The organism is Spirosoma daeguense (assembly GCF_054776875.1).
This window is the reverse complement of the sequence record NZ_BAAHBF010000009.1, coordinates 288,358-346,028: the sequence shown is the minus strand read 5'-3', so window position 1 is coordinate 346,028 and position 57,671 is coordinate 288,358. Positions and strand designations below refer to the sequence as shown.

At 46.3% G+C, this 57,671-nt stretch carries 47 protein-coding genes (2 of these 47 only partly in view); 25 read left to right on the top strand and 22 right to left on the bottom strand.

Going from position 1 to position 57,671, the window contains the following annotated elements:
• The 3 genes from ACYVD4_RS27385 to ACYVD4_RS27375 all read left to right on the top strand — a co-directional run.
• Positions 1–931, top strand: the 3' portion of a protein-coding gene (locus ACYVD4_RS27385; protein WP_460951097.1) for a hypothetical protein. Its footprint begins 1,286 nt before the window's first position; the window shows 931 of its 2,217 coding nt (coding positions 1,287–2,217); its start codon lies beyond the left edge, outside the window; the stop codon is at positions 929–931.
• An 83-nt stretch (positions 932–1,014) separates the two neighbouring features.
• Positions 1,015–3,300 carry a hypothetical protein gene (locus tag ACYVD4_RS27380; protein WP_460951096.1) on the top strand — a complete coding sequence of 762 codons (2,286 nt, stop codon included), beginning with the start codon at positions 1,015–1,017 and terminating at the stop codon, positions 3,298–3,300.
• A 231-nt stretch (positions 3,301–3,531) separates the two neighbouring features.
• Positions 3,532–4,053: a YfiT family bacillithiol transferase gene (locus tag ACYVD4_RS27375; protein ID WP_460951095.1), complete on the top strand. Its 522-nt coding sequence runs from the start codon at positions 3,532–3,534 to the stop codon at positions 4,051–4,053.
• Positions 4,054–4,265: 212 nt separating this feature from the next.
• Here the strand turns inward: ACYVD4_RS27375 and ACYVD4_RS27370 are convergent, their stop codons facing one another.
• From ACYVD4_RS27370 to ACYVD4_RS27350, 5 genes are all read right to left on the bottom strand, one after another.
• Positions 4,266–5,708 carry a Gfo/Idh/MocA family protein gene (locus tag ACYVD4_RS27370; protein ID WP_460951093.1) on the bottom strand — a complete coding sequence of 481 codons (1,443 nt, stop codon included), beginning with the start codon at positions 5,706–5,708 and terminating at the stop codon, positions 4,266–4,268.
• Between the two features lie 55 nt (positions 5,709–5,763).
• Entirely contained in the window at positions 5,764–6,651 is an 888-nt protein-coding gene (locus tag ACYVD4_RS27365; protein ID WP_460951092.1) for a sugar phosphate isomerase/epimerase family protein, read from the bottom strand.
• An 84-nt stretch (positions 6,652–6,735) separates the two neighbouring features.
• On the bottom strand, positions 6,736–7,512 hold the full coding sequence (locus ACYVD4_RS27360) for an SDR family NAD(P)-dependent oxidoreductase (RefSeq protein ID WP_460951091.1): 777 nt from the start codon (positions 7,510–7,512) through the stop codon (positions 6,736–6,738).
• A 3-nt stretch (positions 7,513–7,515) separates the two neighbouring features.
• Complete coding sequence (locus ACYVD4_RS27355; RefSeq protein WP_460951090.1) at positions 7,516–8,541, bottom strand: zinc-binding dehydrogenase; 1,026 nt, start codon at positions 8,539–8,541, stop codon at positions 7,516–7,518.
• Positions 8,542–8,659: 118 nt separating this feature from the next.
• Positions 8,660–9,364, bottom strand: a complete 705-nt coding sequence (locus ACYVD4_RS27350) for an orotidine 5'-phosphate decarboxylase / HUMPS family protein (RefSeq protein ID WP_460951088.1) — start codon at positions 9,362–9,364, stop codon at positions 8,660–8,662.
• Between the two features lie 256 nt (positions 9,365–9,620).
• Here ACYVD4_RS27350 and ACYVD4_RS27345 point away from each other — a divergent pair, with 256 nt between their 5' ends.
• From ACYVD4_RS27345 to ACYVD4_RS27305, 9 genes are all read left to right on the top strand, one after another.
• Positions 9,621–10,445: an HpcH/HpaI aldolase family protein gene (locus tag ACYVD4_RS27345; protein WP_460951086.1), complete on the top strand. Its 825-nt coding sequence runs from the start codon at positions 9,621–9,623 to the stop codon at positions 10,443–10,445.
• Positions 10,446–10,448: 3 nt separating this feature from the next.
• Positions 10,449–12,557 (top strand): hypothetical protein, encoded by a 2,109-nt coding sequence (locus ACYVD4_RS27340; protein ID WP_460951085.1) that lies wholly within the window; start codon positions 10,449–10,451, stop codon positions 12,555–12,557.
• A 50-nt stretch (positions 12,558–12,607) separates the two neighbouring features.
• On the top strand, positions 12,608–13,420 hold the full coding sequence (locus ACYVD4_RS27335) for a glycerophosphodiester phosphodiesterase (RefSeq protein ID WP_460951083.1): 813 nt from the start codon (positions 12,608–12,610) through the stop codon (positions 13,418–13,420).
• A 15-nt stretch (positions 13,421–13,435) separates the two neighbouring features.
• Positions 13,436–14,812, top strand: a complete 1,377-nt coding sequence (locus tag ACYVD4_RS27330) for a purple acid phosphatase family protein (protein WP_460951082.1) — start codon at positions 13,436–13,438, stop codon at positions 14,810–14,812.
• A 96-nt stretch (positions 14,813–14,908) separates the two neighbouring features.
• Entirely contained in the window at positions 14,909–16,063 is a 1,155-nt protein-coding gene (locus tag ACYVD4_RS27325; RefSeq protein ID WP_460951080.1) for an acyltransferase family protein, read from the top strand.
• A gap of 147 nt (positions 16,064–16,210) precedes the next feature.
• The gene (locus ACYVD4_RS27320; RefSeq protein WP_460951079.1) at positions 16,211–16,540 is read left to right on the top strand and encodes a DMT family transporter; all 330 of its coding nucleotides are present in this window, start codon (positions 16,211–16,213) and stop codon (positions 16,538–16,540) included.
• Positions 16,541–16,632: 92 nt separating this feature from the next.
• The gene (locus tag ACYVD4_RS27315) at positions 16,633–17,193 is read left to right on the top strand and encodes a sugar O-acetyltransferase (RefSeq protein WP_460951077.1); all 561 of its coding nucleotides are present in this window, start codon (positions 16,633–16,635) and stop codon (positions 17,191–17,193) included.
• Positions 17,194–17,221: 28 nt separating this feature from the next.
• On the top strand, positions 17,222–18,175 hold the full coding sequence (locus ACYVD4_RS27310; RefSeq protein ID WP_460951076.1) for an ABC transporter ATP-binding protein: 954 nt from the start codon (positions 17,222–17,224) through the stop codon (positions 18,173–18,175).
• A gap of 15 nt (positions 18,176–18,190) precedes the next feature.
• Positions 18,191–19,765, top strand: a complete 1,575-nt coding sequence (locus ACYVD4_RS27305; protein ID WP_460951075.1) for an ABC transporter permease/substrate-binding protein — start codon at positions 18,191–18,193, stop codon at positions 19,763–19,765.
• Positions 19,766–19,785: 20 nt separating this feature from the next.
• Here ACYVD4_RS27305 and ACYVD4_RS27300 read toward each other — a convergent pair whose 3' ends face one another.
• The 3 genes from ACYVD4_RS27300 to ACYVD4_RS27290 form a co-directional block, all read right to left on the bottom strand.
• On the bottom strand, positions 19,786–20,244 hold the full coding sequence (locus ACYVD4_RS27300; RefSeq protein WP_460951073.1) for a hypothetical protein: 459 nt from the start codon (positions 20,242–20,244) through the stop codon (positions 19,786–19,788).
• A 66-nt stretch (positions 20,245–20,310) separates the two neighbouring features.
• Positions 20,311–21,516: a DUF1501 domain-containing protein gene (locus ACYVD4_RS27295; RefSeq protein WP_460951072.1), complete on the bottom strand. Its 1,206-nt coding sequence runs from the start codon at positions 21,514–21,516 to the stop codon at positions 20,311–20,313.
• A gap of 93 nt (positions 21,517–21,609) precedes the next feature.
• Positions 21,610–23,058 (bottom strand): DUF1800 domain-containing protein, encoded by a 1,449-nt coding sequence (locus ACYVD4_RS27290; protein ID WP_460951070.1) that lies wholly within the window; start codon positions 23,056–23,058, stop codon positions 21,610–21,612.
• A gap of 514 nt (positions 23,059–23,572) precedes the next feature.
• On the opposite strand from ACYVD4_RS27290, the gene ACYVD4_RS27285 reads away from it, so the two are divergent.
• Both ACYVD4_RS27285 and ACYVD4_RS27280 read left to right on the top strand, forming a co-directional pair.
• Positions 23,573–23,875 carry a DUF1330 domain-containing protein gene (locus ACYVD4_RS27285; protein ID WP_460951069.1) on the top strand — a complete coding sequence of 101 codons (303 nt, stop codon included), beginning with the start codon at positions 23,573–23,575 and terminating at the stop codon, positions 23,873–23,875.
• 14 nt (positions 23,876–23,889) lie between these two features.
• On the top strand, positions 23,890–24,777 hold the full coding sequence (locus ACYVD4_RS27280) for a dienelactone hydrolase family protein (RefSeq protein ID WP_460951067.1): 888 nt from the start codon (positions 23,890–23,892) through the stop codon (positions 24,775–24,777).
• A gap of 134 nt (positions 24,778–24,911) precedes the next feature.
• On the opposite strand, the gene ACYVD4_RS27275 is transcribed toward ACYVD4_RS27280, so the two are convergent.
• Complete coding sequence (locus tag ACYVD4_RS27275) at positions 24,912–25,271, bottom strand: hypothetical protein (protein WP_460951066.1); 360 nt, start codon at positions 25,269–25,271, stop codon at positions 24,912–24,914.
• 497 nt (positions 25,272–25,768) lie between these two features.
• Positions 25,769–26,317 carry a hypothetical protein gene (locus ACYVD4_RS27270; RefSeq protein WP_460951064.1) on the bottom strand — a complete coding sequence of 183 codons (549 nt, stop codon included), beginning with the start codon at positions 26,315–26,317 and terminating at the stop codon, positions 25,769–25,771.
• Between the two features lie 225 nt (positions 26,318–26,542).
• Between ACYVD4_RS27270 and ACYVD4_RS27265 the strand changes: the two genes are divergently transcribed.
• Together ACYVD4_RS27265 and ACYVD4_RS27260 are read left to right on the top strand one after the other, a co-directional pair.
• The gene (locus ACYVD4_RS27265) at positions 26,543–30,595 is read left to right on the top strand and encodes a S8 family serine peptidase (protein WP_460951062.1); all 4,053 of its coding nucleotides are present in this window, start codon (positions 26,543–26,545) and stop codon (positions 30,593–30,595) included.
• A gap of 55 nt (positions 30,596–30,650) precedes the next feature.
• Complete coding sequence (locus ACYVD4_RS27260) at positions 30,651–33,443, top strand: S8 family serine peptidase (RefSeq protein ID WP_460951060.1); 2,793 nt, start codon at positions 30,651–30,653, stop codon at positions 33,441–33,443.
• Positions 33,444–33,655: 212 nt separating this feature from the next.
• On the opposite strand, the gene ACYVD4_RS27255 is transcribed toward ACYVD4_RS27260, so the two are convergent.
• Both ACYVD4_RS27255 and ACYVD4_RS27250 read right to left on the bottom strand, forming a co-directional pair.
• Positions 33,656–35,260 (bottom strand): S8 family peptidase, encoded by a 1,605-nt coding sequence (locus tag ACYVD4_RS27255; protein WP_460951058.1) that lies wholly within the window; start codon positions 35,258–35,260, stop codon positions 33,656–33,658.
• Positions 35,261–35,348: 88 nt separating this feature from the next.
• The gene (locus ACYVD4_RS27250; protein ID WP_460951056.1) at positions 35,349–36,461 is read right to left on the bottom strand and encodes a DUF3500 domain-containing protein; all 1,113 of its coding nucleotides are present in this window, start codon (positions 36,459–36,461) and stop codon (positions 35,349–35,351) included.
• Between the two features lie 172 nt (positions 36,462–36,633).
• On the opposite strand from ACYVD4_RS27250, the gene ACYVD4_RS27245 reads away from it, so the two are divergent.
• A complete protein-coding gene (locus ACYVD4_RS27245; RefSeq protein WP_460951054.1) occupies positions 36,634–37,737 on the top strand; it encodes an LBF_2804 family protein in 1,104 nt (367 codons plus the stop codon).
• Between the two features lies 1 nt (position 37,738).
• Here ACYVD4_RS27245 and ACYVD4_RS27240 read toward each other — a convergent pair whose 3' ends face one another.
• The 4 genes from ACYVD4_RS27240 to mutY all read right to left on the bottom strand — a co-directional run bounded on the left by ACYVD4_RS27240 (position 37,739) and on the right by mutY (position 41,907).
• Positions 37,739–38,764 carry a phytanoyl-CoA dioxygenase family protein gene (locus tag ACYVD4_RS27240; RefSeq protein ID WP_460951053.1) on the bottom strand — a complete coding sequence of 342 codons (1,026 nt, stop codon included), beginning with the start codon at positions 38,762–38,764 and terminating at the stop codon, positions 37,739–37,741.
• Positions 38,765–38,856: 92 nt separating this feature from the next.
• The gene (gldE, locus tag ACYVD4_RS27235) at positions 38,857–40,194 is read right to left on the bottom strand and encodes a gliding motility-associated protein GldE (RefSeq protein ID WP_460951052.1); all 1,338 of its coding nucleotides are present in this window, start codon (positions 40,192–40,194) and stop codon (positions 38,857–38,859) included.
• A gap of 43 nt (positions 40,195–40,237) precedes the next feature.
• A complete protein-coding gene (locus tag ACYVD4_RS27230) occupies positions 40,238–40,744 on the bottom strand; it encodes a single-stranded DNA-binding protein (RefSeq protein WP_460951050.1) in 507 nt (168 codons plus the stop codon).
• A gap of 74 nt (positions 40,745–40,818) precedes the next feature.
• Positions 40,819–41,907, bottom strand: coding sequence for an A/G-specific adenine glycosylase (gene mutY / locus ACYVD4_RS27225; RefSeq protein WP_460951049.1), 1,089 nt, complete (start codon positions 41,905–41,907; stop codon positions 40,819–40,821).
• Between the two features lie 140 nt (positions 41,908–42,047).
• On the opposite strand from mutY, the gene ACYVD4_RS27220 reads away from it, so the two are divergent.
• The 3 genes from ACYVD4_RS27220 to ACYVD4_RS27210 all read left to right on the top strand — a co-directional run bounded on the left by ACYVD4_RS27220 (position 42,048) and on the right by ACYVD4_RS27210 (position 45,214).
• The gene (locus ACYVD4_RS27220) at positions 42,048–42,347 is read left to right on the top strand and encodes an HU family DNA-binding protein (protein WP_460951047.1); all 300 of its coding nucleotides are present in this window, start codon (positions 42,048–42,050) and stop codon (positions 42,345–42,347) included.
• A 49-nt stretch (positions 42,348–42,396) separates the two neighbouring features.
• Positions 42,397–43,257, top strand: coding sequence for a tetratricopeptide repeat protein (locus tag ACYVD4_RS27215; RefSeq protein ID WP_460951045.1), 861 nt, complete (start codon positions 42,397–42,399; stop codon positions 43,255–43,257).
• 394 nt (positions 43,258–43,651) lie between these two features.
• The gene (locus ACYVD4_RS27210) at positions 43,652–45,214 is read left to right on the top strand and encodes an Rne/Rng family ribonuclease (RefSeq protein WP_460951043.1); all 1,563 of its coding nucleotides are present in this window, start codon (positions 43,652–43,654) and stop codon (positions 45,212–45,214) included.
• Between the two features lie 96 nt (positions 45,215–45,310).
• On the opposite strand, the gene ACYVD4_RS27205 is transcribed toward ACYVD4_RS27210, so the two are convergent.
• Positions 45,311–46,426 (bottom strand): lysophospholipid acyltransferase family protein, encoded by a 1,116-nt coding sequence (locus ACYVD4_RS27205; RefSeq protein ID WP_460951042.1) that lies wholly within the window; start codon positions 46,424–46,426, stop codon positions 45,311–45,313.
• A gap of 413 nt (positions 46,427–46,839) precedes the next feature.
• Between ACYVD4_RS27205 and ACYVD4_RS27200 the strand changes: the two genes are divergently transcribed.
• Positions 46,840–47,823 (top strand): LytTR family DNA-binding domain-containing protein, encoded by a 984-nt coding sequence (locus ACYVD4_RS27200; RefSeq protein ID WP_460951040.1) that lies wholly within the window; start codon positions 46,840–46,842, stop codon positions 47,821–47,823.
• A 6-nt stretch (positions 47,824–47,829) separates the two neighbouring features.
• On the opposite strand, the gene ACYVD4_RS27195 is transcribed toward ACYVD4_RS27200, so the two are convergent.
• The gene (locus tag ACYVD4_RS27195) at positions 47,830–48,525 is read right to left on the bottom strand and encodes a response regulator (protein WP_460951039.1); all 696 of its coding nucleotides are present in this window, start codon (positions 48,523–48,525) and stop codon (positions 47,830–47,832) included.
• A 298-nt stretch (positions 48,526–48,823) separates the two neighbouring features.
• On the opposite strand from ACYVD4_RS27195, the gene ACYVD4_RS27190 reads away from it, so the two are divergent.
• Complete coding sequence (locus ACYVD4_RS27190; RefSeq protein WP_460951037.1) at positions 48,824–49,183, top strand: hypothetical protein; 360 nt, start codon at positions 48,824–48,826, stop codon at positions 49,181–49,183.
• Between the two features lie 82 nt (positions 49,184–49,265).
• On the opposite strand, the gene dnaG is transcribed toward ACYVD4_RS27190, so the two are convergent.
• Complete coding sequence (gene dnaG, locus ACYVD4_RS27185) at positions 49,266–51,332, bottom strand: DNA primase (protein WP_460951035.1); 2,067 nt, start codon at positions 51,330–51,332, stop codon at positions 49,266–49,268.
• A 251-nt stretch (positions 51,333–51,583) separates the two neighbouring features.
• On the opposite strand from dnaG, the gene ACYVD4_RS27180 reads away from it, so the two are divergent.
• Positions 51,584–52,924: a vanadium-dependent haloperoxidase gene (locus ACYVD4_RS27180; protein WP_460951153.1), complete on the top strand. Its 1,341-nt coding sequence runs from the start codon at positions 51,584–51,586 to the stop codon at positions 52,922–52,924.
• A 79-nt stretch (positions 52,925–53,003) separates the two neighbouring features.
• Here ACYVD4_RS27180 and ACYVD4_RS27175 read toward each other — a convergent pair whose 3' ends face one another.
• The 3 genes from ACYVD4_RS27175 to ACYVD4_RS27165 all read right to left on the bottom strand — a co-directional run bounded on the left by ACYVD4_RS27175 (position 53,004) and on the right by ACYVD4_RS27165 (position 56,191).
• Positions 53,004–54,896: an amidophosphoribosyltransferase gene (locus ACYVD4_RS27175; protein WP_460951034.1), complete on the bottom strand. Its 1,893-nt coding sequence runs from the start codon at positions 54,894–54,896 to the stop codon at positions 53,004–53,006.
• A 120-nt stretch (positions 54,897–55,016) separates the two neighbouring features.
• A complete protein-coding gene (locus tag ACYVD4_RS27170) occupies positions 55,017–55,637 on the bottom strand; it encodes a phosphatase PAP2 family protein (RefSeq protein WP_460951032.1) in 621 nt (206 codons plus the stop codon).
• Between the two features lie 77 nt (positions 55,638–55,714).
• Positions 55,715–56,191 carry a gliding motility lipoprotein GldH gene (locus ACYVD4_RS27165; RefSeq protein WP_460951031.1) on the bottom strand — a complete coding sequence of 159 codons (477 nt, stop codon included), beginning with the start codon at positions 56,189–56,191 and terminating at the stop codon, positions 55,715–55,717.
• Positions 56,192–56,299: 108 nt separating this feature from the next.
• Between ACYVD4_RS27165 and ACYVD4_RS27160 the strand changes: the two genes are divergently transcribed.
• Both ACYVD4_RS27160 and ACYVD4_RS27155 read left to right on the top strand, forming a co-directional pair.
• Entirely contained in the window at positions 56,300–56,662 is a 363-nt protein-coding gene (locus ACYVD4_RS27160; protein ID WP_460951030.1) for a BlaI/MecI/CopY family transcriptional regulator, read from the top strand.
• Between the two features lie 4 nt (positions 56,663–56,666).
• On the top strand, positions 56,667–57,671 hold the 5' portion of the coding sequence (locus ACYVD4_RS27155) for a M56 family metallopeptidase (protein ID WP_460951029.1). The gene runs 867 nt beyond the window's last position; 1,005 of the gene's 1,872 nt are visible here — the first part of the coding sequence; it begins with the start codon at positions 56,667–56,669; the stop codon falls past the right edge of the window.

Sequence of the window (57,671 nt, the reverse complement as noted above, 5' to 3'; positions counted from 1 at the left end):
GCAACACTCTCCCCAACCGAATTGGGACTGGAAATCGACCACGAGTAGCGATGAGGTGATCGGACACGTTTTTGCATTTGGGGCGATGGCTGAACTAGTTGATGATAAGAACCTGAAAAGCCGCGCCATTACGTTGATCGATACGTTGATGAGCCACATCATTAGCCACGATATGTACCTGATTGATTTCGATAGGAAGCCGACCATGTGGGGCAAGTGGAACCCTGAATATGTGAACGCCTTCCCGATCAATGTTGGCGACCGCAAGCTGAATTCGTCAAATATTACGGCGATGCTGCAAACGGCCTATCATTTCACGAAGAAGGAAAAATACAAGAAAAAGGCACTTGAGCTATTGCAAAAACACGGCTATTATGAGAATCTGATGCGGCCGATGAAAGTGATCGGTAAAGCGCCGGAAGATGCCGATGAACACAGCAAACACATGTCGGACGGTTGGAACCACTCCGATGATGAAATGTATTTTGTGGGTTACTGGGGCTTGTATCGCTACGCCTTGAACGATACGTTGAAAGCCAATTTCAAGAAAGCAATTATTGACCATTGGGAAGCCGAACGTCCTGAAAAAGATGGGGCCTGGAATATTTTCACAGCCTTAACCGGTACAAAAAACTTCGATTTGAACGAAGCTGTCTGGTATTTACAGGAGTATCCACTCGATATGATTGATTGGGAAATCAAGAACAGCCACCGCAAAGACATTGAATTATTGCCCGATAATTTCCGTAAACAGACGACTAAAGAAGTACTCCCACCGTCGGAGACGCCTATTCAACGCCATAATGGCAATACGTTTAATCTGGACCGCGCTCGTGGCAACGGTACGTCGGAACATAGTGCGGGCGATATCTGGCTACTACCCTATTGGATGGGTCGTTATCTGGGCGTAATCAGTGCACCGATGCGGTAATAAAGAGCGAAAGAGTGCAAGAGTGAATGAGTGATGTTGCAACTCTAAAAACTGTTGTAGTGACCAACACTTTCTGAACAATCATGCCCCTTCCTATCTTCCTAAAATTGGAAAAGCGTTTAGCTCTCTACTGTTCGCTCTTTCTCTCTCTCAACATCCATTGCGGCACTCTTTCGCTCTTTGCCTCTGCTCAATCTATTTACAAAGACGTTCCTTACCAACAGGATTATAGCGTCAAATATTACACGGCGGATAGTACGATTCCGTTAAAAGCAGTTTATACAGATCGGAACAACGTAACACAAATCCTTTCGTCAAAAGGCTTATTACGTCCATCAGGCGGCCAGTTTCAATATCCCGGTACGTTGACGGCTGATCGTTCCTACCGACCAATGACCGACCGAAAACTCGCGGGACTTGCGTTGGCAGATCAGCAGTTTGTGTATCTCGATGATAGCGCGATTCTGAGCAATGCGTGGGCCGGAAAATTGTTTATCCGTCATCAGATGCTGGGTGCCAGATTATTTTGTTCAAATTCTGCCGGGCCGGAACAGCCATCTACATTTCTGGTATCAGATGGGCAAAACATCCATTTGATGAAAGGGGCCAACGTAGCGTGGAAAGGTTCGCTGGATCAGGATTCGGTTATTGAGTTGCGGTATGAAGTAGCCAGAAATCGTTTTTGGGTATTGGGCAAACACACGCTGAGTTGGCTGGATGTAAAAGCAGGAACGCTACGTAGCGTATTTCAGCAACCCGGTTTGACCTGTTTTGCCATCGAAAAGAATAAAATTCACCTCGGCACGCATGATGGTTATCAGGTGCTGGATGCTACGTCCGGCAAACCGATTGGCGCAATTCAGCGAAAACTTCCCTGCACCGATATAACCGCGATTTCCTACGCACACGATAATCTGTGGTTTGGCTCAACGATGGGTGCTTTTATGCTACGTCCCGATGGGAAATTCAATTACTACTATGGCGAACGCTGGTTGCCCGGCAACGCCGTCATCGCCATTTCAGAAGGGCAAGGCAAAACAGTTGACGTATTGACGTACAAAGGGTTAGGCTCAATTCATTTCGAACCGATGACGCTGGAGCAGAAAGCACTTTTGTATGAGAAACAGGTTCGACAGCGGCACATTCGGTACGGTTTCAACTGCGACGTGACGGTTATTCAAAACGGCGATTTATCAACGGCGCAGATGGGTCAGCGTGATAGCGATAATCTCTGGACATCGATGTATCTGGTGAGCCAGTTGTTTCGCTACAAAGTTACGGGCAATAAAGAAGCACTGGCTAACTGTCTGGAGTCGTTTGACGCTATGGAACGCCTATTTACCATTACGAATATGAATGGTTTTTTCGCTCGCGGCTTTGAGCGACAGGGCTACCATAAATTTGAAGCCAAGGCCTGGGACGGCGGCCTCACCAATGGTTGGAATCATGCCAAAGACCCACAATGGGACTGGCGGGGAACAACGAGCAGTGATCAGACTGTTGGTCAGATGTTTTCACTTACACTGCTGGCCGAATTGATGGATGGCGACGTAAAAAAACGGGCTATTGAATTGATTGACAGCCTGATGACAAACATCATTCGAAACGACTGGTATTTGCTGGACGTAGACGGGAAACCCACGCTCTGGGGAAAATGGAATCCTGCTTACGTGAATGCATTCGATAAATCGGTTGGTGATCGGAAAATCAATTCGTCCAACATTATCGGGTTTCTACAAGCTGCCTATCACTTCACGGGTAAGCCGATTTACAAACAGAAAGCCTATGAATTGATGCAAAAGCACGGCTATCTCGAAAACCTGATGCGGCCCATGAGCGAAATCGGAAAAGCACCGAAAGATGCCAGCGATTGGGCCAAAATGTTGTCGGAAGGCTGGAATCATTCCGATGATGAAATGTACTTTCTGGCGTATTGGCCCTTATACCGTTATGCATTCACGCCAGAATTAAAAGCGAAATACCGGGAAGCCATTAAAGACCACTGGCAGGCCGAACGTCCTGAAAAAGACGGCCTCTGGAATCTCTGCTACGGTATGACAGGAGCTAAAACTTTCGACCTACCCGAAACGGTCTGGTATCTTCAGGAATTTCCGTTAGATATGATCGAGTGGCCAATCCTGAACAGTCATCGAAAAGATATTGAACTTATCCCCGAAAACTTTCGTGGACAAACTACCAAAGAAGTCCTACCGCCCGACGAACGTCCAGAACTGAAGCACAATCGCAACCTTTTCAAGCTGGACCGACCAACAAAAGTGGTGAGTGAATTAAGTGCGGGCGATTCGTTTCTGTTACCGTACTGGATGGGTCGGTATTTGGGTGTAATTACTGGCCCAGTTGCGAAGTGATTTTATCAAAAAATTGTCTCAGACAGCATCTTGCTGTCTCATATGCAATTAGCATCTAATGGTAAAAATATTAAGCCAATAGCTCAGACAGCAAGATGCTGTCTGAGACAACCTAAGCAATCAATATCTATAGCGATTACGATTTTACGGTAAAAAATATACCACTTCACTATTCTGTAGGTACAAGAAAGTTCTGAACTTGCAGCTATACCACCACAGATTGTATAGAACATGGAAGACCGTAAATACCCCATCGGGCCGTTTGTAGCGCAGGATACGTATTCGGCAGACGAACTGGCTCAGCTCATTACCATCATTGAAAACAGTCCCGCAACGTATCGACAGTTAGTTGAAAACCTGTCGGCGGACGATTTAGCTAAAACGTATCGGGAAGGGAGCTGGACCGTTCAGCAGCTCATTCACCACGTAGCGGATATTCAGATTCTGCACTTTATGCGCATGAAAAAAGCACTGACCGAGCCTGACTACGAAAACGTTACGTTGATAAACATGAACGGTTGGGCCGCTACGTCCGATTCAACGGAAGCACCCATCGGAGATTCATTAGTCATGCTTGAGGGAGCAACAAAACGCTACGTTTGGCTGGCTAATTCACTGAACGAATTGCAGTTAACGATTACGTATTACCATCCTGTTCGTGAGCGATCATATTCGCAGGCGCAGGCATTGGCAATGTCGGCCTGGCACGTGCAGCACCATCTGGCGCATATTAAATTGGCACTGGAAAGTTGATGGAAAATACTTTACCACCCCCAACCCCCTCCTAAAACAACAGGAGGGGGCTTTCTTAAAGACCACCGCTTATCGTTACGTCAAGTATCGAATCAAGGAAGAAGTAACCTTATATAGATTCTCCCCCTGTTTTTTGGGGGGGCGGGCCAGCGTTCTGGCTAGGGGTGGTCAACTGCTCCGATAATAAGCGTTGCGGAGAATAAACAACTTTTCTATAATGTCAGATTCCAGCCAGCGCGGTAGTCGCGTTTCACAAACTGATTGGCCAGGTCGTAGTTCGTGATTTTCATGTTTGGCGCGTCGTAATACAGCTTTTTTCGACCGTTGTATTTGTCGACGCTACGTTTAGCCGATGGATTGTCGCGGAGCATCCAGCTACGTAGCGCCAGATTGCCGATCAGAATACTTTCGGTAAAAGGAGCCGCATACTCGAATGGTGAGCTGGTTTCGCCTTTGCCATAGCCCGCAATGCAGGCATTTACCCACTGGAGATAATGGTTTTCGTCGGGCACGCGCGGTATGGTTTGGGCAACGTTCAGAGTGTCATTTGCTTTTAGGGGAAGCAGACGCGGATTTGCGCCGTAGCAGTCGGCCATAAGTTTCCCTTTCGAGCCAATAAACAACACGCCACCGTCGGAATTGCCGAAGCTTTCGCCGGGAAGCAGTTCTTCGGGAAGTTCGGGCAAAATACCGCCATCGTACCAGCTTACTTTTATATTGCCTTTGCCGTCTTTGCGCGGATAATTGAGGTGGATATTACTCGAAAAGGGCGTCCAGTCAGGATTGTCGTCTTGCGGACGTAGCGTAAAGGCCCAGGTTCCGGCCAGGCTACATTCTACCGAATTGGGGTAATCAATTGGCAAAATACGGAAAACAGGGTCCATAATGTGGCAAGCCATATCGCCTAGCGCACCCGTTCCGTAAGGCCACCAGCCGCGCCAGTTCCAGGGCAGATACGCTTCGTTATACGGCACTTTTTTGGCCGGGCCGAGCCATAAATCGAAATCAAGTTCTTTCGGAATGTCAAACGTTTTGTCGGTCGGAACGGCTTGTGGCCACACTGGGCGATTGGTCCAGGTAAGCACTTTATGCACTTCGCCAATAATGCCCGAATCGTAGATTTCCTTCATGCGCCGAACTCCGTTGCCGGAGCCGCCCTGATTGCCCATCTGCGTAATGACTTTGTATTTTTTTGCCGCCTGACCCAAAATTCGAGCTTCGTAAATGTCGTGCGTGAGGGGCTTTTGGGTGTATACGTGTTTGCCCAACTGCATGGCTGCCAACGTAGCAACGGCGTGCGTGTTGTCGGGCGTTGAGATCGAACAGGCGTCGATATTTTTGTTTTCCTTAGAAAGCATTTCCCGGAAATCCTTGTAATACGTTGCCTTCGGGAATCGGTTACGCGAATCAACAGCCTGCCGATCATCAACGTCGCACAGTGCCACAATATTGACGTTCGGACTGGCCGAAAACGACGCCAGATCGCTTTTACCTTTGCCGCCTGCGCCAATACCCGCAATATTGAGTTTATCGCTTGGTGGCACAAAACCTTTACCCAATACGTGTCGGGGAACGATAAAAAAGGACGTAGCGGCCAGTGATGAGGTTTTCAGAAAGTCGCGACGACTGTTTGCGTTTGCATTCGTTTCTTCCATAGTTTAGTTACGAAGTAAAGGGTTTGAGAAAGGTTTTAAAGCGATTTTTGCTACGTTACGACGGCCAGTATTCGGCCATTTTTTTGCGGAGAAATGCTACGCTACGTTCCAGTTGATCCATGCCATCGACGCCATCTTCAATGCTGATCCAACCATCGAAGCCAACCCGTTTGAGTTCGGTGAAAATAGCGTCGTAATCGTTAAGCCCTTTGCCGATTTCGCCGTGACTAAGCCGTTTCGCGTACCCAGCCGCTCCACCTTCTTCCCGGCGCAAATCTTCTATAGTGCCTTCGAGCAGATAGCGGTCGCTGGCGTGCATCGTGACTACCCGGTGCGATACACGATAAAGCAGATCAAGTGGATCTTCGCCCGCCAGATACGTATTGCTGGGGTCGTAGTTGACGCCAAAATTGGGATGGTCGATACGGTCGACTAACTGACAGAAAACGTCCATTTTCTGGGCAAATTCAGGATACGTCCAGAAGTCATCTTTGTAATGATTTTCGATAATGAGCGTAATGTTACGTTCCTGCGCATACGGCAAACAGGCTTCAATGCATTCGGCGGCCAACGCTACGCCCTCGTCAATCGAAAGTTCGGGCCGACGTTGCCCCGACAATACGCGACAATACGACCCGCCAAGCGTGTAAGTCATGTCGATCCAGCGTTTTTGTTTGGCAATTTCGTTTGCCCGAAAATCGGGGTCGGGATGCGTAAAATCAGGGGAGCAGCACATCATCGGAATCACCTTACCGCGCGCTTCGACTTCCTGCCGAAATAGCGGCCAGTTGGCTTCGTCGGCCATTTCCAGAAAACCCGCGTACCATTCTAGTCCATCGATATCGAGTTGGCTGGCGAGGTCTATCCATTCCGAAACGCGCATGGTTCCGTCTTTACATAACTGCTGCATAAATGCCTTCGGAAAGGCGGCTAGTTGGGGCATGTTTAAAGAGCGAAAGAGTGAATGAGTGAAAGAGCGAAACAAAACGAAAAGGCGAGAAACGCTCTTTCACTCATTCACTCTTTGTTAAAGTTTTGGTAAAAATCTTCCGATTACGGGAAATTGCTCTAAGTCAACTATTTGTCCGCTGATTGGGCCGCTTTCGTCGGCGAGCCAGTAAATGGCTGCGGCTGCAATTTCGTCGGGTAACAGCATCCGTCCGGCAGGCGATAGCGAAGGCGATAACGTAGCGTACCAATCGTCGGCAAAACCCTGCTCTCGTTTCCGTTCGAGTTCACGTTCGGTAAGCACCCAGCCGGGATTGATCTGATTCACACGGACGCCGATTTCCCGGTGCAACGTATCGCCCAGATTGCGGGTCATCGTCACCAAAGCGCCTTTCGATACGCTGTAGGCCATCAGGCCGTATTCGCCCGACCAGGCATTGACCGAACCAATATTGAGCGCGCAACCCCGTTGTTTTTGTAAATGTGGTAAAGCGGCTTTTAGTAACGCAAACGGTGCTAATGTATTCACATCCAGCACCTTTCGAAATAAAGCCAAATCAGTTGTCTGAATCGTTGATGAAGCCACCAATGCCGCGTTGTTGACAATGGCGTCCAGTTTGCCGAACGTAGCAATCGCCAGATCGACCAGATGCTGAGGAGCCTGTTCGTTGGTGATTTCTTCGATGTGCAACACCGCCCGGTCGGTACCTAAATCAGCAACGAGTGCTTCGCCCAGATCGCGCTCAAGTCCGTGAATCACTACGTTGGCTCCTTCGGCAACACATCGTTTGGCAATGGCTTTCCCGATACCCGTACAACTTCCGGTCACGATCACCACTTTATCCTGAAGGCGCATAATTTAAACAGGTTTGAGAACGCTTTTCACTACGTCGCCCCGGTGCATTTTTTCGAAAGCCTCGTGCCAGTCCGAAATCTCCCAAACTCCGCCGATGATGGGTTTTACATCAAGTTGTCCACTGACGAGCAACGAGATAACTCGCTCCCAGATAGGCCAGTTATGGCTGAAACTGCCCTGTAACGTAACGTTTTTCTGAACCAATGGATCGAGGGAGAAATTGAGCGGTTGAGGCCCCCAGCCCACTTTTGTAATATGGCCGTTGGGACGTACCAGTTGCATGGCAATTTTGAGCGTAGCACTAGTTCCTGCGGCATCAATCACACAATCGGCACCCAATCCGTCGACTTTTTTAGCCCATTCTGTAGCGTCGCCAACAATGGCCGTACAACCGTATTGCTCGGCAATGGACAACCGATGGCGGTCAGCTTCCAATCCAACAATCGCTACGTCGGCACCGCACAGTTTGGCTACTGCGGCACATAAAATGCCAATGGTTCCCGGCCCCAACACAATGACTCGGTCGCCCGGTTTCAGCCGCGAATTTTCAACAACCGCATTAAACGCTACGCAGCAGGGCTCGGTTAGGCAGGCTTGCTCAAACGCTAGTTGGTCGGGTACGTGGTGCAGACAGCGGGCCGGTACGCGGACGTAGCGGGTCATGGCTCCGTTGACGCCATAGCCAAAGCCTTTGCGGGTAGGGTCGAGGTTGTAAAGTCCCCGGCGCGTCATGGGGTTTTGCGGGTCGATAACGGCAGCCGTTTCACTCACCACCCGGTCGCCTTCGCGCCAGCCCGATACGCGGCTACCTAACTCAATAATGTGGCCGCCGAACTCATGCCCCAACACAACGGGGTAGTTTACGGGCCAACTATGATCGGCAGTCCATTGGTGGAGATCGCTGCCACAAACACCCACATTGGCTACTTCCAGTAATACGTCGTCGTCACCAATTTTGGGCCGCTCAATTTCCCGAATTTCAACAGAGCCTTTTTCGGGAGCGTAGTTAACAACCGCAGCAGATTTCATAAAAGAGCAGGGAATTAGGATATAGAATTATGGAACACGGATTTTTATGATCGCTATGATTTATAAAATCTTAACTAAGCATAGCGATCATAAAAATCTGCGTTCCATTTTTTAGTTTTTATTGGCCAACGGCTATGTTGCCGTAAGCATGGATTTTTTCGCAAATCAGACGTAATGATGCTTCCAGATTGCCATCGGCAGTTTTAAACGCGTCGGCGTCGATGGTGAGCGGAGCACCCAATACTACCAGCGGAGCACCATATTCGGGGCAGCGGATAGCCTGTTCCAGACTCAGTCCGCCTACGGCCTGAACAGGGACACGAACAGCCTGTACTACGTCGCGAAGCTGATCGAGTGGGTTGGGCATCCGATGGCCCTGTGCGGCAATACCTCTACGTTCGTCGTAGCCGATATGATGGATTACGTAGTCGCAACCCAAGTCTTCCAGCCATTTAGCACCGGCCACCATATCGGGGCAAACCATGTTATCACCCATCACTTTTACGCCGAAATCCTGCCCCGCTTTCACGACGCATTTGATTGTTTCGGCGTGGGCGCGGGCCATCACCACTACGTGTGTAGCGCCAGCTTTAGCCATCATTTCGGCCTCCAGATAGCCGCCGTCCATCGTTTTTAAATCGGCCACGATGGGCACGCCCGGAAATGCTTCGCGGAGCTTTCTGACACCATGAAGTCCCTCCGCCAGAATGAGTGGTGTTCCGGCTTCGAGCCAGTCGACGCCCGCCCGCATGGCCAGCGCAGCTGTTTCCAGAGCCTCGTCAATGTTGGTTAAGTCAAGCGAAATTTGAACAATCGGTTTCATTGAAAATGATACGTAGTGGTAGTGATTAGATACGTTTGTCCCAGACAACATCGGATCGCCGAAGCGGCAAGATGCTATCTGGGACAAATTCAGTAATCTGTTTATAAACCTATTCTGGTCTGGAATAATACTACTTGCTACGTAGCGTTTCAGGCTACTCAGTTCGGATTAATTTTTGGAGTGGGAGTAGCCTGAATGCAACACCAGAAAGTACTATAGGTGGGGTCAATATCCTGCCTAATCCCTTGCCTTTCTGATGAGCAATTCTACGAATCTTAGTCTGCTCCAAAAGCTTAAAAATGACCAAACCGTTTACGGAACCTGCATAACATCAACCGGACCTATGTGGCCCAAAGCCGTTAAGCAAATTGGTCTTGATTTCGTTTTTCTGGATACCGAGCATATTCCGCTCAGCCGAACTGAACTGGCGCGTCTTTGCCAGCAGTTTCGGGCCTATCATATCACGCCCATTGTCCGTATTCCGAGCCCCGATCCGTATCTGGCCTGTCAGGTTATAGACGGTGGTGCTCTGGGCGTTGTAGCACCTTACCTTGAATCAGCCGAGCAAGTACAGACGCTGGTTGGAGCCACAAAATACCGCCCGCTGAAAGGCGAAAAACTGGCCAATTACCTGAACGGTACCGAAACCATGTCGGCCGAAATGGAAGCGTATATCAAAGCCTACAACGCTGATCACATTTGCATTGCCAACATTGAAAGCGTACCGGCTCTGGAACAGCTCGATGCTTTATTATCGGTTCCCGGACTTGATGCGGTATTTATTGGTCCACATGATCTGTCGGTCAGTTTAGGTCTGCCTGAGCAGTACGATCATCCTGATTTTGAGGAAGCTGTACGTAGCATTATCCACAAAACGCGCCAGAAAGGATTAGCTATCGGTATTCACTTTTCGCTCGAACCCGAACGGCAGGTGAAATGGATTCAGGAGGGCGCGAATATCGTGGTGCATAGTTTCGACATTGCTTTGTTTAGCCAGCGTCTGCGCCACGACCTGACGGTGATAAAAGACGCCATTGGTGATACGTACAGTTCCGAATCTGATACGTCGCTAATTATCTAAGTCATGGTAGCTGTAACCTCCATACAAACTTCTGTCTGGCGCAAACCCGCCATGCTGCTCAGTGGTCTCGCGCTATCTGTGGGTTGGGGCATTCGCGGAAATTATGGCCATGAATATGGTGCTGCATTTGCCGGTTGTCTGGCTGCTATTGTGGTGGCGCTGGTTTCGGGACGTAGCGACTGGCGGGAACGAGTGCTGTATTTTGCCTTTTTCGGAGCTATTGGCTGGGGTTTTGGCGGCTCGATTTCGTACATGCAGGTGATTGCCTATACGCAAAGCGGGCAAGGACTTACACAATGGTATGGTTACGTAGGATTGTTTTACATCGGTTTTTTGTGGGCGGCTCTGGGCGGAGCCGGAACGGCGTTGGCGGCAGTGGCTGAGCGAAATCAACTGGTCAAGTTATTCAAGCCAATTCTGGTTTTGTTTGTCGTATGGTTCATTCAGGATTTAGTTGAGGACTCAATCGCCGAATGGCTACAATCGGGTATTGGATTCGACGCTACGTGGTCGCGGCACAAAAATCCGCTTTACTGGCTCGACGCCGATTACATGGCGGCCTTATGGGCATTGCTGGCAATGGCGATATACGATTTGTATAATCGGGCTGAAAAAAACGGATTGCTGCTCCCCGTTTTTGCTGTTGCTGGAGCATTGGCAGGCTGGGGAATCCAAGCGCTTTTGAACGTAGCAGGACTTGATACAAAACTCGCTACGTGGCTGACCTACCCACTTGGCGACCCTACTTACATAAACCCCGAAACCGGGCTTCCGGCATTCGAATCTCATAATTTTCTGAATAACTGGCCGCAGTGGTTCGGCGATTATCCGCAACACATTGGTTTGGTAATTGGCTTACTCGTGGGTGTTACAGCCTACTTCGTTTGCTTTGGAAAGTTTCGGGATGGAGCTTCGCTGATTGTCTACATGGCGGCAGGCTGGTTTCTTTTCTTTCTGGCAATCCCTGTGCTGGGCAGCATTTTCTTTGCCGAGTACGGCGGCCTCCGTATGACACCACCACGTAGCGACGATTGGGCCGGTATTACAGGTGTTTTCATCGGGGCTATTCTCTGGTTCCGACGTAACACATTGCTTCCGGTGGCAGTAGCTTCGGTCATTTGTGGCATCATCGGCGGACTGGGTTTTTCGGGAATTCAGTGGATAAAACAACTGATGATGGCGCCCGGAAATCCCCGTCGATTAATCGGGAACGGTCTTTCGTCCGATAGTACCGAATTCAAAACCATTACTACGAACTGGGCCGAGTGGCAGCATCAGAACTGGCATAGTTTTCTGGAACAAACCTACGGGTTCGTGAACGGCCTCGCCCTGATTGTAGCACTTGGTTATCTGGCTACCCGTATTCCGATTCACGATGAACCGCGCGAATCAAGCGAAAAAACGGGTCGATGGACGCTAGGTGTTGCTACTGTTTTTGTGTGGCTGGCTATTCCTTACGTCAATCTGGTGAAGAATCTGGACGACTGGAGTAAAAACCTGAATCCTGAAGTCTGGACGGGCATAAAAACGGGTGGATCAGAAGATACACCTGCACTGTGGACTGCTCCGTATCTGGGAAAATTGCCGGGAATGGATTTCCTGCAACTGACGCCAACGGGCTGGTTTACCCTAACGTGGTTGCTGGTGCTGGTATTGGTTATCGTGCTGATACGTCGGCATTTTAAGGAGCCACTGGCCTTGATTCCGACCACATGGCTAGGGCGCGGACAATTGCTTTATCTGGTGCTTCTCTGGCTTATGGTAATCGGCAACTTTGATCGTTCGCTGGTTTCCTGGCAACCCGGCCGACTGCTAACCGAATGGGGAGTTACGGTCAGCGCCATCGTATCGACGTTACTGGTACTGGTGATTCCGCACGAACGTGAATCCGTTTCGATAAAAGCTCCCCTATCCTTCGCTCCGATTTATCGACAAGTTTGTCTGCGAGCGGTAGGTACTGTGGTTATTTCGAGTATATTTTTCGTATTCACCAACCGGCTTATCTACCACTACCCAGCAAATGAAAAAGCCAGCGCGATGATTCATACCCGCTTTGGCCCCGAAGCCGATTGGCGCGCAAAACCCAATCTCAAAAACGCGAAACATAAGTAATGAAAAATGAGCAGTGCGGTACGAGGAGATTTTTTTGTAAGTGGCTTATTGTGAGACTGTTTTTGTTGTTCATTATCCATTTTACATTATTCAGTAAAAGCTACGCACAGCTTGCTATTCAGACGAAGCCAGGCGTTTCGGCACATCGGGGAAACACCAACGTAGCACCTGAAAATACGTTAACAACGTATCGAAAAGCGTTACAAATGGGGGTTAATTACATAGAAATCGACGTTCGAACAACGAAAGATGATCAGCTTGTAATTCTCCACGATGCTACGTTGAACCGGACTACCAACGGCACTGGCCCTTTGAAGGATCTGACGCTGGCAGAACTCAGGAAATTATCGGCAGCTAAAGGTTTTGACGCTACGTTCCGAGCCGAACAAATTCCTACTTTAGCCGAATTTTGTCAGCTAATTGCCGACTGGAACGCGCACCATTCATCAAAAACCAATCTCTACGTCGATTGTAAAGCTGTTGCTCCTGAACCGATGATTGCCGTACTAACTCAGTATAACTTGTTGAACGATGCCGTTTTTTACGGTTCTGATGCTTATTTACTGACGCTTCGAGACGTAGCCCCAACGGCTAAATTGATGCCTTCGCTCCGACAATCAGACTCACTGGCTGATAAAGTTGCTACGTTTCATCCGTATGCTTTTGATGTGAGTTTAGGTTTGCTCACCGATGTGTTGGTTTCGCAGATTCATCAACAGGGCGTGCGGGTTTTTGTGGATTTATTGGATGAGATTGACACGCCCAAACACTACGTCGAAGCAGCCCGGCTGGGTGTCGATGTGATTCAGACCGACAACGTAGCGAATCTGTACCGAACTTTAGTACCGAATACAACCAAATAAGTTAATACCCTCTTTATGAAACGTTTTTTCGTTACGTTATTTTTTGGATTAACGATGATGCAGGTGCGTGCCCAAACGCACAAAGAGTACGTTCCATCTGTTTATCCTGATCGGTTAACGATAGGCTGGCAAGAAGCACCTGCTACGTCGCAATCTGTTAACTGGCGTACAGACTCGACCGTTACGAACGCTGTAGGGGCCATTGCCGAAGCCGACCCTTCACCCGATTTTGTTGGTAAGGCTACAGTTACTCCCGCTACCACTCAACGGGTTGTAGTAGACGGAAAATCAGTGCTTTATCATACTGTACATTTCAAAAATCTGAAACCCGCTACGAAATATACGTATCGGGTGGGCGATGGTACGTACTGGACAGAATGGTTTCAGTTTAAAACCGCGCAAAACGGAGCCGCACCGTTTTCATTCCTGTATTTTGGCGATGCGCAGAATGACATACGTTCGCTCTGGTCGCGGGCTATTCGTGGTGCTTACTCAACATTGCCGTCCGTAAGCCTGATGATACACGCGGGCGATTTGATCACTACGTCGAACGCCGACTGGCAATGGGGCGAATGGTTTGAAGCGGGCGGCTGGATTAACGGCATGGTGCCTGTATTGGCAACACCGGGCAATCACGAATACTTTAAAGACGAAACGGGAAAAGCGCGGGTGTCGCGGCATTGGCGCCCTTCGTTTGTGTTGCCCGAAAATGGGCCGAAAGGTCTGGAAGAAACCGCCTACGTTTTTGATTATCAGGGAACACGGTTTATCTCGCTGGATTCACAAGGCGCAATCCTCGACTCGGCAGTTATGAACAGACAGGCGGCCTGGCTGGAGCAGACGCTACGTGACAATCCGAACCGCTGGACGGTTGTGACGCACCATCACCCAATTTATTCAACGAAACAAGGGCGCGACAACGACGAATGGCGCGAGAAAATGGAGCCGATCTACAAAAAATATAAAGTCGATCTGGTGTTGCAGGGACACGATCATACCTATGGACGCGGATTGAATATGCCCTTGGGAAAGAGTCGTAAACATCCTGACGGCCCAATCTACGTAGTGTCGGTAAGTGGGCCGAAAATGTACGATATTGGCTTGCAAAACTGGATGGACCGGGCGGCATCGAACACCCAGCTTTATCAGATTATCTCGATCGACGGCGATAAATTGTCATATCAGTCGTATACCGTAACGGGTGAAAAATACGATACGTTTGAGCTGATTAAAAACGGCAAGGGACAGAATACACTAGTCGATCAGGCACCCGCGCTGGCTCCCGAACGACTGGAGTTGCCCGCTGAGTATCAGAAACGTTTTACCCCCGAACAGACAGAACAGTACAGAAACCGCTTTCAGGAATATAAAGCCCGGAAGGGAATAAAATGAAGTAGGATATAGGATGTATGATGTATGATGTATTGTCTATGAGGGTATTACTTCATAGACAATACATCATACATCATACATCAGACACCAATCTCTATGCAAACAACTACTACCGCTACGTCGTCGGTTGAACCGAACATTGCCCAACCTGCCCCCGTAAAACGCCTGCTCTCACTCGATACGTTACGTGGTTTCGACATGTTCTGGATTATGGGTGGAGAAGATATTTTTCACGTATTGGCCAAGACAACGGGTTGGGCTTGGGCACTGGTCATGGCCGATCAGTTCACTCACCCCGACTGGAATGGTTTTCGTGCCTACGACCTGATTTTTCCGTTGTTTCTATTCATGGCGGGGGTATCGACACCGTTTTCTATCGGTAGTCGTATTGATAAAGGAGCCGATAAGTCAGAGATTGCCCGGAAGATTATAACCCGTGGATTGATTCTGGTGCTGTTGGGTGTAATTTATAACAACGGCCTGTTTGTGAAAGCGTTGCAGGATACCCGATTCCCAAGCGTACTGGGCCGGATTGGATTGGGGGGTATGTTCGCCCAGTTGATTTACCTCTACTTCAAGCCACGCACGCAATACATCTGGTTTGTAGGATTGTTACTTGGCTACTGGGCAATTATGATGTTGGTTCCGGTGCCGGGTTGTGGAGCTGGTTTATTGACAATGGATTGCAACCCAGCCAGCTACATCGATACGTTAATCGTTCCCGGTCGGTTGTATAAAAAGATTCATGATCCTGAAGGCTTATTCTCTACCATTCCGGCTATTTGTAATGCGCTGCTGGGCATTTTTGCCGGTTCATTTTTGCGCACACACGGACGTAGCGGAAATCAGAAAGCCTTGTACTTACTAGCCGTTGGAGCTGCTTTTGTTGTGATAAGCTGGCTTTGGGATTTTGTATTTCCGATTAACAAAAACCTCTGGACCAGTTCATTTGTAATGGTTACGGGCGGCCTTAGTCTGATGTTACTGGCGATTTTTTACTGGATTATCGACGTAAAAGACGTAAAAGGCTGGACTTTTTTCTTCACCGTTATTGGTATGAACTCCATCCTGATTTATCTGGCGGGTGAATTCATTGATTTCGGCTATGCAGCCCGTTTTTTCTTCGAAGGCATTCTCAAACTCTCCTCGTCAGAAGCAGTTCTTGAAGTCGGTATGGCTTTCGCACTCATCGCCGTCAAATGGGTATTTCTCTATTTCATGTACAAGAAAAAGACGTTTTTACGGGTTTGAGTTGCCACTACGTTAGCTTAAAGTGCATATAAAATCTTAAGCGAAAAATGTTAGATATTTTCAGTATCGGTAACACTACTAAACCTTCACTTACAAATCTGAGATAAATACTTTATCTGAGCTTCTATATGGTTATATTTCAGAAAAATGAAGTATTTATATTTACTGATAGCGATAATTGCTGAAGTTGTTGCTACCAGTGCGCTGAACGCGTCCAACCAGTTTACTAAATTTATTCCTGGCCTGATTACCCTGATCGGTTATGGCGTAGCTTTTTACTTTCTGAGCCTTACGCTACGCTCCATGCCTATCGGAATCGTTTATGCAGCCTGGTCTGGAGTCGGTATTGTTCTCGTGGCTTTGGTTGGCGTGGTCGTATTTAAGCAGGTTCCAGATTTGCCCGCTATTATCGGTATGGCGCTGATTATTGCAGGCGTGTTGGTTATGAATCTGCTTTCGAAGACTACCGGTCATTAGGTAAATAACCGTTGTATGGCTCATTTTGCGGACATACGTAGTATAAATCAAGAATTCTTAAATCGATAAATTACCCTTTCTGACAGTTAATAATGAGCGAGCTGGAAAAAATGCTGGCAGGCGAATGGTATTGGTCCTATCACCCCGATCTGCTGGCCATGCGATCGAGAGCCAGAGAATTATTTACCCGATACAATCAGACGTTAAACGCCGAAAAGGAAACCAGAAACGAGATCTTAACGACACTTCTGGGGTCTTTTGGCAAAGATCTTGATATACAGCCGCCCTTTTATTGTGATTACGGGACTTATATATACCTTGCCGATAATGTATTCATTAACTTTAATTGCACAATATTAGATTATGCTCCAGTAAGAATTGGTAACAACGCTCTTATTGGACCAAATGTCAGTTTATACGCAGCCAGTCATCCCTTATCGGCCAGTCATCGGATTAGTAAAGGGTCTGACATTGCCAAACCGATTACAATTGGGGATAACGTCTGGCTGGCCGGAAACGTAGTGGTTTGTCCGGGCGTGACTATTGGTGATAACACGACAATTGGCGCAGGTAGTATAGTAACAAGAGACATACCGTCGAATGTATTTGCGGCTGGCAATCCCTGTCGGGTAATTCGGTCCGTTGCTGACTAAAGCATATTCTTTTTTATAAGCAGTTCGTATGATCACCGTTCGTAATCTGACCAAACAATACGCTGATCATAAGGCTGTTGATAACGTATCATTCGACGTCCAGGCGGGAGAAACCCTAATCTTGCTCGGCACCAGTGGATCAGGAAAAACCACTACGTTGAAAATGATAAATCGGCTGATTGAGCCGACGAGCGGAACGATTACAATCAACGGGATTGATGCCAGCCAACGGAGTCTACACGAATTACGTCGGGAGATTGGATACGTTATTCAGGAAACGGGTTTGTTTCCACACTACACAATTGCCGAGAACATTGGCCTGATTCCCCGGTTACTCAAATGGGATGAGCCACGGATACGGGCGCGTGTTCGTGAATTGATTGAGCGGCTACGGTTGCCCGAATCCTGCCTGAATGCGTATCCGGGTCAGTTGAGTGGCGGGCAACGCCAGCGCGTTGGTCTGGCTCGTGCGTTGGCAGCTCAACCGACTATTCTGCTGATGGATGAACCGTTGGGCGCACTTGATCCGGTGACCCGGAGTCATATTCGTCGGGAGTTCAGGCAGTTGGATGAGCTACGGCAGAAAACAATTGTGATGGTAACTCACGATGTTCAGGAAGCGTTCGAACTGGGTGACCGAGTGGGGTTAATGGACGGGGGGCAAATGCAGCAAATAGGTACACCACAAGAACTGCTACTTAGACCCGCCAATGAATTTGTGCGTCAATTTTTCGCCGATCAGTGGCTTCCCCTTCAGTTGCATACCTTTTCTCTTCACGATTTATCGCCTTATCTGCCATCCGAACCAACGTATCATTCAGACACACTACTCCTGCCGGCTCCAACCCGACTGGCCGAAGCATTAGGTCATCTGTCGGGGTCAAAATCCATTGCGTTTGAGGCAAATCAACAGCGCGTAACAGTCCATTTAACAACAATCTGGCCCGCACTTAGCCAACTTCTCAAGCATCAATCTACCTAGCTCACCGCTACTCGTATGCAGGAATTCATTGCGTTCATCATCGATCAGCGGTATAAGCTACTCGAACAGACGATGACCCATGTTGGGCTAACGTTTCTGTCGTTGTGCATTGCCATGGCGATTGGGTTACCGTTGGGTATTCTGATTAGCTTCCGGCCCCGGCTTGTTTCTACTACGTTAGGTGCTGTGGGCGTATTGCAAACAATTCCGAGCCTTGCGCTGCTGGGGTTTATGATTCCGCTGTTTGGTATTGGCCCCGGCCCGGCTATTGTTGCATTATTTCTGTATGCCCTGCTTCCTATCGTGCAAAATACGTACGTTGGTATTCGGGAAGTTAGTCCGACGTTGAAAGAAGCGGCTCGTGGTATGGGGTTAACGCCCTGGCAGTTACTGTTTCAACTTGAACTGCCGCTGGCATTGCCGGTTATTTTTGCCGGTATTCGTACCGCCACCGTAATCAACGTTGGTGTAGCAACGCTGGCGGCTTATCTGGCCGCTGGTGGATTGGGCGAATTTATCTTCAGCGGCATTGCTCTGAACGATACCAACATGATTCTGGCCGGAACGATCCCATCGGCCTTGCTGGCGATTTTGTTTGATGCTGTTCTGGGGCGGTTACAGCACCTGCGCAAACTGGCTCGGTATCGGACTATGGCTTTGTTTCTGTTTCTGGCTCCTTTTTTATCCGCATTTTATTGGTTGCCCAAAAACAGTCAGACAACATTACAGGCTGGCTTTGCCCATGAATTTTATGGCCGTTCCGATGGGTATCCGGCACTAGTGGCGGCTTATAATCTGCACATACCATCCCGCCTTATCGACCCAAATCTTATGTACGAGTCGATTCATCGTGGCCTGTTCGATCTTATCAGCGGCTACTCGACCGACGGACGTATCAAGACATTTCAGTTACGAACGCTAGTCGATGACAAACACGCTTTCCCACCTTATGAAGCATCGTTTCTGGCTCGGCAGGCTACCTTAACGAAATACCCGGATCTTCAGCCAACGCTTGAGTTGCTGTCAGGAACCCTCACCGATTCATCTATGACTGAATTGAATTATCGGGTCGATTGCCTGCACGAGTCGCCCAAAGCGGTGGCCCGGCAGTTTCTGGAACGTAGCGGATTGCTTAAAAAACCAGGTGTTACCCATCGTTCGGGAAAGATTGAGGTTGGCGCTATGATTTTTACGGAACAGTATATTCTGGTGGAGATCGTAAAACAGTTTGTTGAAAATCGCTTGCCGCTGGAAGTCGTAACCCGAACCGGTTTAAGTGGTACCAAACTGTGTTTTGATGCGTTGGAGGCCGGTTCTCTCGATCTTTATCCGGAATATACGGGTGCGGGCTTACTGGTTCTGCTCAAACCGTCTGTTGCAACAATTGATTCGCTGAAAACCGACCCAAAAGCTCTGTATCAATACGTCGATAGCGAATTTAGTCAAAAGTATGGGCTACGTTGGCTCAAGCCGCTGGGTTTTAACAATACCTATGCCCTGATGATGCGCGAGTCGCAGGCCAATTCATTAGGTATCCGAACAACGTCAGATCTGAAACGCTATCTCGAACGCCCAAAAGGCACTTTCTAGTCGTTCAAATTCGTCGGTTTTCATAATTCATCGGGCCGATAATTTTTAAAATAGTATGCTTCTAGTTCAAAAAACCAGTTGATACTCTGATTTTTAACCTGAATATTCGTCTGTTTATCATTACTCACCCAAATGCCCGCGTGTACAAAAAGCGCAAATAGTTGACTGGCAAGCTGGGCTTCAGTAGTACCCCATTTTAATGTTTCGTGCAGAAATTTACCTAATCCTTCCCTCTCCGTTTTATCGCCCAGTTTTGAAACACTATTGGCCATATCCGTCCAGCCAGTTTTGTGGACGTATTCCTGAATAGCCTTCAGGGCTTCAAATGAGATTGTTGTTTCTTCAAGATTATCTCCTTTAAACTCCCGGCAAATAGTCAGGGAATGAGCTGCATCGAGCTTCCACCAAAATTTCTTGCCCTTCCCACCCAACGTAACATCATGACACCAATGCATAAATTGCTCCTTATTGGGGCTCATCGTTTGCTTTAATTTTATCGTGAATATTATACACGACAAAAGACAACTCGTTATTTACCTTTACTCTTACACAAGCTTCAATCCGTCAAATTTTCGACCGAGAATCGCTACGTCGTCAACGCCGAGATAGTCCCGCAGAAGCGTTGCGTAGATTTGCCGAAAATCGATAGAATACACTAAATCACCTTCAGCGAGTTTCGTCAAGTTAGGTGCCTCGTTCAGCACCCGTTTCGAGGGAAGCCCCCCTCCTATCAGAAACACGTTATTGGCCGTACCGTGATCAGTTCCGTTACTGGCATTCTGTTTCACCCGCCGACCAAATTCCGAAAACGTCATCAGCAATACGTCGTTCTGCCGTCCTGCAATTTTCAGATCACGCATGAAGGCACCAACCGCGTCGGCATACTGTCCTAACAAACGCTCCTGCTGCCCCGGCTGATTGATGTGCGTATCGAATCCACTAATCGATACGTAGTAAACGCTTGTACTTACGCCCGACTGAATCAGTTGCGATACCGTTTTCAGTCGATTCCCCAACTCGCTGGCCGGATACGTTGCCGACATAGCGGCCACTTTTGTTTTATCGAAGACGTATTCCGCCGACGACACGGTTTCGGCCAGTGTTTTGTAGAGGTACGACACTGACGAGTGCTCGTTAGCAGGATGCTCTTTACTCAGGTTGGTCACCAATCCGTTACGTGTCTGGTTGTACAGTTTCTTAGGATCAAGCAAAGCCAGGCCATTCAACGTATCGCCTTTCATCGCCAAACTCAACGTATCATCAACCTCGATGGTGCGGAATGGCTGCTGTGGCTTACCAGCGCAAGCAACATCCAGATAACGCCCAACCCAGCCCGAATTCAGGTATTTATCGGAATCACTTGCCGTTTGCCAGATGTCCATCGAGCGAAAGTGTGAACGGTCGGGATTTGGATAGCCTACATTATTAATCACGGTCAGCAGTCCTTCATCATACAAACTTTTCAGCGGTTGCATGGCCGGATGCAATCCAATTTCGTCATTAATTTTCAGGACTTTTTCAGGACGTATCGCAATAGTAGGGCGCTCGCGGTAGTAAATATCATTCCGGTAAGGCACTACAGTATTCAGTCCATCGTTTCCGCCCGATAGTTGTACAATCACAACAATTTTTCCGTTCGATATGACCGTCTGGCCCATCATCTGCGCTTCGTAAGCTTTCAGAAAATGCGGAATCAGCATCGTTCCGGCCGTGGTAAAAGCCGATTGTTTCAGGAAGTTTCTACGGTTCATAAGTTGAATGATTGAATGATAGAATGCTTCAATGATTAAGTAGGCTTCTGCCAGCTTTTTTATTCAATCATTGAAGCATTCTATCATTCAAAATTAAGTGAGTTGATACTCAGGCAGGCTCATGAGCGCGCTCGTGAGGGAATGAATGCGTTCGGAACGAGTCTGGCCCGATTTGGTTTGCTTTTCAATTACGCTACGTTGTTCGGGACGTAGCGGAAACGGGAGTAATGTAAGCGCGATGGCATCGGTTAATTCAGCATCGCTGGTTTTGGCGAACGAAGCTTCGAAATCTGTCCAGTCAACTTTTGTCTGAAACCGCGATCCTCCTTTTCGGGCCAGTGACTGCGTATTTACGTCGCCATCTTCTTTCGGACGTACCGCCACTTCGGTTGCTTTTAATACGTAGTTTGGCAATTGCATCCGAAAGAGCAGACTCGACGAATCAATCCAGCTTTTTCCGCCCGGCCAGCCCGCTACGTTCGGCGGATAAAAAAGCAACTGGCCCAATGTCCGTTGCACAAAAATCTGCGGTTGTGGCTGGTCGAACTGAACACCGAGCGTATGCCGCATCCCCGCCAGCAACTCAACCGGCGATTTTATATGCGCGCCAATATTTTGGGGATCGTAGAACCAGTCTGACGAGAAAATAGTCTCCATCAGTTGGGCAATGTCATAGTTGCTTTTGTAAAACTGATCGGCCAGTGCGTCAATCTGTTTTTTGTCTTCGGTTTCGTTGACGAAGTAGCGATATATCTTAGCCGTTATAAACCGGGCCGTTTCTTTCTTCTCCAGCAACATGGCCACTACGTCCTCGCCCTTAAAAGCACCTGTTTTGCCAAAAATAGTCTTCTCGCCTTCGTCATGAACCCGCTCCCGAAACGTAAATGCGCCTTCGGGCGTAAACTGCCAGCCTGTGAAGGCCCGAGCCGCTTCCTTAATATCACGCTCCGAATAATTGCCCCGTCCCAGCGTGAAGAGTTCCATTACTTCACGGGCAAAATTCTCGTTGGGTGCGTTTTTTCGATTCTGCTGATTATTCAGAAACTGGAGCATGGCGGGCGTTTTTGAAACAGCCATCAGCAAATCACCGAAACTCCCCAACGCATGCCGACGTAACGTATTGGCGTATTGCTGCATAAAAAGCGGATTTCGTCCCTGTGCGCGACAGGCAAAATGTCCATGCCAGAACAAGGCCATTTTTTCACGTACTGCCGCTTTTCCCGATGCCATCTGATCGAGCCAGAGCAGATTAAGGTCGCGCACTTTTTCGGCGTTCTCCCGAATCCGTTCTTTTAGCATCTCTTTATCGAGCTGGCCGTCTTTCAGCAACCCTTTCAGTTGGCGTTTCGTTACGTTCTGATCAGCTTCAACAACTTGCAAATCGGTTATTGATTCGCTGTCTTTCAGGAGTTTCCGAATAGTTTTACGTAGCGATTGCCGGGCGGCTTCTGCCAATTCGGTGGGTGTGGCACCAAAACCAGCCCGGCTGTAGAGATAGCGCAGGCGGGAAATCTCCCGTGCTTCTTTGGTGAGTATGTCCATCGGCAATAGAAGAGTTGAGTAAATAAGACCCTCGGTTTGCCTAAAGGTTTAATAAAGAACGGATTAAATTACGCTAAATCGATATTCTACTAACAGGTAGATAAACAAGGGAGGAGTGCTCTTTTGCAATCAGGCAACGGGGATGTGGAAAAGCAATCAGACCACACCGAATCGATATGGCCTGAAACACTTGTCCTACCGAATTATCCAGAATGGATCGTTCGATACTAGGCTAACCCATGTTCATTCATTTCTTCACAGGCCTGTGAGGTAACGGGGCTAAAACAATTTTAGAGATAGAAAATCAGATGAAGTCGCATTTGACAATTCAAACGATATAGCTTGTGATAAACCAAAACCGATAGATTAAATCAATTTAATCCATCGGTAGTTATCAGCATATAGCGCTTTGTATGCCTAGGTGAATTTATTTTTTCAAGTAGCAGATTTACAAATCCAACTTTATAACCTTATATACAAATAGTTATGCCTTAAATTGTATCCGAAGAAAGAAATGATTTACCTCACCCAGCTCATTTATATTAAAGAAGGCAAGGAGTCTGTTTTTCATCAGTTCGAAGACGTTGCCATTCCAGCCATCGCCAGATACAACGGGCAGCTTTTACTACGTATCCGCCCAACGGATGATACGTTCATTGAACATTCGATTGATAAGCCTTACGAAATTCATCTTGTAGCGTTTGATACGGAGCAGGACTTTAAAAATTTTATGCACGACGACGAGCGTAAGAAGTTTCTGCATCTGAAAGAAGAATCGATTAAAGCATCCATCCTGATTCAGGGAATAAAATTATAACGCAGACTAAAACTATGGACCCAATCAAAAAAGAGACAATAAAGCAGGAAGTATTCGACCTGTACGACGATTACGCCCACAACCGAATCGACCGGCGAACGTTTGCCCAAAAGCTATCGGCCTATGCCGTTGGCGGTCTTACCGTAACTTCGCTCATGAGTTTTCTGATGCCCGATTACAAGGGCAATGTTCAGGTTCGGGACGATGATCCGCGTTTAAAAACCGAATTCGTAAACTATCCATCCCCCAAAGGTGGAGGTACAATTAAAGCGCAGTTGTCGAAACCTGCCGATGCCAAAAAGAAACTTGGTGGAATCATTGTAGTTCACGAAAACCGGGGCTTGAATCCGCACATTGCCGACGTTGGCCGACGAGCTGCACTGGCCGGATTTATTACCGTTTCGCCGGATGCGCTGAGTCCGTTAGGCGGTTATCCGGGAACAGACGATGAAGGCCGGGCAATGCAAAGCAAGCGCGATCGGAATGAAATGCTGGAAGATTTTATCGCGGCCTACGATTACCTGAAAAATCATAAAGACTGCAATGGCAAGGTTGGCGTAGTTGGTTTCTGCTTTGGTGGCTGGATTTCGAACATGATGGCGGTACGTATTCCTGAGTTATCGGCCGCCGTGCCGTTTTATGGCGGCCAGCCTACGGCCGAAGACGTACCAAAAATAAAAGCTCCGCTACTGCTGCACTTCGGCGAACTCGACAAAGGTGTAAATGCAGGTTGGCCTGCCTATGAAGAAGCGTTAAAGCAGAACAAAAAAGAATACACGGCCTACATTTATCCGAATGCTAATCACGGTTTTCACAACGACACAACGCCCCGCTACGATAAAGCCGCTGCCGAACTCGCCTGGCAACGTACCGTTGATTTTTTCAACAAGAAATTAACGTAGCAAATCGCGAACTAGAACTCTGTAAATCAAAAACCTCCTTTCCGACGTTGGCCTGCTGCTCAACGTTAGAAAGGAGGTTTTTTCTGAATCATCCCAGAACATTTCGTCTGGGTCAACTCATTATACTACGTAGCTTATTGAGGTTTAAACCGGAGCCGAACGGTATGCACCTGTTGGACATATTCGCTCAGATCGTTCTGGTACGACTTCAGTTTAACACCGTTCAACTGATGAATCAATTCACTATTAAGCTGATCATTATGACTGAAAACTTCAACCTGACAAAGTTTATTATCTGAATTTATCCGGAACTGAACCACCACAACACCAGTCTGCTGAATAGGCTTCAGTGCGCTTGGAAATGAAATATAGTTTGCCAACTCCTGTTCCAGAGTTGCCTTGGCAGCATTCGGTTTATGCGGTTTTTTGGGTGCAGCGTAGGCTTGCGTTGCCAGGAAGCCTACCAGCATGATAAGAGCGAAATTCTTTTTCATGACTTCAAATGGATTAAATTGTAGAACAGAATGCGCTCGACTTTACCTAGTTGAAAGCTAGCACCTGATAATATTACGCAAATATTACGACAATGTTAATTTTATGTTATTAAAAGTAATACCTATTGCTCCCACAAAATCATCAATCTTTTTATAGAAATAATAATATATTTTGCGTTTTATTAATTTAACTAGATAAACCACTTGTTTATAAGTACGAATACACTTCTATACAAAATATTATTTCACTCCTCCAATGTTACCTAAATATTAACAAATGGAAGCGTTTTTATTTTGAGGTGCTATAAAGGGTGGGCCACATGCGATATCAGCCTAATCTGAAGGCTTTTACTACAGTAGTACTCTAATGATAAACTCACCGACCTGCACAGGTTACCAATAGATTTGTAGCTCAGAACCTATGTTAACTAAACATCCATCCAACGTAGCTAAATACCATGTCGGATGGATGTTTAAGTAAAGACTAAAATCTAGTCTCATTCATAATACGGCATCTTGGCCACTACCTGACGCTTTTTCAATTTGCCTTTAACAAAAGTCAATTCTTCTATAGAGCCATCGTAAAGAACATTACAAGGGGAGATGATTTCTTTAGGCCCAGGTTGCTTTAGTAGTTCATGATACGTAACGTCATCACAAAGGCGGGCACCAATAAACGCTCTGACCGTTTCAAACCACTTTTGCTTATCCTCAATCTTAATCTCAGAGCCATCGTAAATTAAAAAAGGCTGCCCACGAACGATAGAAAAACTTGCTGGTAGGTGTTTTTGGGCTTCTGTCAAGAATGTATATGCCGTCAAATAAACTATTACACCTTTTTTTTGAGGCCGAAATAGAATTGCGGACGTGTTAGGAAAGATCAATCCTCGAACTTCCCATAAATGCTCCTGCAAAATTGGCTTAAAATCCTCATTTTCTAGGAGCTTATCCAACTGACTCTGAGCTTTAAGTGGTAGAATAGCTAACCAAGAAGCTATAATGTAGAGCAAAATCAGACAATAGCTTTTTATAAATAAATTTCCCATATTGGATTACATATATAATCATCAAAAATACAATATTAGTATACATACACAATAGAAGGTTAGTTTTTGTGGCTTGCTAACAATTTTTTGTCACACTACTTTGCATATCTACACTGCCCCTCATTAAAACTCCATTACGTTAACTAACATCACGCAACGGGATCACTCTTTTTCTCGTACTGATACGTACCTTCGTTACGTGATTTTGTAGCCCAGCTTTAGTTTATGGTTCAACGTTTATGGAAGTTTCTCAAAGGCGGCTGGGGAACTGTTTTTGTTCTGATCGCTACGTTATCGCAAACGTTGTCCCAACCTTTGCCACAGTATAGTGTTCGTCAGCAAACCTTGCAGAAAGTACTGCAAAAATCCATTGAGCAGACACAAGCCGAAAATTACCGACAGGCATTGGCCGAAGCGCAACGACTGAAACGGCCTGTTCTGCAACAGTCCCCTTCGGGGCGCGTGGTTGTGCTACGTGGTATTTCAGAACGGGGCGAATTACTCTATGATGCTACAGACAACACAACCCGAGCGGCTCAAACGACCCGAACTTCTTCGCTCTATGCAGGCGGTAGTCTAGGTGTGTCCTTATCGGGTAGTACGTTGACCGATAAATTGGGTATGTGGGACGGCGGTAAGGTACGTAACACGCATATTGAGTTCAGGAATAGCAACTCAGGGAGCCGTGTTTCGCAGATTGATGGAGCCACTACGTTATCCAGCCACTCCACACACGTAGCGGGAATCATGATAGCGGCAGGTATAAACGCAGCCGTGAAAGGTATGGCTTTTGGTGCCAACCTCCGTGCTTATGACTTTTCAAGTGATGTAAGCGAAATGAGTTCGGCGGGACCTAATCTGCTTGTTTCCAACCACTCATATGGCTCAAATGCGGGCTGGGTTTACAACGACTCTCGCACAACGGCCACGAAATGGGAATGGTGGGGCGATACAACTCTTAGCCAAACGGAAGATTACAAGTTCGGCATTTACAATAGAGCCGCTGTTTCGTGGGATCAGATTGCAGTAACATCACCTTATTATTTAATTGTCAAATCATCAGGAAACAGTCGCGGTTCAAATGGTCCGGGTGCGGGACAACCCTATTTTTTCAGTACCAGCAACGTAACAAGCACTGTTACTCGTGCTAATCAGGATGGGTACGACCTTATATCGACTTATGGTACCGCCAAAAATATTCTGACGGTAGGCGCAATTAGCAATCTGAACTTTGGCTATAATCAACCTGCCGACGTAGCAATAAGCGATTTCAGCAGTTGGGGGCCAACGGATGATGGACGTATCAAACCCGATATAGTTGGAGTTGGTGTCAACGTATTATCGTCCTCATCAGAAAGCGATAGTGCGTATGCTACGTTAAGCGGTACGTCGATGTCGTCGCCCAACGTAGCAGGTTCTATATTACTGTTGCAGGAGCTTTTTTCGCAACGTAATAACGGCCGATTCCTGCGTTCTTCTACGTTAAAAGGATTGGCTATTCATACGGCCGACGAAGCAGGTAATAATCCCGGTCCCGATTACCGCTATGGGTGGGGATTGCTCAACATCGAACGCGCTGGCCGTGTTCTCCTGAACACCGACCAGAATTATCTGATCGATGAACGTTCACTCAATCAGGGCGAAACGTACTCCCTAACCGTAGTAGCTTCAGGGCGCGGACCGCTCGTATCGACAATTAGCTGGACGGACCCTGTTGGTACCGCAGCTACGGCCTTGAACGACCGTACTCCCCGGCTGGTGAATGACCTCGACATACGTATTAGCGATGGCAGAACCATTACGTCTCCCTGGATGCTTGACCCAAATAATCCGGCGGCAGCGGCTACGCGGGGCGATAATATTCGGGATAACGTAGAGCAAGTGTTGATTTCAGACCCAACACCCGGAAAGAGTTATACAATTACGGTTACGCAGAAAAATACACTCAATGGCGGCAAGCAAGATTATGCTTTGCTTGTCAGTGGTATTGGCGGAAGTGCGTATTGTGCGTCAGCCGCTACGTCGACTGCCGACACGAAAATCAATCGGGTACAATTTGGGAGTATCAATCAGGCGGGTGCCGACGGTTGCACGTCTTACACGGATTTTTCACAGGTGAAGACGAACGTTCAGGCCAGTCAGCAAATCCCGCTGGTTGTATCGCTGGGTACGTGTGGAGCGCAAAAAAATGTAATCGTAAAAGCTTTTGCCGACTGGAATCAGAACGGGACGTTCGATGATGCAGGCGAAACGCTGGCTACGTCTGGCGTGCTGGCAAATACGGCTCAATTTTCAACTACCGTAACGGTTCCTGCCAGTGTACAGCAAGGGCAATTCATCCGGTTCCGCATTGTTGCCACCGAAACCGATAATGCTACGTCTGTACTAGCTTGCGGTAATTATGGCAACGGAGAAACGCAGGATTTCGTGTTGAACGTAGTACAAACGACAAACGATGTTGGCACCACAGCCCTCGTAACACCGGACGCTAATTTCTGCGGGCAAACCAATACCGACTTACCGGTCAGCATCCGAATCCGTAACTACGGCAGTGTTGACCAAACAAACGTACCGGTCAGCGTTCAGATTACCAATCCCGACAACACAACCCTGACAACCTTAATCGGCACTGTGCCTAAAGTACTGGCTTTCCGCGAAAGTCTATTTACACTTTCCCTGCCAGCAGGTGTTAGTTTGTTGGCCGGACAAACGTATCAATTCGCTATTTCTACGGGCTTATCCAGCGACCAGAATCCGGCCAACAATCGGCTGGTTATTAGTCGAACTACCGCCCCAGCACCCGCTCCAGGCTTGTTTACAGCGGCACGCTGCGGAACCGATACGGTTATTTCGCTACGTAACACTGGGGCTGGAACGGCTTTCTGGTATGATGCTTCTACAGGCGAAAATCTGCTTGCGGCTGGAAACCAGCTTACTATAAAAACATTACCCGCCAGCGGTCAGTTTTACGCTACGTTGAACGACTTTTCGGGTACGCTCGGACCGGTCGATAAAAAAGCATTCGGTGGCGGTACGTATAGCGGTAATTTTGGTCCGGCTCCGCTTATTTCAACAACCGTACCGATGGTGCTTGAAAGTGCCCGGCTTTATATTGGCAATGCTGGTCAGCTAACCTTTACGGTACGTCGGTTCGATAATACCGCGATTTCGAGTGTAACGCTGGACGTAACACCAACCCGAAACCAGAGCCTCACGGCTACAACGAACGGTCAGTTAGTCGATGATCCTGATGATCAAGGGGCTGTGTATCCGCTGAATCTGAGAATTCCGCAAGCGGGCGACTATAAAATTACGATTGAGTATTCGGGTGGAGCGTCTATTTTTCGGAGTAACGTGGGTGTTAACGGATTCCCTTATCAGATAAAAACACAGAATGGCCAAGCCATTGTTTCGAGTAAAGGGGCGCTGTTTGCCAATGGGGCCAGCAACGATACGTTGAAAACATCCTGGTATTATTTCTATAATCTGCGGGCGCGCTCACTCGATTGTCCCAGCCCCGGACGTACCGCCGTATCGCCCACTAATGCTACAGCCAGTACGGCCAGCATTACGCCCAGTGGATCGGCAAGTTTTTGTCAGGGAGCCAACGTAACGCTTCAGGCCAACACAGGATCGGGATTAACGTATCAATGGTATCGTGCAGGACAGGCCATAACCGGAGCCACCAGCAGCAGTTTACAGGCCACTACGTCGGGAAGTTACGCCGTAGACGTAGCGAATGTCTGTCCGGCAGTTCGGTCATCGGCAGTGACGATTACAGCCCGTAGCGCGCAAATGCCAGTTGTTACGGTTACGGGTGGCACGCTCACGTCGAACGCTGTTTCGTCGATACAATGGCTCATTAATGGTGTGCCGATTCCGGGGGCTACAACCGCTACGTATAACGCCGGGCAAACGGGTCGGTATTCGGTAAAAGGAAATGTGAACGGCTGTGGCGAACTCGTTTCCGATGAAGTTTTAGTAACAATTTTAGCAACAGAACCCATACTTGATAGCAGTGAGTTGAGTGTATATCCTAACCCAGCCACAAAACAGATTACCGTATCGCTAACAACTACGTCGACCTTATTGCAGGCACCAACGATACGTCTAACAACGGTGCTTGGTCAATCGGTGAAACAGGCGGTTATGCAACGAGACGGTAAAACTTATCAGACGGTCTTAGATATTTCGGACCTTCCGGGCGGTACGTTTTTTGTGGTAGTTGACGATGAGCGGACAGATTCTGTCCGGGTGAAACGGATTCAAAAACACTAATCGAACTATTATTCTGCTAAGCCGCTACAGGTCGAGAAAATGTGTAAGAAACACGATGTCAAGTGGTAAAGGAGTCATTTTTCTCCTTACCCTAGTTTTTTTATTGCCTTTTCTGCCGGGTTTTCTCTCCACTGCAACAGCGCAAATTCAGAGCGATAACTGGCAAAAAGAACTGACGCTGCGATATGGTCAACTCCAGAAACAAACCCTTCGACTGGCGCAACGTAACAATTGGTTTCTCCACAAAAACTATTCCAAACAACGCATTCTTCAGCTTCAGGAAATAGATCCGCTTGGGCATCCTATTTATTTTACATCGCACAATGCAGAAGCCGCACGGGGCACACATACGCTAGCTGTACATGGTAATGGCTCCCTCCCGATTGTATTATCGGGCAATTCATCAGTCATGGCCGGTCGATTGGGACTTTGGGATGGCGGACGGGTGCTGGATACACATCAGGAATTTAAACCAACAGGTAGTTCAAACCGAATTACTCATAAAAATAACGCTACGGTTCTTAGCGATCATGCTACGCATCTGGCCGGTACGTTGGTTGCGCAGGGAATTAATGCCGATGCCAAAGGAATGGCTTACGGAGCCACTTTATCGGTTTGGGACTATACTGACGATATTCTGGAAATCAGTTCAGCGGCACCGAATCTGCTGATTTCCAATCATGCCTATGGCCCCGTGGTTGGTTGGGTATATAATGAATCACGACCGGGCAACGATCCAAATCTGAAATGGGAATGGTGGGGTAACACAACCATGAGTTCGACGGAAGATTACCTGTTCGGATTTTACACCACCCGTACGCAAGACCTCGACCGAATTGCCTACAATAATCCATTTCATCTGATGGTACGTTCGGCCGATAACAAACGGGGCGAAACTGGTCCACCAGCCGGAACATCGTATTATTTGCGCAATACCGACACGCAAAGCAAAGCTACCCGTAGCCGAAACGATACGTATGATGTAATTCCGGCCGAAGCTACAGGTAAAAATGTGCTCACCATTGGCGCGGCCAATATTAGTTACACAACTAAGAACCAACTCAATCTGGAAGGAACAACCAATTTTAGCGGTTGGGGACCAACGGATGATGGACGTATCAAACCTGATTTATTAGGCATCGGCTCTAACGTATTATCGACATTAAGCAATGGCACTACGACTTATGGAACCCTTTCAGGAACCTCTATGGCTTCGGCCAACGTAGCAGGTTCATTGTTTTTATTGCAGGAATTATATGCCAGCCAACGTGCCCCCGGATTACCCACAAGCGGACAGTTTATGCTAGCTGCTACGTTGAAAGGTTTAGCCATCCATACAGCTTATCGAACAAATCCGGCCGCCGGTCCCGATTACCGTCAGGGTTGGGGCTTGCTCGACACCGAAGCCGCTGCCCGTCTGTTGCTTAATGAAGATTTGGCCCATACAATTATGGAACAGTCACTTACGCCGGGCGCACAGTTTACCCGTTCGATTGTGGCGCAAGGCTATGAGCCGCTGATTGTTACCCTTAGCTGGACAGACCCCGAAGGTAATGCTACGTCTGTAGCGCCCAGTCTGCTCAACAGCCGAACTCCAAAACTCGTTAACGACCTCGATATGCGGCTATCTGACGGTACGTATGTCGATATGCCTTTCGTGCTCGACCCCGAAAAACCCGATATGGTCGCCAGTCGCGGAAATAATAATCGGGATAATGTTGAACAGGTATACATTGCCAATCCCATTCCCGGAAAAACCTATACAATTACAATTTCCCATAAAGGAAAACTAACGTATGCGAGTCAGCCCTTTTCGTTGATTGTTAGTGGTTTAAAGCGGAGTCGTTGTGATCTCACAGCTAGTATATCACCTAACCGGGATACAACCATCTGTGACGGTTCGTCTCTCCCTCTCCGCATCACCACTCCTTCGTCGGAATTTCGTTATCAGTGGATACGTAACGGTGCTACGTTAATTGATGGAAACGGCAGTGATTATCCGGTTTCACAAGCAGGCACCTATGCACTACGTATCACCGATGAAACGGGGTGTACTGCTACGTCGGCCCCTGTAACCGTCCAACTTCGGAAGCCGTCGGCAAGCCTTACGCCAACCGGAAATCAATGGCTTTGCCCTAACCGAAAACTTATTCAATTAGAGGCTAACCCAGCCGCAGGTGCACGAGTTGAGTGGTTACGTGATGGTAAACTGATAGCCAGCAATCAACCGAATAGTTTAACCGCTACTGAACCGGGACGTTATCAGATACGGGCCTGGGAAGATGGCTGTCAGACATTATCGGCAGAAACAGTTGTACAAACATCTTCGGTCAAACAACCCGAAGTACTACCGCAGGAAACGCAACTGCTACTTCCGCAGGGAGCTACCATTACGCTACGTGCTGCGCTCGACACTTCATATAGCTACCAATGGTACCGAGACAATCAGGTATTGAGCAATGCTCTTTCGAACCGGCTGGTGGTGGCACAGGCGGGTGTTTATAAAGTGCTGGTTACCCAACAAACCTGCGAAAGCTGGTCGACAGAACGTTTCGTTCAAACGTCTGTGCTTACGGCTACTATACCTGAACCTACGAGCACGTTCTCGCTTTATCCGAACCCTGCCGAACAAACCCTTTCGATTCGGTATGAAAATCCAGCCTCGAAACAGATAGAGTTCAGGATTTTCGATTTAAAAGGAACGTTACAACAACCCGTTTTCAGGGTTAGAGCCCAAAATGGTCAGCTAAACGAGTTGCTACACATACCAAACTTATCGCCCGGTGGTTATGTACTTCAACTCACTGATGGTTCCAGTACGTTTAGCCAGCGATTTATCAAAAAGTGATCTGATCATCCTATTAAGTCAAGCTAGCTTTAACAATGCCCCCCAACCCCTCCCCTAGTTTTTAGGGGAGGGGCTTGAGTTGTCACTTTTTGAAGTCCCTCCTCTTGTTTTTAGGGGAGGGATTTAGAGTGGGGTAATATCATAAAACAAACGTCCCGAAAGCAGTGAGCTTTCGGGACGTTTGTTTTTCGTTATATAGCTACTACTCTATACTACTTTCCTTTACCAGAGGCAGCCTCTTGCGTTAACGCCAGCTTAACCGCATCATACAGGTTAACAATACCGCCTGTTTTTGATAATGAAGCAAACTCAACGTTATCAGTAGATTCTGGCCGCTGAACTTTGGTCGTATAAGGCGTTGCTGATTGCAGAATGATCCGCTTAATATCGGCGTAAGTTAGTTTCGGGAAATACGATTTCAGAACCGCAGCTACACCCGCAACAACTGGCGACGCCATGCTGGTACCGCTGTTGTTTTCGTATTTGCTACCCGGAACGGTCGAATAAATATCTTTCCCTGGCGCAAACACGTCTACGTTTTTCTTGCCATAGTTTGAGAAACTAGCCACCAGATCACTTGTATTTGGTTCAGCGCTGGCACCAACGGTAATTACGTTCGCAATCTCCGAACCGTCCATAAACCGGGCTGCCGGATAACTGGCCGACGTATCGATATCTTTTCCATCATTACCAGCCGCGTGTACTAACAACACACCTTTCGACAGGGCGTATCGCTCGGCATCTTCAACCGCTTTGCGCTGGGGCGAGTAATCTTTACCGAAGCTCATGTTGACGATCTGAGCGCCATTGTCTACTGCGTACCGAATGGCATTAGCGATGTCTTTATCCCGCTCATCGCCATCGGGAACAGCCCGAACGCCCATAATCTGTACGGCGTCAGAAATTCCCATAATGCCGAGATTGTTAGTCCGGTCGCCACCGATGATTCCTGCTACGTGTGTACCGTGGTCAGGACGAGGGCCAGCAATATCGGGGTTACCGTAATCGCGTTGATTTACATTGTTTGGGTCGTCGCCAACAATAGCACGAGCATCAAATTCTGGATTATAATTGAATTCGGCCCGCGACTTTAGTTGACCGTTGGCTTTCTCCAGTTCGCTCATCACTACGTCGGCGCTGGCGGCTTTCTGATCACGTAGCAACCGAAGAATGCCCATAACAGGCCGTTTCAGACTGGCATCGGTCAACGTATCAGATGCTTTGCGTAGCGTAGCCGTATCGAGGGATGTTACGTTCAGCGTTTTTTTCAACATCGTAACAGCCGTCGAAAACTGCGTATAAAACTGGCTGATACCCTGATACTGCGCCTTGTACTGCTCCTGATTTTTCAGAACCTCCGCCTTTGTTTTTACGTAGAGGTCATACTCTTTCTGCTCGGCAGGCTTGAGCGATTTACGGTCTTTGCCTTCATATTTTGGCTTCAGTTGCACATAAAGCCGGGTTACTTCGGCCGATTCAACATCCACGTTACGTCCATCTTTACCGCCAATAAAATTCCATCCGTGAATATCATCGACATATCCGTTTTTATCGTCGTCAATACCATTTCCGGGAATCTCTTTTGGGTTTTTCCACAAAATTCGTTTAAGATCTTCGTGGGTTGTATCAATGCCGCCGTCGATAACCGCTACAACCACAGGCGTAGGCTTACGATCTTTAAGGAGTTCACGATAGGTACGTTCGACACTGATGCCTGCCGTATTATCGGTTTTATCGCGCAGATACCACTGCGTTTCCTGCGCCGAAGCTGCTACCGATAGCAACCCAACCGACGCACAGATAAGAAGTTTCTTCATGTATGACAAACAGAGAATAAACCGTACAAGTTACAAAGAAGCTATTGTTTACGTTCTTAAAACTTGTTAAACGGCAACATAAGCGGCTTTATGGTTTGCTATGTTTAGTGTTCAGATAATGTTCACGTAGTAAATCGTCACCCCAGTCATTCGTTAAATCACGAACAACCGTATGGATGTGATTGGCATTGGTTTGCGTGTTGTCGTACTCAATCAGAATGGTTGGTCCGTGAATTCGATAATACCAGCCTTTGCCTTCTCCCAATGCGGGAGTTAGATCACCCGCCCAGGCAAAACGGAGGTTATCGAGGCCATCTTTTTCGAGCTTATCCATCTGCTGTTTGGCCAACGTAATACGGTAATTTGCGAGGTAAACCTGTAATAAATCCAGAAACAGTTTGCGTTGATCAGGTTTCATATCGGCTAGCCTTATGCCTTCCATTTTTTCGAGCGATGCCTTTCGTTTGTTGCTGGTTACGATGTCGGGGTAAGCAATTGAAGCGATAATGACCTGTTTGCGTTGGTTATCATCGAAGGTTTTAAGCAGTGAAAATGCTCGCTCTGTTTCCTGACGTAGTATTTGCCGACCTTTCTGCGGTAAACTTTTCACCCGCTCGTCCGACATCCGTTTATCTGCCATTTTAGGGTCATATTCCAGAATAGCCGGGTTAATACCGAAAAACGTAGGTGTTTGTGCCAATACCTGACCTTCCATTGACAGAAATTGCAGTGATAAGTGATGCCCCTCTATTCGCCAGCTCCATATACTTTTATCAGCAGGTTCACCAAAAATGGTAAATGAGAAATTATCGGGATCGCGATACGTATCGTTTGGTGGGCGATTATCAATGACACGTAGCACGTTCTCGGTATCCATAATATCCATGGCTTTCTGATAGCCCTGTACGCTAAGGCCAGTTTTCAGAAGCGCCAATGCCGCTTTACGTTGCTCAGCACTCATCTGCTTCATCGACAATCCTTTCCGTTCACGCGGCACAAAATGCCAGTTATATCGCTCTGCATCATCGAGCGGAAACGTAGCCAGCTTACGTTGCTCGGGAGATAGAGTTGCCAGAAACGTAGTAGCCGTTTCCAGCATTTCATCTTTCAGACGCTGTTTTACGGGTAATGTACTAGCTGAGGGAGCAATTTGAGCGAGGGCCGAGCTGGTTAGCAACCAGCAGAAAAGAAGATTTCTCATATACATGCCATTTTACGCCCCTACAAAAGCAGCCTATAATCTACATCTACCTGTATGCCAGCAGCCTATAGCTTCTTCTCGATGAAGCCTTTCCCTATTTAGATAACATTTTTACCAACAACTGTAGGTATTTACGAGTTAATAAAGGCAATCCTATTCACTAAGTACGACTATGTCAAACCGGCCTAATGGCACTGGACCTCTCGATTTTCTGGCGATGCGTTATCTCCGGCAGTCTCTCGAGGTAGCGCATCCGGTCGATGAACCGTACGTACTGAATCCTATAGAAAGTCGGGTCATTCGCCGGACTAAGGTCATTACGTTAATTCTGTCGGCTATGTTGGGGGTGCTGGGCGTACTACTGCTCTACGCACCACAATATTTATGGCCCCATTTGTTTGCTACCACAGACGTAACGATTCTAGGTACTACGTATGAAATTCCACTGGTAACCTCTCTGTATGGATTACTATTGGTCTATCTGGAAGTTAACTTACTGATTGCGTTAAACCTGCGAAGTGTTGCTATGATTATGCAGGTTTGCCAGTTTCCAAGCGCGCACGATGCTCAATATGATCGACACTTACGCGCTTTAGCCGACGCTGCGCTTGAAAAAACGAACCGGGGTATACTTCGTTTCGGTATAGACCCGTATCTGAATTTACCTCGCTGGGGGCTCACTATTTTTTTCCTGTTGAACATCGCTAAAGCAGCTATGAGCAATATAGTGCTGAAGTTTTTCCTTAAGCGGTTTTTAGGGCGGTTTGCATTACGTCAGGTGGTCGATCTGGCGGGTATGCCTATCTATGCCTTCTGGAATGCCTGGGCATCCTGGCAAGTGTTGCACGAAGCTCAGGTACGTATTATGGCACCTACCACCATCCGCGAGTTTGTTCATGAATTGTATGACGAATGGGGTAAAGATGCTACGTTCCGCCCGTTAGTTCTGGAGGCACTTCAGTACGTAGCAATTCTGAAACGTCAGTATAATTATGCCCATTTTCTGCTCACCGAAACGCTGGTAGATCGCTTCGATTTGCGTGTGAATGCGCCACTCATGGGCAATTTTCCTGAACAGGCTATGCAAGCCCCTGAGTCCGTTCGGCGTGGGTTAGAACGACTTATTGTTTTTGGCGTTTTGGTTGATGGTAAACTTTCCTGGCTCGAAAAAAGACGGCTGAATGAGCTTCGGAAAAAGAATTTCCTAACTTATTCAGCCGCCGACATCCAGCGCCTTGGTAACGATTACAATCAGGGGCGCGGCTTGTGGGTGTAAATTACAATTTCTTGCCTTCGGAAAAGATATCTTCCTGATCCAGCATTTGCGGGTTCACAAATACGTCGGCTTCGTTCATTGTCCGGCGAATAGGTTCTGTAGAAGGGCTTTGCCGATGGTGTTTATAAGCACTATCCGATGAATAATGGCAAACAAACGATTTACGAGTTAGAACGGAATTTCGAATTTCATCGCCCCCATGCGCTAAAGCAGCGTGCCATAGCAACACATCGCCTTTTTTAATAAGCAGCGTTTTCTTTTCCAGCCCCTCTTTTTGGCAAGCATCGTCCAGATAATTAGCGAAATCGTTTGGATTTAATGTCGATTTATTGTTGAAGAAAATACCATTGCCGAAGTTGAATTTGCCAATAGTATGCGAACCCGGATAATAAAATAATGGCCCGGAATCGATATGCACATCTTCCAGTGCAATCCAAGAAGCAGCCAGATGACTCGGAATTTCCGATACTACGTAAGCAAAATCCTGATGGGTAGCCTGCTGACTTCCATATTTAAACAACAGACTTTGCATGGCAATCACTTTGTCATTAAATACAGCTTTCAGAAAAGTGACAATGTTGTTATTCAACATGATTTTCTTCCCGATCACTGAGTTTTCATGAAAATCCATGAACTTGATGTAGGGGCCATTCAGTACGTTCTGTGGCACATTTTTAATTGGCTGAACGGGGTTCGCCTGATATTCGGGCAAATCGATACGTACTAATGTTTCATATTTTTCGTGATGCGCAATCAGTTCTTCTACTTCGCTCCAAAGCTGACTTAGCCATTCTGTCTGAATAGCCTGTTCCAGAATAACATAACCATTCTGCTTCCAGAATTTCATCTTTTCGGCCAGATCATAAGGCAGATTATGGGAGGCAGGGTATTTCTTTACGAATTCATCTATATCAGCCCCTTTTTTATCAATCCAGGGCAACGTAGCGTATTCAAACTCGGTAACGTTTTTTTCGGGCATCAGCGTCCGTTTAGCCACGGACTTCAGTTTGCTAAATAAGCTGCTCATGGTAAGGGGGTTGTTATTTCCCTAAAATAAGCAAAAAAAACAATAGAATATTCACAAATGAATTATCATAAGTTTACCGAAAAAAGTCAACCTTATACTTGTTCAACCGTGTTGTTTCGAGTTACTCTTACTTCGTTTATTCGTTTATCATCGGCCGACAGAACATGAAACGTAAATCCTCCATAAGTTGTCTCATCTTCTGGTTTGGGTAATCGATTAAACAATTCCAATAACAATCCACCCAGTGATTCGCTGTCACCCTGAGCACCTTCGAACGTAGCGATATCGACATTCAGAACCCGACACACATCGGTTAACAATAGTTTCCCTTCAAAAATAACGGTACGTTCATCTTCGCGCCTATATCCAACCGTAGTTTCATCGTCGAACTCGTCGTTGATATCACCAAAAATTTCTTCAATAATATCTTCCAGCGTGACCAGCCCACGAGTGCCGCCATACTCATCAACAACAATGGCAATATGTACACGGCGCTGCTGAAAATCCTGAAGAAGGTCATCTACTTTTTTATTCTCAGGTACGAAATAGGCCGGACGTAACAACTCCTGCCAGCGGAACGTATCATCCTGATGAATGTGGGGCAGTAAATCTTTAATGTAGAGAATTCCCTCAATCTGGTCGAGCGATTCATGAGAAACAGGCACTCGTGAGTAACCAGAAGCGTTGATCTGAGCCAACAGTTCGCTAAACGGTAACTCATCATCAACCGATGAAATATCGAGTCGCGCACGCATCACCTGGCGTACTGTCAGATTGCTAAAATTCACGATACCTTTTAGAATCTCTTTCTCTTCAAGGGTAGCATCATTTCCGGTCAATTCAACAGCCTGACTTAACTCTTCTACAGATAACTTATAACCACGTCGCTGGATTCTCCGGTCAACCTGATTGCTTATCGAAACGAGGAGCATAGCCAATGGCCGAAAAACCAACAGCCCTGCCTGAGCCAGTGAGGCTGTCCGACGGGCCACCATCAGGTTATTCTGGCTGGCGTATACTTTCGGTATTATTTCCCCAAATAATACAATTGTGACAGCTAATATGATTGCCACACCTGCTAACACCCACGCCGACCCATGCGCTTGTGAAAATGCCCAAGTGAGGTACGTAACAATAACAACAATGGCAATATTGAGAAGATTATTGAAGATGACTAACGATGCCAGCAATCGTTTAGGACGCTCCAGCAAACTGGCAATACGTCGATCTTCACCTTTTTGACTATCGCGGCAGAAGGCCCGATCATCGGGCGAGAGGGAGAAAAAGGCGGCCTCAGACGCCGACACCAGCGCAGCTAGTGTTAAGAGAAACAGAATTAGAGCCAAATATGGCCCATACAAATTAAAATAGGTGCCCCAGCTTTCTGCAGCTGGGAGCACCTGTCGAGGAAGGGGATCACTAAGGTCCATGTATTATTAGATCTCGTTCAACAAAGGAGCGTGTTTGCTGACATTAGAAGGGTAAATCGTCGTCAGCACCGCCACTTTCAAAAGGCACCGGCTCCGGAGCCTTGCGAGCAGCGGGTTGCGGTCGGGGAGCGGCTGGTTGTGGAGCAGGGGCCGTCTGAACTGGAGCAGCCTGCTGGCGAGCTGGTGCTTCATAACTGGAATCATTATCCCGGTCGCTATTTGGGCTTCCTAACAACTGCATGGTAGTGGCCCGAACACGTAGTGAAGTCCGCTCTTTGCCTTCTTTATCTGTCCAGATTTCGGTACGTAACCGGCCTTCAACGTAAACAGAATTACCTTTCTTTAAATATTTTTCAGCCACTTTGGCCTGTTCATTCCACAATTCAACCCGAAACCACTCTGTCTGTTCTACTTTCTCGTTATTCCGATTGGTGAATTTTTCCGTAGTGGCTACATTAAACGTTGCGACAACGGCTCCACCATCGAGATAGCGCACTTCAGGATCGGCACCTAAGTTACCGATTATGGTCATCTTATTAAGACTTGCCATGGTATTTGTTTTGTTGGTTACGTACTAAAAAAGCGTAGCATATAAGAGGATTAAAGATACTGATATTTACTGGCTTATCCAAGCAGTTTCTCTAAATAGTTTGTAATTAGAACGGGCTTGGGAAGCTGGTTAATTTCGCGAAAATTGTACCATTTCAACCCCATAGACAAGCTGTTTATCTCTTCTTCTGCTACGTCGATTATATAAAACTGAGCTCGTATACGCTGGTGCGAAAGCAACTGTGAAGACATAACAGGCGGCTCAGCTAAAATGCTTTTTTTCACCAGTTCGTCAACAGCTTCCAGCATAGGTAAGTCACGTAACGCGTTCTTAGGCTCATCGGTTTCAATCAGATAAAAATCATGCAGATTTTGCCAGATATCCCGACCGATACGTTCGCGCAGGGCAATTTTGCCGTTAGCCCGAAAGACGAGATAATTAAAGAATCGCTCTCGTACCGGTGCTTTTTTTGCTTTAACAGGCAACCGGTGCTGTTGACCGGTGAGATAAGCTACACACTGCTGCTGCAACGGACACAGAAGGCAGTCGGGCGAAACAGGTGTACATTGAATAGCCCCAAACTCCATAATGGCCTGATTGTAGGTAGCAGGGTCATTAGCCGATTGAATTAATCGGGCAGCCAGAGCCGCAAAGGTTTTCTTAGCGCTTGTTGTTGTAATATCTTCCTCAATCCCGAAAACACGAGCGAGTACTCGATACACATTCCCATCGACAACAGAAACGCGTTCACCAAAAGCAAAAGAAGCAATGGCTGCCGCAGTGTACGCTCCTACTCCTTTCATTTTCAGGAGGTCACTATATGTATTAGGGAACTTCCCTCCCAGCACCTCAGTTACATAACGAGCCGTCTGGTGTAAATTTCGGGCACGGGAGTAATAACCAAGTCCCTGCCAGAGCCGAAGCAATTCACGTTCATCAGCCGCAGCCATATTGGCCACTGTTGGGTAGGCATCAACGAAGCGTTCATAATACGGTTTTCCCTGTGCTACGCGAGTTTGTTGCAGAATAATTTCCGACAGCCAGATACGATATGGATCGGTAGTATGTCGCCATGGAAGGTCTCGTTTATGGTATTCATACCACGTTTCAAGAGTGGGGGCAAAAGTGGTTTCGATTGTGTTAATGTCTGATTGCCAATTCAAAGTAAAAAGAGAAAATGTGCAGTCCTTCTGAAAAACGAGCCCGCGAAAGTTTTTAAATTTATGGGAAACCCCTACCTTTGTGCTCCCGTTTTAGGACCCCAATTTTCAACAATGTAATAAACGTTAAAGTTTAAGAAGTCGTGACGAAAGCAGACGTAATTGCAGAGATTGCCGAAAAGACCGGTATCGATAAAGCAGAAGTAACAAATACACTGGAAACGTTTTTTTCGGTAGTAAAAGATTCATTAGCCGAAGGCGAAAACATTTATGTACGTGGCTTTGGCAGTTTCATCAATAAGAAAAGAGCCCAGAAAGTAGCCCGGAATATCTCGCAAAATACCGCTATGGTTATTGCTGAGCATTATATTCCAAGCTTTAAGCCTGCCAAAGTTTTTGTTGAGCAGGTAAAAACCAGCGAAAAAACAAAGGTAGAAGCGTAAGAAATCTGAACGCCTGATTCTCGGGCATAGGCAAGGTCGTGTTCACATCATGAATAAATCAGTGCTGTTTGTTATCATCATGGCTTCGGCCCTAACGGTAGGACTATACTCGTTACCGAAGGTGGCTGTACGAAATGAAAACAAACAACTCAGTGAACGCACTACCCAAAGCTCTAGTCAGCATAGTACTGGTGCAAAAAATGGAACCGCTCCAACAGAACCCTCTGCTGGAGCGGCCATGCACGAAAAGCCGATGTCGGCTGAGCAGCAAAAAAGCTTGTTGACGCTGCGAACCGAGTTTCTTTTGGCTCCTGCCACTCAGAAAATAGCTACCGGAGAAAAACTAATAACGTTTTTCAGAGAAGCTACGCGCTACGATAGTGCAGCCCACTATGCAGGTATACTGGCAACAGAGCAACCCACCGAACAAAATTTGCTTAGAGCGGGCGATCTTTATTTCGAAGCCTACACCTTTGCTGTTGATACAAAGAAAACAGCTTTTCTAGGGCAGAAAACCCGTGATTATTATCAGCAGGTTCTCGCTAAGAATCCAGATATGTTATCGGCAAAGGCCAATATGGCGATGACGTATGTCAACACCGATACGCCAATGCAGGGTATTATGCTTCTGCGGGAAGTAATCAAACAGGACCCAACCAATGAGCTGGCACTGTTTAATTTGGGGTTGTTATCGATGCGTTCGAATCAATATGAACGTGCGATTGAACGGTTCCGACAGATTCTGGTAACAAATCCAGCTAGCCGGAAAGCTCAGTTTTATCTGGGTATCAGTCTGGCCGAAGCTGGGCAAAAAGCCGAAGCCAGACAAGTGCTGGAACAGGTAAAAAAACAGGAAAAAGACCCGCAAATTCTGGCGGCAGTTCGTGAATACGAAGAGCGGCTCAAGTGAGAATGTATAATGTAAAATGGGCAATGAATTATAACTGATTTTATTCATTTCTCATTCTACATTTTTCATTATACATTGATTTTAAGGGCTTTGTCGATTGACAAGCCGACATGTATTTTAACTATTAAAACATTTATTGACTATGCCTTGCGGTAAAAAACGGAAGCGGCACAAGATTGCTACTCACAAACGGAAAAAACGGCTCAGAAAAAACCGGCATAAGAAAAAATAGTTTCAGATTCCAGGTTTCAAGCTTTAGGTTCGCTGAACGGTAAATGTGATGGTTGAAACCTGGAACTTACTGCTATTTTTTGTGAAAGCCCGTGCCGGTCTGCAAAGTCCGAACGTGGCTTTTTTCTTTTTTACATAGCCATTCTAACCGTAAATTCATCTTGTGAGTAATGAATTAGTTATCAGTTCGACTCAGAAAGGTGATCGGATCGCGCTCTTGCAAAACAAGAGATTGCTGGAGTATCACGAAGAAGAGCTAGACAGCAGTTTCACTGTTGGCGACCTTTACTTAGGAACAGTTAAGAAACTATCATCAGGCCTTAATGCTGCCTTCGTAGATGTAGGGCATGAAAAAGATGGATTTCTACACTATCAGGACTTAGGGCCTAATGTTAACTCACTCAATAAGCTGGTAAAGGATGTGATTGCCAAACGCGTCACAACCGGAAAGCTGAGTGGTATGAAGTTGGAGCCTGTTATCGAGAAAATCGGTAAAATTGATAAGGTGCTCACTAAAAATGCACCGATTCTGGTTCAGGTGGTAAAAGAACCCATCTCAACCAAAGGTCCACGCCTTTCCTGTGATATTTCCATTGCGGGCCGCTATCTGGTCCTTGTGCCATTTTCGGATGGCGTCAACCTTTCGAAGAAAATTACAGACCGTGCCGAACGGTCGCGGCTGATGCGGCTCATGTCGTCATTGAAGCCACAGAATTTCGGTGTCATTGTGCGCACAGTAGCACAGGATAAAGATGTTGAAGAGCTTGACCGCGACTTACAGAATTCGCTGGCCAAGTGGGATCAGGCCATTAAATCGCTGGCCGATGCGAAGCCCCGTGATCGTGTGCTTGGCGAAATGAATCGAGCCTCTTCGATTCTTCGCGATATGCTCAATGAATCGTTTGAAAGTATTACGGTTGATACAAAAGAGTCTTTCGACGAAATCCGTAATTATATTCACACGATTGCCCCAGAGAAAGAGAAGATTGTTAAACTCTACTCGGGCAAAACAAAGATTTTTGAGAGCCTTGGGCTCGAAAAGCAGCTAAAATCCTTGTTTGGCAGATCAGTTAGTCTGCCAGGTGGTGGCTATCTGATTATTGAGCACACCGAAGCGTTGCATGTCATTGATGTAAATAGTGGCAATAAATCGAATTCGGAAGAAGATCAGGAAGCTACAGCCATCAGTGTAAACCGGGAAGCCGCTAAAGAAATTGCCCGACAACTTCGCTTACGCGATATGGGAGGTATTATTGTTGTTGATTTTATCGACATGAAGAAAGCAGAAAATAAAAAGCTTCTGCAAGATATCATGCGCGATGAAATGAAACCAGAACGGTCTAAATTCACAATTTTACCGCTCACCAAGTTTGGCCTGATGCAGATTACCCGTCAGCGTGTAAGGCCTGAAATGAACGTTGTAACTCGAGAAGCTTGCCCAACCTGTGGTGGTACGGGCACAATACAGGCAAGTGTATTGGTAACCGACGTAGTGGAGAATAATCTGGATTATATCCTGACAAAGCAAAACGAACGAGGAATTTCAATCTCAATGAACCCCTTCCTGTATGCTTATTATACCAAGGGTATCTACTCAAAACAGGTGCAATGGTATTTTAAATACAAAACATGGGTTAAGCTGGTCAAAGATAGCTCATTAGGTATGGTAAACTTTAAGTTTTTCAATAAATCTGGTGACGAAATCGAGATTAGTAACAATGTCTAAAACGTAGTAAAATTTTACTACGTTTCTTTTAAATAGTCAAAAGCCCGTAAAGTTAGACTTTACGGGCTTTTGACTATTTAAAAGAAATAATTTGACTTAATGAACAATTTCCATCTCCATTAATTCTGCAAACATCTCGTGACCAACCACTTCTTCGAGCGACTCAACCGCCTTGAGGTTCAATAACAAATCGCGCAGATCTTCAGTGATTTCATACGTCTGATATAGACGACGATCAAATAAAATAGGCGCTTGTTCAAGGTCACAGAGCGTATAACGATTTTCGTTAAATACAAGCTGCTTCAGATTCGGTTTGAAGAACTTGTTTTTAGGTGCTTCAGGCTCCAGAAACATGTGAATATAATTCCATCCTTCCCATTGATCTGGATATCGGTTCAAAAACGGCCAGAAAGCGTCAAAAAGCTGTTGCATTGCCTCACGACAGTACATTTCCCGATCACTCTGGGCAATAGGCCTACTGGGTTTCAATGTATGGAGCACATTGGTCAAGTCAGGTTGGCGATAGCTAACCACAGGTACAATGGGAACACCCGTTGCATGCGACAAATAACCAACTCCTTTGCGGGTCAAAATTCGTCTATTTCCAAACCGCACAGGCAGAAACTGCTCCTCTTCGCCTTCTTCTGGTGCGGTTTCAGGACTTCCATCTACATAAACAATCAACGAGCGACCTGCTTTTAATTCACGTAGAACCGTTAATCCAGCAGTGGGGCTACCTGTTTCTACAATCCGAAACAGATTTGTCAAACCATGTTTTTGACGAAGCCCTTCAGCATGCTCAATTAAATCTTTGCCCTGACTCCGACTCATATTGTTACCTACTAACAACACACAATCGACTCCCCTACGGAAAAGTACACTTGTTAATAAGCGATAGGAGCCAAGATGATAAGTACAATAGATTTTGTTACCCTTATCTTTATTAAATACACTTTCATCTCCACGGAACTTAACCAAATCGCCAGACGTTAAACACTTTTGGTCAAACGTTGTAAAAACTTGGTTTAATAACAGCTGCTGAAACAACGCTTCGTGTTTCCTACGGGGTATAGATGGTATAAGATTCTCTACATTTGCTGAGAATGTAGTGAACTTCATCAGGTATCCCCGTTCCTTTTGCAAGTCTATTTGCTCGAAGTGTTCACGACAGCGGGCTAATTCCTGCTTATAAAGATGCTGTGTTGTTACCATAGAGAAGAAGGTAGCTTAAAGCGAGAAAACTGGCTTAGATATGCCTTTAAAATCAGTGTTCGTAATATAGCAACATGCGCTAGATGCTAACACAAATTGTAAAATATTGTTAGATTCTGACTTAGAAGCCGTTTTAGAAACATTTTTAAGAACTTGAACTGGCTTAATGTTGAATTGCTTTTTCATGGGAATACTTTGTAGTTTTTGAGTAGTTTTCATGCTGAATTTTCAGCACGATTATTGTTAACTTTTACTACTGCAAAGCTACCGGCCCAATGAAAGGGCATCAATCACGAGAAAGTCACAATTACTAGTTGGTTTTAGTTAAATATTACTACTATCTTGGTGGTACTTTTGAATAAGCTGGCAATATGAAGGAAATTCGAATCACTCGAGACTTCTTACGAAACCCCATGAACAGTCTGATTGTAATGGTCTGCATTATAGCTGTCTGGGAATCGATTTCGTGGTCGGCAGCTTATAATGTAAAGCTTCACAAAGCACAGGAAGTAGGCGGAATACTGACATACATACGCATGTTCTTATGGACGATGATTATTCCGGAAACAATTACGGTTTATATCACCTTCACATTACTTGACTTTTATCATAAGCTTAGAAATATAGAAGCTGTAGATAACAACTGGCCAGCAATCTTTCGGTATCAATTCAAATTGTCGCCAGTTATATTTTTAGCCTTTTTTGTATTTAATCCTATAACCCAGACAGTTCGGTTTTTTCTGGAGCAATTCCCAAAATATTCTATTTCAAGCTATATCAATGAATATATATTGTATACATATTCATTGCCTATGTATTTTAAGTACCTCTTTCCTGTCATTCTGATAGGCTATATTGCTGTTAATATTTCCTTAGTAAAGGATTTTATACAACAAAGAAAGCAAGCTCAGGAAAAAGCCGAAGCTGAAGCGGCAGAAGCTTCTCAGAAAGCACTTGCCTTGTCGGCTATATTTACGCCCCAACCTGTAGTTTCAACAAATTATTTATCTCACCTAAAAGGTAAAAGCGCAATTGCAGCGGGCGAATTGGATTTTCCGACCAATGATGCCTATTTCTTCACTATAGAGGATAGGTTTTATTATGCCGAACTGCCCAAAGGTAGGTATATGATCGTAAAAACGCTAAATGAACTGGAAACGGAGCTTGATCCCAATCAGTTCTTCCGGATAAAAAGAGACTATATTGTTAACCGGGCTGCTGTTTTAAACTACGCTTATTGGGAAAATGGAAAGTACATTGTTCGGCTTAACACACCAACACGTCACGAAATTGTAGTTCCTCGTGCGCGGATGCAGGAATTCCGGGAATGGCTACAGAAAACTTCTCCACCCGATAATACTTCGAATTCGCTAGTAATGTCGTCACTTCTAAACTAGTGGTCTTCAGAGATAATTCTTCACAGAAATACCATATCGAGGCAATTGCCGGCAGCTACCTAGTTCCAATTTTCTGGCGATGTGCGTTTTATGATTAACTGCTGTGCGGTAACTAATTCCTAATTCTGCTGCAATTTCAGTAGCCGTATGTCCATAAGCGATCATACGTAGTACTTCACGTTCACGCTCAGTAAGGCGGCTTAATTCTTCACGAGTTTGCTCAGCTATCACTTCAACACCATAGTTTCGGAGCAAATTCATAAAACCTGTACTATAATAACAACCGCCATCACTGACCGTTTGAAAACAACGGTATAATTCATCCAAACCATCCGATGAATACAGAAACCCATAGAAGCCCATCTGCATAGCGTTCGCTACGGTACGTAAATCGGGTTTGCTTGTATAGAGAATGAATTTTGTCTGTGGATTGGCCTGCCGCATTTCCTGAACAATCTCAAACCCTCGCTGGCCTGAAATTTCCGATTCAAGAATAACGCATTGAGGTCGTTTCACCCGGATCTGTTGAAGAGTATCTTCCATTTCAACAGCTCGTCCCACTACGTTGTAGCCTTGTTCTTTGAGAAGCTGACTTAACACCTCGCAAGTGAAAAGCTCAGACTGGGCAACGAGAATAGAAAAGTCGCGCCTTCGAATAGCGAATTTTTTATTAGCCTCCTGGCTAATAGTGGAATTGTTCATGATGGTCTTACACTTATGGGAGATTGAAGATACTACAGATATTTGAGTTATGGTAACTACAAAACAACAAAATCATCATTTAGCTAATCAACCACAAAACAGAAAATGAGTTGATTTAGGGTGATTCTGATCAATTATAAGCCTCTTTTTGGGTGATTTCGTCCGGAACAGTGGTGATTTCAGACAATTGGACTTGATTTTAGGGGTTTTAGAGGGATATTTTTGATTCATCAAAGCGAAAAACAAAGAGTTCATTTTTTTAGAAACGCAGGCAATGAATCAGGAAAATTTAGCAACCATGTCGAACTACGAAGTATCACCAGCAGAGATGGAAGTAATGGTTATGGAGTGGGCAAAAGCTACTGAGTCGTTTCATGCTCGCTATGCCAAGCTAACAGGTGTCATTAATATTCTGGAAAAAAGCACCCGTAAACAAACTTCGGCAACCCGTGATCGCCTGCGTCGTTTAAAAGGACTTCGTAAACAAATGGGAGATACATTGATGACTTTGCTGCTCGACATGTCGGGGCAGCGTTCCAGTCGTTCTCCTCTTCCTTCAAAACCCGGTCAACTTCAGTCGCATGCTAGCCTGCTGCGCGAAATGAGCCGTGAAATCGATGCCGAACTGATTCCCCTCACAACGGTAGCGCAAGCTTAGTGTTCACCCGACCCTAATGATAAAGGTAGCCCTGGACTGATACAGCCCAGGGTTTTTTTATGCCTATACTTAAAGTGTTACTTTAACCTGATATAACCGTCCCCAGCAGATTGGATATATGCATATCAATACGTTTGAAATGCATGTATTCGGCCAGAAGTGCATCGGCTTCTTCAGGAGTTTGTTTATGTGACTCACGTAACAATTGCTGTAGAGCCGCCATACGTTGCTCTGCCAGCATTTTCTTAATACGTAGTATATTCCGATAAGCCGCATCAGCCAGTATGCCTATCTCAGCTTCTGATGGTACAATAATCTCATGTTTCAACCAGCCATCACTTATTTCGTAGCGCGGGGTAGTCAGGTGAATTGTCTGTTGCTGAAGCAACGTATCATCAGTATGATCCCGATTCAGAAAATCGGCAGATGTTAAAATATCTCCACGACTATAAGCCTCTCGAAAGAGAGTAAGCATCAAATTAAAAGGCGACGTTTGGAAGTCTATTTCATGCAATTCGCTTAGTATATATTGACAAACTGTAATACCGGGTTCCAGTTCACGCGCACCATAATTAACCAATAATCGAATGCATTCTTCTTCCTGATACGATAATGGAGTTTTTACAACTTTTGATTCGGTAGTTGCTGGCTTTGATACTGTGCGGGGAGTATCAATATCCGGAAACGGACTATCGTTGCCACTAAATCCTTCAAGTAATGCATTGATATCATCAATCGATGGCTCTGGCTGATTACTTCCTGATGGCTGTGTTCTCGACGTGGTGCTACGTTGCTGACGATCTGCATCTTTTTTATGCTGCTCCTGCTGTTGACGTAATAATCGGTTTATTTCGGAGATGACCGACTGTTCGCTCACATGAAAAACCTGTGCCACTCGTTGTGAAAGTGTCTGGCGTTTCAGCAGATCAGGTATTTTTGTAATACTGGCACATACGTCTGAAATGCCTTCTGCTCGTTTTAGCGGATTATCGCCAGCTTCGGCTAACCACTGACTGGCTTTAAAGTCGATAAAATCCTGCGATTTCGCTTTGATATACGCCTTAAAAGCTTCAGCACCTACCTTGTGTACGTAACTATCCGGATCTTCGCCGTCGGGCAACAATAGCAGGCGCAGATTAAGCCCTTCTTCCAGAACCATATCGAGCCCACGTAGCGCAGCTTTGATACCGGCGGCATCGCCATCATAAAGAATCGTTACGTTAGGTGTAAAACGAGCAATAAGCCGAATCTGCTCCGTTGTCAGTGATGTTCCCGATGAGGCTACTACGTTCTTAATACCGGCCTGATGCAACGAAATAACATCGGTATACCCTTCGGTGAGATAACAAACGTCTTCCTGACGGATAGCTTGCTTCGCCTGAAAGATGCCATATAAGACCTGACTCTTATGGTAGGCCGCTGTTTCAGGGGAATTTAAGTATTTAGGCTGATTTTTATCGGCCTTCAGAATCCGGGCACCAAACGCAATTACGCGCCCCGATACGTTATGAATCGGGAACATAACCCGTCCTCGGAAACGGTCGAATATTTTACGGTTACCTCCCCCCTCTCGCTCTTTGGTAAGAATTAGACCAGCTTTCTCTAGCAACTCAATGCTATATCCACGACGTTGCCCCTCCTGAAGCAGTGCGTCCCAAGCATCGAGTGTGTAGCCCAGTTCAAAAGCTTCGATGGTTGGGTTCGTAAAGCCGCGCTCTCGAAAATAACTCAAGCCAATACCTTTTCCTTCATCGCTAGTGAGCAATAATTCCTGAAAATAGGTTTTGGCAAAGTTGAGCACAATTAGCAAGCTCTCCCGTTCATTCTGACGTAGCAGTTCTTCGGGTGTCTGTTCCTGCTCTTCAATCTCGATACCGTACTTTTTGGCCAGATAACGTAATGCTTCGCCATAGCCAATGTTTTCGATATCCATCACAAAACGTACTGAATCGCCTGCTTTTCCACAGCCAAAACACTTATAAATCTGTCTGCTGGGATTAACGTTGAATGAAGGCGTCTTTTCATTGTGAAACGGACAGCACGCAATGTAATTCGTACCCCGTTTTTTCAACGATACAAAGTCATTGATTACTTCCAGTATATCAGAAGCCTGACGAATTCGTTCAACTGTTTCTTCGGGAATACGCATCGTAGGGAGTTATTTCTAATACCACTTATCAAAGTTACACCGAAAGTTACCCATCCGGAATCATATCGGTTGGTATACTGGTCAAATACGATTTTCTGGCAGCGTTTTTGCTCATTTTACTATACTATATACGTATTATCTAAAGTATTGCTTACATACTACTGATTGTTATGGACCAAACCCATACTTCTCCTCTTTCTGGAAAATACACTACATCTGGAAGCAAACGAAATCAACGTAGCATACTCGTTATGGCTATGCTGCTTACGTTAATTCAAGCTTGCCGAAAGCAACCAACTGATCCGGTTCAGCCAGGCGTGCCAACGGCGAATGGTAAAGCAACAGAGTTATATAACAGTGATGTAGCCATGAAGTGGTCAGCTCTTCAGCTAAAACTGTCGAAAACAACACCGGGTTTTGGGCCTGTTGTTGCCGCAAGGGCGTTTGCTTATGCAGGTTTAGCGATGTATGAAGCCGCTGTACCGGGCATTTCAACCCGGAAATCGCTGGCGGGGCAACTTCAGGGTTTAACTACGCTACCACAGCCTGAAGCAGGGCAAACTTATAACTGGGCGCTGAGTACAAATGCCGCTGAGGCAGCTATGCTTAAAAATCTGTTCCCAACTACAAATGCCGCCAATAAAACCACGCTAGACTCGCTTGAAACGGCGCTACATACTGAGTTTAAGGACACAGATGATGCTGTCAATCAACGATCGGTAACGTTCGGAAAGCAAATTGCTGACGCTTTGTTCGAATGGTCGAAAACAGACGGTGGACACGAGGGGTACACGCGTAATTTCCCAGCCAGCTTTACGGTACCGATAGGGGCTGGTTTCTGGCAACCAACCGAAAATGGGCAGAAGATTCCAATGCAGCCCTACTGGGGCACTGTTCGGACGTTTGTAAAGGCGAATAATGACTTACCCATGCCTAAGCCGCTGCCACACTCCACGGATGTAAAATCGGCTATTTTCGGGCAATATCTGGATGTGTATAATAAATCGAAGAGCCTTACTCCAACCGAAAAGGAAATTGCACTCTGGTGGTCCGATAACCCCGGCGAATCCTTCACTCCTCCGGGTCATTCATATAGTCTGGGCCGCATTGCCGTACGTACGTCAAACGCTACGTTAGCTAAGGCCGTCGAAACCTTTGCCCGCACAGGTATTGCCGTACACGATGCTTTTATTCTATGCTGGCGCTGTAAGTACGCATACAACAATCTTCGCCCTTATACCTATGTTCGGTTAGCCATTGACCCAGCCTGGATACCTTTCTGGCCAGCACCACCATTTCCTGGCTATCCATCAGGTCATGCAACACAATCCTCATCGGCTGCAACCGTTCTTGAGGCTATTTACGGCGATAATTTCGCATTTACTGACGATTCTCACGTGGGTCGGCCGAGAGATCCGCTACGTAATATCGAATTTAAAGCCCGTTCGTTTACCTCACTTGCTCAATCAGCGCAGGAATCGGCTGATTCTCGTTTCTATGGAAATATTCATACAAAACAGGATAACGAAACGGGTTTGATTGAAGGCAAAAAAATCGGTGCGAATATAAATGCGCTAATCTGGGCGAAATAAAAAAAGTGCAAAATTAAAACGGTCGAGAATGGTCATTAGCTGACTCATTTTCGACCGTTTTAATTTTTATATTACTACGTTAGTACGCTCTTACAAGCTTACCTTCCATAAAGTTAACGAAGGCCTTATTCACAACTATATTACCACCCGGCGTAGGATAGTTTCCCGTAAAATACCAGTCACCCGAATGGTTTGGGCAAGCCTGATGTAAATTATCAACCGTTTGATAAACAACGGCAACTTCGGCTTTCAGATCGGGAGGGGTAATAATCTGCGCGACTTTCTTAGAAATTTCATCATCCGTAAATACGTCGAACAGCGCTTTTACATAGTTCTGCTGGTTGGCATTACCCGATTCAATAGCTGCCACGCATTGGGCATACACTTCTTCCAATAAGTACTCCTGCCCACGGTCGCGTAGTAATTCGAGAGCCGCCCGAAATGCCACAAACTCCTTGAATTTCGACATATCGATGCCGTAACAGTCGGGGAAACGAATCTGCGGAGCCGACGAGACAATAACGATTTTCTTAGGTCCCAGCCGATCAAGCATACGTAGTATACTTTTTTCGAGCGTAGTACCCCGAACAATCGAATCATCAACCACCACTACGGTATCTTTACCTTTTTTGATAACCTCGAACGTAGTGTCGTACACATGCGACACCATATCGTCGCGCTGGGCATCATCGGCAATAAACGTCCGAAGCTTTACGTCTTTCGATACCAGTTTTTCAATACGTGGCCGGAACGACAAGACACGGTCAAGTTCTTCCTCAAAAAGAATCCCTTCCATGATCGCTTTTTTCCGCTGCCGATAGAGGTGTTCTTCCAAACCTTCTACCATACCGAAAAAAGCGGTTTCTGCCGTATTCGGAATATAGGAGAAAACCGTGTTTTCGAGATCGTAATCAATTTCTTTGAGAACCTGCGGAATCACCAGTTTCCCAAGTTTTTTACGCTCGTTGTAGATATCTGGATCCGTAGCCCGTGAGAAATAAATCCGTTCGAAACTACAGGGTTTCTTCTCGATAGGCTGTACAAACTGCTGCTCAAGGTATTCACCGTATTTATCGACGATCAGTGCATGACCGGGTTGTACTTCCTGAATGGCACTGTAATCAACATTAAAGGCAGCTTTGATAGCCGGCTTCTCCGATGCTACTACAACAACCTCATCATCAGCATAATAATAAGCCGGACGAATACCTGCCGGATCACGAGCCACAAAAGCAGCACCGTATCCCGTCATGCCAACCATTGCGTAACCGCCATCAAAATCACGGCACGAACGGTGTAGTACACGCTTCAAATCCAGATTATCTTCAATAATATCCGATAGATCAGGATTTTCGTAAATATTTTTAAAACGTTCGAAGACCCGTTGGTTTTCTTCGTCCAGAAAATGGCCGATTTTTTCCATCACCGTTACGGTGTCAACTTTATCTTTTGGGTGCTGGCCCAGTGAAATCAGTTTGTCAAATAGTTCATCAACATTTGTCATGTTGAAATTGCCGGCAACTACCAGATTCCGGCTCCGCCAGTTGCTCTGACGTAGCATTGGGTGGCAATTCTCTATTTCGTTAGAACCGTGCGTACCATAACGAAGGTGGCCCATCCAGACCTCGCCCGTAAATGCTACGTTCTCCTGAAGCCACTTGGCATCTTTGGCCTTGTCTTTATTGCCTTTGAGTGCCTTACGAAATTTTTTATTGACTTTTTCGAAGATATCCGTCACCGGACGCTGGTCAACGGAGCGGTAGCGGCTGATGTAGCGGTGCCCATAGGGGACATCAATTTTGATATTGGCAACCCCGGCGCCATCCTGCCCCCGGTTCACCTGCTTCTCCATTAGCAGGTAGAGCTTGTTCGCTCCGTAGAGCGGGGTACCGTATTTATCGAGGTAATATTGGTACGGTTTGCGGAGCCGAATCAGGGCAATCCCGCATTCGTGTTTAATAGCGTCGCTCATGAGAGAGTTGTCGAAGCGCGTTGGTTGTAGTCAGTTATGAAGTAACGAGTCCCTGCCGACATTGGTTCGCGGGAGGCCATAACAAAGGTAGCCAAAAGGTTTTCTAAATGCCGCTTAATTTTACTTCTTTATTACCCAAGGCCACAACAGTACATAAATAAGTAACGAAGAAATAGTACCAACCAGCGAACCTACGTATACATCTTCAACAAAATGCTGAAACAGGTACACGCGTGAATAGCCCGTTATGGCACCCAGCAGCAAAAAAATCCAGCCACGACGCTTGTTTTTATCCAGAAACGCCAGCAAAACAAACATGGCAAATGCCGTTGTGGTATGCCCCGACGGAAAACTGTTGTAGCTATATATGTCCAGATCTTTAATAATATGGTACTCAAAAGTCGAGTGCTCAAAGTAACGTAGCGGCCGGGGCGAATTTGGGAAAACGACCGTTTTTAGAAACAACGAGGTCAACGACGAAAGCGCAAAACTGGCGAACGCCATAAAACCAATTCGCCGATTATAAGCCAGAAGCGCCAGACAAACCACTACGTAGAATGCGCCATCGCCCATGTATGTGATGTATGGAAAAATCCAGTCGGCAGCCAGACTGTTACGTACATTAACCCATTGCATCAACTGTTCCTGCGAATAATTGATCTGCAAAATGCCCACCACTACCAGCAAAAACGCATAGGGGATAAAAAAGACTCGATTTTTACGTAGTACTTCCAGAAGCATTAGAGAGGATGTATGATATAGGCTATATGATGTAAAATGCTTCAAGTATAGATCATACATTCTACATCATATATCTTTTAATGAGCCGGTCCGGCTTTTTCGACGGTGATGCCTACACTCAGAATATTCAGCAGTGGGTCCTGCCGCATATATTGCCGAATTTCCATCGTGTATTTACCCGCTTTTGGAAAACGGTAATTGCGCTTCATCAGGAATTTATGGTCAAAAATGTCGCCTAGACCATCGCCATTGGGTTTACCCGTTTTTGGGTCCATCAGAATGAGTTCGTCCAATCGCGATTCGATCTCTTTTCCCGACGCATCACGCAGATAACGAGTCAGATACAAATTGTAATAACCATACGACAGGCTGTTACGCAGGTTATAATAAATATTATAGGACGTAGTTGTATCGGCAATCTCGAAGGTGAACGAGGGCGCATTTTTAATGTACCACTTGCCGCCCTCAATGTCGGCGTATTCTTTATAAACAGCATTCGTATCGCAACCAACAGCTAACAGCAATAGCGATAACCCAACAATCCATTGTTTCATAATGTCTGTAACTAGCTCACAAAGCTACAATAGGCGGGCTGGCTTTTCAAATCGTAAAAACTACGCAAATAGTTTGTAAACGATAAAAATAGTTTTAAACTTTGTTTTATGGAAAAGCTAACAGCCAAAGAGGAAGAAGTGATGCAGGTACTCTGGAAAATGGAACAGGGTTACGTAAAGGATATGGTTCCGCAGTTTACTGACCCACCGTTACATTATAATACGGTATCGACAATTGTTCGCAATCTGGAGGAAAAAGGCTATATCGGCCACCGGGCTTACGGAAACACGCACGAATACTACCCCATTATTACCAAAGAAGCGTATCAGAATCGGTTCGTTCTGACAAAAGTGGTGGATCAGTATTTCGATAGTTCGTATAAAAATTTGGTGAGCTATTTCGCGCAGAAAGAAAAAATTTCGGCCGATGAGTTACGGGAGATTCTGGCAATGATCGAACAAAAAAAATAGCGGTATGGAAACCCTTCGCTACGTAGTACTAGCCAATGGTCTGCTGGCCGTGGTAAGCCTTGCTTTTTATATATTACTACGTCGCGAGACGTTTTTCGGTGCCAATCGGCTGGCTTTATGGCTCGGGCTGGCAGCGGCTCTGATTTTACCTCTGCTGGAGCTACCAGACTGGCGACCGCAGCGCGTACGTAGTGTGATGCATCGAACCGCGCAGGTAGTCGTTCCACACGTACTGCCTAAACCAGCTCCACCTAACATTACCATTACGTTTCCTAATCAACAAACGTATCAGGCCTTTCAGAATCAGCCGAAACGATTCGTCTGGAGCTGGCAATTAGGACTGGTTGCAGTTTATCTGTCAGGAGTGTTGGTATTACTCCTTCGCTTTGGTATTCAGTTACTTTCACTACGTAAGCTAATTCGGTCTTCCGTTCACGAATCGTACGACGATTTCACACTGGTTCATACTGAGCAGGTAGATTCGCCTTTTTCGTTTTTCAACTGGGTTGTGTTAAACATGCATCAGCATACAACCGGTGAGTTGGAGCAAATTCTTCGGCATGAGCGGGTACATGTGCGGGAACGCCACACTCTCGATATGCTCGGAACGGAGTTGGTTTGCACCGTTTTCTGGTTCAATCCAGCGGCTTATTTATTCCGCCAGCTACTTCATCAAACCCTAGAATTTCGGGCCGATTATGTTGTTTTGCAGGAAGGTGTCGACGCGAAAACATACCAATACAATCTTGTGAAGGTTAGTTTGTTGGCCGATTCGTCGAAGATTACAAATCACTTCAGCAAGTCGCAGCTTAAGTCCAGAATTGCTATGCTGAATCAGGAAAAATCATCCAGTGCTACGTGGCTAAAGTATCCTGTTTTTCTGCTGGCGGCTCTGACCATAGCGTCGGCTTTTGCCCGTCCAAAACATATTCAGGCCGTTACCCGCTACGTTCCCAAACCCATTGCCGAAACAATAAAGGCTGTAGTTGAACTGCCAGAGCAACCAAGT

Excerpts from the sequence above, each read along its gene's own strand:
- ACYVD4_RS27380 (WP_460951096.1), top strand. The coding sequence starts at position 1,015 with ATGCCCCTTCCTATCTTCCTAAAATTGGAAAAGCGTTTAGCTCTCTAC.
- ACYVD4_RS27375 (WP_460951095.1), top strand. The coding sequence starts at position 3,532 with ATGGAAGACCGTAAATACCCCATCGGGCCGTTTGTAGCGCAGGATACG.
- ACYVD4_RS27370 (WP_460951093.1), bottom strand. The coding sequence starts at position 5,708 with ATGGAAGAAACGAATGCAAACGCAAACAGTCGTCGCGACTTTCTGAAA.
- ACYVD4_RS27365 (WP_460951092.1), bottom strand. The coding sequence starts at position 6,651 with ATGCCCCAACTAGCCGCCTTTCCGAAGGCATTTATGCAGCAGTTATGT.
- ACYVD4_RS27360 (WP_460951091.1), bottom strand. The coding sequence starts at position 7,512 with ATGCGCCTTCAGGATAAAGTGGTGATCGTGACCGGAAGTTGTACGGGT.
- ACYVD4_RS27355 (WP_460951090.1), bottom strand. The coding sequence starts at position 8,541 with ATGAAATCTGCTGCGGTTGTTAACTACGCTCCCGAAAAAGGCTCTGTT.
- ACYVD4_RS27350 (WP_460951088.1), bottom strand. The coding sequence starts at position 9,364 with ATGAAACCGATTGTTCAAATTTCGCTTGACTTAACCAACATTGACGAG.
- ACYVD4_RS27345 (WP_460951086.1), top strand. The coding sequence starts at position 9,621 with ATGAGCAATTCTACGAATCTTAGTCTGCTCCAAAAGCTTAAAAATGAC.
- ACYVD4_RS27340 (WP_460951085.1), top strand. The coding sequence starts at position 10,449 with ATGGTAGCTGTAACCTCCATACAAACTTCTGTCTGGCGCAAACCCGCC.
- ACYVD4_RS27330 (WP_460951082.1), top strand. The coding sequence starts at position 13,436 with ATGAAACGTTTTTTCGTTACGTTATTTTTTGGATTAACGATGATGCAG.
- ACYVD4_RS27325 (WP_460951080.1), top strand. The coding sequence starts at position 14,909 with ATGCAAACAACTACTACCGCTACGTCGTCGGTTGAACCGAACATTGCC.
- ACYVD4_RS27320 (WP_460951079.1), top strand. The coding sequence starts at position 16,211 with ATGAAGTATTTATATTTACTGATAGCGATAATTGCTGAAGTTGTTGCT.
- ACYVD4_RS27315 (WP_460951077.1), top strand. The coding sequence starts at position 16,633 with ATGAGCGAGCTGGAAAAAATGCTGGCAGGCGAATGGTATTGGTCCTAT.
- ACYVD4_RS27310 (WP_460951076.1), top strand. The coding sequence starts at position 17,222 with ATGATCACCGTTCGTAATCTGACCAAACAATACGCTGATCATAAGGCT.
- ACYVD4_RS27305 (WP_460951075.1), top strand. The coding sequence starts at position 18,191 with ATGCAGGAATTCATTGCGTTCATCATCGATCAGCGGTATAAGCTACTC.
- ACYVD4_RS27300 (WP_460951073.1), bottom strand. The coding sequence starts at position 20,244 with ATGAGCCCCAATAAGGAGCAATTTATGCATTGGTGTCATGATGTTACG.
- ACYVD4_RS27295 (WP_460951072.1), bottom strand. The coding sequence starts at position 21,516 with ATGAACCGTAGAAACTTCCTGAAACAATCGGCTTTTACCACGGCCGGA.
- ACYVD4_RS27290 (WP_460951070.1), bottom strand. The coding sequence starts at position 23,058 with ATGGACATACTCACCAAAGAAGCACGGGAGATTTCCCGCCTGCGCTAT.
- ACYVD4_RS27285 (WP_460951069.1), top strand. The coding sequence starts at position 23,573 with ATGATTTACCTCACCCAGCTCATTTATATTAAAGAAGGCAAGGAGTCT.
- ACYVD4_RS27280 (WP_460951067.1), top strand. The coding sequence starts at position 23,890 with ATGGACCCAATCAAAAAAGAGACAATAAAGCAGGAAGTATTCGACCTG.
- ACYVD4_RS27275 (WP_460951066.1), bottom strand. The coding sequence starts at position 25,271 with ATGAAAAAGAATTTCGCTCTTATCATGCTGGTAGGCTTCCTGGCAACG.
- ACYVD4_RS27270 (WP_460951064.1), bottom strand. The coding sequence starts at position 26,317 with ATGGGAAATTTATTTATAAAAAGCTATTGTCTGATTTTGCTCTACATT.
- ACYVD4_RS27265 (WP_460951062.1), top strand. The coding sequence starts at position 26,543 with ATGGTTCAACGTTTATGGAAGTTTCTCAAAGGCGGCTGGGGAACTGTT.
- ACYVD4_RS27260 (WP_460951060.1), top strand. The coding sequence starts at position 30,651 with ATGTCAAGTGGTAAAGGAGTCATTTTTCTCCTTACCCTAGTTTTTTTA.
- ACYVD4_RS27255 (WP_460951058.1), bottom strand. The coding sequence starts at position 35,260 with ATGAAGAAACTTCTTATCTGTGCGTCGGTTGGGTTGCTATCGGTAGCA.
- ACYVD4_RS27250 (WP_460951056.1), bottom strand. The coding sequence starts at position 36,461 with ATGAGAAATCTTCTTTTCTGCTGGTTGCTAACCAGCTCGGCCCTCGCT.
- ACYVD4_RS27245 (WP_460951054.1), top strand. The coding sequence starts at position 36,634 with ATGTCAAACCGGCCTAATGGCACTGGACCTCTCGATTTTCTGGCGATG.
- ACYVD4_RS27240 (WP_460951053.1), bottom strand. The coding sequence starts at position 38,764 with ATGAGCAGCTTATTTAGCAAACTGAAGTCCGTGGCTAAACGGACGCTG.
- gldE (WP_460951052.1), bottom strand. The coding sequence starts at position 40,194 with ATGGACCTTAGTGATCCCCTTCCTCGACAGGTGCTCCCAGCTGCAGAA.
- ACYVD4_RS27230 (WP_460951050.1), bottom strand. The coding sequence starts at position 40,744 with ATGGCAAGTCTTAATAAGATGACCATAATCGGTAACTTAGGTGCCGAT.
- ACYVD4_RS27215 (WP_460951045.1), top strand. The coding sequence starts at position 42,397 with ATGAATAAATCAGTGCTGTTTGTTATCATCATGGCTTCGGCCCTAACG.
- ACYVD4_RS27205 (WP_460951042.1), bottom strand. The coding sequence starts at position 46,426 with ATGGTAACAACACAGCATCTTTATAAGCAGGAATTAGCCCGCTGTCGT.
- ACYVD4_RS27200 (WP_460951040.1), top strand. The coding sequence starts at position 46,840 with ATGAACAGTCTGATTGTAATGGTCTGCATTATAGCTGTCTGGGAATCG.
- ACYVD4_RS27195 (WP_460951039.1), bottom strand. The coding sequence starts at position 48,525 with ATGAACAATTCCACTATTAGCCAGGAGGCTAATAAAAAATTCGCTATT.
- ACYVD4_RS27190 (WP_460951037.1), top strand. The coding sequence starts at position 48,824 with ATGTCGAACTACGAAGTATCACCAGCAGAGATGGAAGTAATGGTTATG.
- dnaG (WP_460951035.1), bottom strand. The coding sequence starts at position 51,332 with ATGCGTATTCCCGAAGAAACAGTTGAACGAATTCGTCAGGCTTCTGAT.
- ACYVD4_RS27180 (WP_460951153.1), top strand. The coding sequence starts at position 51,584 with ATGGCTATGCTGCTTACGTTAATTCAAGCTTGCCGAAAGCAACCAACT.
- ACYVD4_RS27175 (WP_460951034.1), bottom strand. The coding sequence starts at position 54,896 with ATGAGCGACGCTATTAAACACGAATGCGGGATTGCCCTGATTCGGCTC.
- ACYVD4_RS27170 (WP_460951032.1), bottom strand. The coding sequence starts at position 55,637 with ATGCTTCTGGAAGTACTACGTAAAAATCGAGTCTTTTTTATCCCCTAT.
- ACYVD4_RS27165 (WP_460951031.1), bottom strand. The coding sequence starts at position 56,191 with ATGAAACAATGGATTGTTGGGTTATCGCTATTGCTGTTAGCTGTTGGT.
- ACYVD4_RS27160 (WP_460951030.1), top strand. The coding sequence starts at position 56,300 with ATGGAAAAGCTAACAGCCAAAGAGGAAGAAGTGATGCAGGTACTCTGG.